Here is a 56,414-nt window from a genome sequence, read left to right as displayed (position 1 = left end):
GGGGGTCGGCCAGCTCGACGGGGGCGGCGCCGCCGTGGCACCGGGGGTGGCGGCGCTGCTCGACGGGCTCGGGGAGGCAGAGGCGGAGGCGCCGGCGCCCGCCTCCAGGGTGCCGACGGGGGTGGCCTGGCTGCCGTGGGCGAAGGCCCAGTCCATCAGCCCCGCGACCTGCTGCCAGCTGACGGTGTCCGAGCACATGAAGCTCACGACGTAGGACCGGCCGCCGCGGGTGGCCGAGCCGATGAAGGTGCGGTGCGCGCCGGTCGTGAAGCCGGTCTTGACCCCGGTCGCCCCGGGGTAGTGCGTGAAGAAGTGGTTGAGGTTGCTGACCGGGTAGGGCGCCACGACGGTCCCGTCCGGCTGGCGAGCCCCGGGGAAGGTGATCTCCCGGGTGGCGACGTAGGCGCGAAAGTCCGGGCGCCGCATGGCCGCTCGACCGATGGCGGCGAGGTCGTAGGCGCTGCTGCGCTGACCCGGGGCGTCCAGGCCGGAGGGGTCGACGGCGACGGTGTCGTGGGCCCCCAGCTCCGCGGCGGTGGCGTTCATCCGCTGCAAGGTCCCCGCCAGCCCGCCGGGGCCGCTGCGCGCCAGCGCATAGGCCGCGTCGTTGGCCGAGAAGAGCAGCAGCGCGCCCCAGAGCTGGTCGGTGCGGTAGGGGTTGCCCGCGACCATCCCGACCCGGGTGCCCTCGGCGGCCTGGTCGGCGGTGGTGGCGGTGATGACGCGGTGGGGGTCCAGGTCGGGCAGCAGCGTCAGGGCCGTGAGGGTCTTGAGGGTGCTGGCGGGGTAGAGCCGCGCGTGCGGGGCCTTGGCGACCAGGACCTGCCCGCTCGCCTGGTCCGCCAGCACGTAGGAGGTCGCGTCGAGCTCGGGCGGTCGGGGCACGCCCGCGGGCACGGACAGCACCAGGCCGTTGCTGCCGAGCTGGTCGCCGCCGACCGGGTGGTCACCCGCGGAGACCGCCGGGGCCGGGTAGCGCGGGGCCGGGCCGGGCGCAGTCGTGGCCGTCGGTGCGGGGGTCGGGGAGCCCTTGGGGGGACGGGACCCGGCCGGGGACGGCGGAGGGGGCATCAGCGTCCCGGGGCACGGCGCCTTGGTCACGGTGGAGGTCGGGGCGGGGGAGGGGGCCGGTCCGGGTGCGCCTACCGCCGGCGCCGCGGCCCCCAGCACGGCGGCAGCCGGCAGCGCCGTCGCCGAGGCCAGCGCCCCGGCCAGCAGCGTGCTGCCGACGGCGGTGAGTCGCGTCCGGTGGCGGCGTGTCGAGCGGTGGTGCGGCATACGGACCTGTCTCCCCGGCGCCCGCCCTGGTTGGGGCGCCCCTCCTGCTGGGCACCCTACCGACCGGGCCCGAGTGTCTAGGCGGCCGAGGCGTCGTGACGGGCGATCGCGGACTCGTAGTGGGCCACCAGCTGGTCGACCAGCGCGGCCCACGAGCGGGTGGAGACCCGCGCCAGCCCGGCGGTGCCCATCGCGGCGCGCTCGGCGGGGGACTGGGCCAGCCGGCGGACGCAGTCGGCGAGGTCCGTCGCCGAGGCGGGGTCGAAGAGCAGCCCGGTCGTGCCGTGGTCCACGAGGTCCAGCGGGCCGCCCATCGCGGGCGCCACCACGGGCAGCCGGGTCGCGGCGGCCTCCTGCAGGGTCTGCCCGAAGGTCTCCCGGGTGCCGGTGTGCACGAAGACGTCGAAGGCGGCGTAGGCCCGCGCCAGGTCGTCGCCGGACCGGCGCCCGAGGAAGACCGGCGGCAGGTTGGGTCGCCCCGGGCTGCTCGCGACCGCCTCGGACAGGGTCTCGGCGAGCGGCGCCCGCGAGGGGCCGTCCCCGACGATCACGAACCTCGTCCCGGGGATCTGCGCGCAGGACACCAGCCGCTCGACCTCCTTCTCCGGGGCGAGGCGACCGACGTAGCCCAGCAGCACCTGGCCGTCCGGCGCGAGCGCCGACCGCAGGGCCCGCGAGCCCGCGTCGTCGCGCCACTCGGGGCGGAAGAGGGAGGTGTCCACGCCGCGGCCCCACAGGCCGGTCCGGGGGACGCCGTGCGCCTCGATGTCGCGCAGCGCCGCGCTCGACGGCGCCAGCGTCAGGTCGGCGAGGGAGTGGATGCGACGGATCCAGCGCCACGCGGCCTTGGCGGCGGCCCGCCCGGTCGCGGCGCCGGCGACGTTGCCGTGCTGCTCCAGGTAGCTCGGCATGTCGGTCTGGTAGATCGCCACGCACGGCAGGCCCAGCCGGGAGGCGGCGGTCAGGCCGCGCGCGCCGAGCACGAAGGGCGACGCCACGTGCACCACGTCGGGCGCGAATCCCCGCAGCAGCGCCTCGATCTCGCCGGTCGGCAGCCCCACCTGGAACTGCCGCACCGGGATGCTCGTCACGGCGCGGACCGGGAATCCGGCATACGTCTGCGGGGCGGGTGCGGGGGCGATGACCATGGCGTCGTGCCCGGTCTCGCGGAGCCGGTCGAGCACCCGGCACACGCTCGTGGTGACGCCGTTGAGCGAGGGCAGGAAGGACTCCGTGACGATCGCGATGCGCACGTGGCCACCATCCCCGGGGCCGGTGAGGCGGCGGCGACCTGACGGGGTGTGTCGGGTGGCGGTCAGGTGTCCGGCGGGTGTCCAGCCGTATGCCGCGCCCCCGACCTGCACCGTTGCGGCCATCCGGGAGGTGACTGTTGGGTACGGTGCTGACCATGGCCTCCGACGACAGCGACCGCCGTGCCGACCCCCGCCTCTACTGCGTGATCCCCGCCGGGGGAGCCGGCACCCGGCTGTGGCCGCTGTCGCGGTCCGGGCGCCCGAAGTTCCTGCACGACCTGACCGGGTCGGGGCGCTCGCTGCTGCAGGCCACCTACGACCGGCTCGCGCCGCTCTGCGACGGGCGGGTGCTGGTCGTGACCGGCGCCCGGCACGAGGCGGCGGTCACCGCCCAGCTGCCCCACGTCGCCGCCGGGGACGTCCTCGTCGAGCCCGGCCCGCGGGACTCCATGGCGGCCATCGGGCTCGCCGCGGCGGTGCTCGAGCGCCGTGACCCCGAGGCGATCCTCGGGTCCTTCGCCGCGGACCACGTCATCGAGGGCGAGGACCGGTTCCACGCCTGCGTGCGCGAGGCCGTGGCCGTCGCCGAGCAGGGCTACGTCGTGACCATCGGCATCGAGCCGACCTTCCCCGCAACGGGGTTCGGCTACATCCGGGAGGGTGACGAGCTGGCCGTCGAGGGCGCGCCCCGGGCGCGGCTCGTGTCGGAGTTCGTCGAGAAGCCCGACGCGGGCACGGCCGCGGCCTACCTGTCCCTCGGCACCTACCGGTGGAACGCCGGCATGTTCGTGGTCAAGGCCTCGGTGCTGCTGGACCTGCTCGCGGAGTACCACCCCGAGCTGGCGGCGGGGCTGCGCGCCATCGCCGCCAACCCGTGGGTGCTCAACCAGACCTGGAAGGAGCTGGAGAAGATCGCCATCGACCACGCGGTGGCCGAGCCGGCCGCCGCGGCCGGTCGGGTCGCGGTCATCCCCGGCGACTTCGGCTGGGACGACGTGGGCGACTTCGACTCCCTCGCGGGGCTGCTGCCGGCGGCGGGGGAGTCCCCGGACCGCGAGAACGTCGCCGTGCTCGGGCCCGCCGACAACGTCCACATCCGCAACGCCTCGGGCGTGGTGGTCAACCGCTCCGGCCGCCAGGTGGTGCTGCTCGGTCTCGAGGACGTCGTCGTGGTGGACACGCCCGACGTGCTGATGGTCACGACCAGGCGCCAGGCGCAGGACGTGAAGTCGATCGTGGAACTGATGAAGGAGCGCGGCTACCCCGAGCTCACGTGACGTGGATCGTTCCATCCACGACGCGTTAGACCGGGGGGTGCCCGCGACCGGCGGGGGTCCGCCCACTAGGGTTTGAACCATGGCTGACAGCACCGACAAGCCCACCGCCCGCACCGAGTCGGACCTGCCGCTGGAGGCGGTATACGACGCGTCGTCCCTCGCGGGCTTCGACCCCGACGAGTCGTTGGGCCGCCCGGGCTCCTACCCCTTCACCCGGGGCGTCTACCCGACGATGTACACCGGTCGTCCGTGGACGATGCGGCAGTATGCCGGGTTCGGCACCGCCAAGGAGTCCAACCAGCGCTACCACGAGCTGGTGCGCGCGGGCACCGGTGGCCTGTCGGTGGCCTTCGACCTCCCGACGCAGATGGGCTACGACTCCGACGCGCCGCTGGCCAGCGGCGAGGTCGGCAAGGTCGGCGTCGCCGTCGACTCGCTCGACGACATGCGTGTGCTGTTCAACGGCCTGCCGCTGGACAAGGTGTCCACCTCGATGACGATCAACGCCCCCGCCTCGACGCTGCTGCTGATGTACCAGCTCGTCGCCGCCGAGCAGGGCGTGGCCGCCAACCAGCTGACCGGGACGATCCAGAACGACGTGCTCAAGGAGTACATCGCCCGCGGGACCTACATCTACCCGCCGGCCCAGTCGCTGCGCCTGATCTCCGACATCTTCGCCTACTGCAACAAGGAGATCCCGCGCTGGAACACCATCTCCATCTCGGGCTACCACATGGCCGAGGCGGGGGCCACGCCGGTGCAGGAGATCGCGTTCACGCTGGCCAACGCCAAGGCCTACGTCCAGGCCGCGATCGACGCCGGCCTCGACGTCGACGCCTTCGCGCCGCGGCTGTCCTTCTTCTTCGTCGCCCGCACCACCCTGATCGAGGAGGTCGCGAAGTTCCGTGCGGCCCGGCGGATCTGGGCGCGCATCATGCGCGACGAGTTCGGCGCCAAGAACCCGAAGTCGCAGATGCTGCGCTTCCACACCCAGACGGCCGGTGTGCAGCTGACCGCCCAGCAGCCCGAGGTCAACCTCATCCGCGTGTCGCTGCAGGGCCTGGCCGCCGTGCTCGGCGGCACCCAGTCGCTGCACACCAACTCCTTCGACGAGGCGATCGCGCTGCCGACGCAGAAGGCCGCCCGCCTGGCGCTGCGCACCCAGCAGGTCATCGCCTTCGAGACCGACGTGTGCAAGACCGTCGACCCCTTCGCGGGGTCCTACGTCGTCGAGTCGCTCACCAACGACATCGAGGAGGCGGCCTGGGACCTGCTGCGCAAGGTCGACGAGCTGGGCGGCGCGGTCACGGCGATCGAGCAGGGCTTCCAGAAGACCGAGATCGAGCGCTCCGCCTACGCGACCCAGCTGAAGACCGACTCCGGCGAGCGGATCGTGGTGGGGCTCAACAAGTTCCAGATCGACCAGGAGGAGCACTACGACCCGCTGCGGGTCGACCCGCAGATCGAGGTCGACCAGTGCGAGCGGCTCGCCGAGCTGCGCAAGCAGCGCGACGGCTCCCGGGTGGAGGCGGCGCTGGACGAGCTGCGCACGGCCGCCGAGGGCACCGGCACCAACCTGCTGCTGCCCATGAAGGCCTCCCTGGAGGCGGGCGCCACCGGCGGCGAGGTGTCCAACGCGCTGCGTGACGTGTGGGGGCAGTACGTCCCCCGTGACGCCTTCTGACCCGCGCCCGGGCGGTAACCTTGCCGCTCATGGGCTCCGGGCATGAGGACAGGCAGATCCACCACGACGTGCTGACGGACCTGGCCTCCCTGGAGCCCGAGCTGGTCGCGCTGCGCCGTGACATCCACGCCCACCCCGAGCTGGGCTTCGCGGAGCAGCGCACCACCACGAAGGTCAGCAAGCGGCTGCGCGCCGCCGACCTCCACGTCACCCCGATGCACCCGACGGGGCTCGTGGTCGACATCGGCGCGGCGGAGCCGCAGCGGCGGGTCGCGGTGCGCGCCGACATCGACGCGCTCCCGCTGACCGAGCGCACCGGCCTGCCCTTCGCGTCGACGGTGGCGGGAGCCTGCCACGCCTGCGGGCACGACGTGCACACCACCTGCCTCGTCGGGCTCGGCCTCGTGCTCGCGCCGTTCCACGAGCGGTGGCGCGAGCAGGGGCTCGCCGTCCGGCTGCTCTTCCAGCCGGCCGAGGAGGTGATGCCCGGCGGCGCCCACGCGATGGTGCAGGCCGGGCACCTGCGCGGCGTGGACCTCGCCTACGCCCTGCACTGCGACCCCACCGTCGACGTCGGCGAGATCGGGCTGCGCACCGGGCCGATCACCGCCGCGACCGACATCCTCACCGTGCGCCTGCGCGGCCGGGGCGGGCACACCTCACGGCCCCACCTCACCCAGGACCTGACCTACGCCCTCGCGACCGTGGTCAAGGAGCTGCCCGCCGTCCTGTCCCGCCGCGTCGACCCGCGGGCCGGGCTGGCGCTGGTGTGGGGGACCATCGAGGCCGGCGGCGCCCCCAACGTCATCCCGTCCTCCGGGGCCGCCTCGGGCACGCTGCGCATCCTCGACGCCGACGTGTGGGACGCCATCGGGCCGCTGTGCGAGGAGGTGGTCGCGCAGCTGGCGGCGCCATACGGCGTGGAGGTGGAGATCGACCACCGGCAGGGGGTGCCGCCGGTCGTCAACGCACCGGCGGCTGTGGCGCACGTCGTCAGCGGCGCCACGACGATGCTCGGGCCGCACGCCGTCGGCCCGACCCCGCAGTCCCTGGGCGGCGAGGACTTCTCCTGGATGCTGCGGGACGTGCCCGGCGCGCTGATGCGCCTCGGGACGCGCACCCCCGGCGGCGCCACCTACGACCTGCACCGCCCCGACCTCGTGGTCGACGAGCGCGCCATCGGGGTGGGCGTCAAGGTCCTGGCGGGGACGGTCCTCGCGGCGCTGGCCTGACCGGGCGCCCGACCGCGCGACATAACAGTTCGTGGTCGGTTCGTCGCGTACGGGGTAACCCGGCCTCGACATCGACGAGGTGGGTCCTAGGGTTGTCCCATCCCGCACTACAAAGGAGTACTCCCTTGAGCCGCACCGTCAAGGCCGCGACCGCTCTGGCGGCCGCCTCTCTCGCCCTCGCTGCCTGTGGCAGCCCCAACTCCGAGTCCGGCTCGTCCGGTGGCTCCTCCGGCGGCGCCGGCGGCGGCAAGGCCGCCAAGGTCGGCATGGCCTACGACGTGGGTGGCCGCGGTGACCAGTCCTTCAACGACGCGGCCGCCCGGGGCCTGGACCAGGCCAAGTCCGAGCTGGGCGTCGAGACCAAGGAGTCCGTCGCGACCGCCGGCGAGCCCGAGTCCGCCCGCGAGGAGCGGCTCCAGCAGCTCGTCGAGGCCGGCTACACCAACGTCGTCGCCGTCGGCTTCGCCTACGCCCCGGCCGTCAAGAAGGTCGCTGCGGACAACCCCGAGGCGAAGTTCGCGATCGTGGACTCCACCGACGCCAAGGGCCCCAACATCCAGAACATCGTGTTCTCCGAGCAGGAGGGCTCCTACCTCGCCGGCGTCGTCGCCGCGAAGAAGTCCAAGACCGGCAGCATCGGCTTCGTCGGCGGTGTGCAGACGGACCTCATCAAGAAGTTCGAGGCGGGCTTCCTTGCGGGCGCCAAGGCCACGAACCCCAACATCAAGACCCAGGTCAAGTACCTCACCCAGCCGCCCAACTTCACCGGCTTCGCCGACCCGGCCGCCGGCAAGACCGCCGCCGAGGGCATGCTGTCCGCCGGCGCCGACGTGATCTACCACGCCGCGGGCGGCTCCGGCTCGGGCGTCTTCACCGCCGTCAAGGCCAAGAACGCCATGGCCATCGGTGTCGACTCCGACCAGGCCAAGACCGCGCAGCCCGACGTGCGCGCCTCCATCATCACCTCCGTCGTCAAGCGCGTCGACGTGGGCGTCCTGGAGTTCGTCAAGCAGGCCAAGGACGGCAAGATCAAGTCCGGCGAGGCCGTCTTCGACCTCAAGTCCAACGGTGTCGAGCTCGCCACCACCGGCGGCAAGATCGACGACCTCAAGGCCGAGCTCGACAAGGTCAAGGCCGACATCATCTCCGGCAAGATCGTCGTCCCCAGCAAGTGATCCCGGTGGCCGGGAGCGCGGTGGCCCCGCGGCTCCCGGCATACCGACCAGCGCGTATGCCGCGCGGCCCGGCCACCGCCCCCTCGGGGCAGGGGCCGGGCCGCACGCATCCGCGGGGCCGCCCGGACGCGGCGCCGACCCGACGGTAGGGTGACCCGGACAGCTGCAGCAGGCAGGGCAGCCGAGCAAGGAGCGTGGACCATCAGTACTCCAGCCACCGCCACGCACCAGGACGCGCCACCGGCCGTCGCGGTGCGCGGCATCACCAAGAGGTTTCCCGGCGTGGTGGCCAACAAGGACATCACCTTCTCGGTCCCCAAGGGCACCATCCATGCGCTGGTGGGGGAGAACGGCGCCGGCAAGTCGACCCTGATGAAGATCCTCTACGGCGTGCAGCGCGCCGACGAGGGGACCATCGAGATCGACGGCCGCGAGGTCACCTTCCACAGCCCGAGCGACGCGATCGCCGCCGGCGTCGGGATGGTCTTCCAGCACTTCAAGCTCGCGGACAACCTCACCGTCACCGAGAACGTCGTCCTCGGCGCCGAGAAGCTCCACGGCATCGGCGACGGGGCGCGCGAGGAGATCCGCCGCATCTCGAGGGAGTACGGCCTCGGCATCGACCCCGACGCCCGGGTGGGGGACCTCGGCGTGGGGCACCAGCAGCGCGTGGAGATCCTCAAGGTCCTCTACCGCGGCGCCCGCATCCTCATCCTGGACGAGCCCACCGCCGTGCTCGTGCCCCAAGAGGTCGCCGAGCTCTTCGACAACCTGCGGACCCTCACCGCCGAGGGCCTGACCATCATCTTCATCTCCCACAAGCTCGACGAGATCCGCCAGGTCGCCGACGACATCACCGTCATCCGTCGCGGCACCACGGTCGGGACCGCCGACCCCCGCACCGTCACCAAGCAGGAGCTCAGCGAGCTCATGGTCGGCCGCGAGATGCCGAGCCCGCAGACCGAGGACTCCACCGTCACCGACCGCGTGGTGCTGCGACTCGAGCACGTCCGGCTCGCCCGCCCCGGAGGGCGCGACGTCCTCGACGACATCACGCTGAGCGTGCACGCCGGAGAGATCCTCGGGATCGCCGGGGTGGAGGGCAACGGCCAGGACGAGCTGGTCGAGGTCATCATGGGGATGCGCGACCCCTCCTCGGGGCGGGTCTACCTCGGCGGGGAGGACATCACCGACTGGCACACCCGGCGCATCCGCGAGGCGGGCGTGGGCTACGTCCCCGCCGACCGGCACCGCTACGGCCTGCTGCTCGAGGCGCCGCTGTGGGAGAACCGCATCCTCGGGCACCAGACCCAGCCGCCCAACACCGCCGGCCCGTTCGTCAACGCGCGGGGGGCCAAGGCCGACACGGAACGGATCGTCGGCGACTACGACGTCCGCACCCCCTCCATCCACGTGACCGCGGGCGCGCTGTCCGGCGGCAACCAGCAGAAGCTCATCATCGGCCGCGAGATGGCCCACGAGCCGCGGCTGCTGCTGGCCGCGCACCCCACCCGCGGCGTCGACGTGGGCGCGCAGGCCGCGATCTGGGACCACATCAAACGCGCCCGGCGCGACGGCATGGCGGTGCTTCTCATCACCGCCGACCTCGACGAGCTGCGCGGCCTGTCCGACTCGATCCGCGCCATCGTGGCCGGGACGCTGTCCGAGCCGCTGCCGCCCGACCTGACCCTCAAGGCCCTGGGCGCCGCCATGATGGGCGGCGACCTGAGCGAGGTCAGCCTGCACGGCGACGACCTGGACCCGCTGGCGGGCGGCGCCCCCGGCACCGGCGCCCCGCACGAGGCCGTGCCGGGCGCCCCGGACAGCACCCTGCCCAGCGCCGGCGCCACCCGGCATACGGCCGAGGCCTCCACGACCGGTGGCCCGCGGACCGAGGAGTCCCCCCGATGAAGTTCTCGCCCCGCGCCTTCCTGCTCGCGCTCGCGGCGCCGCTGCTCGCGGTCCTGGTCGCCTTCGTCGTGACCTCGCTGATCCTGCTGGTCGCCAAGGACCCGGTCGGTGCCGTGTGGGCCGAGCTGCTGCGTCAGCCGAGCCCCCGGCTGCTGGCCCGCATCATCAACGGCGGGGTCGTCTACTACCTCGCCGCGGTGGCGCTGGCCATCGGCTTCCGGATGAACCTCTTCAACATCGGCGCCGAGGGGCAGTACCGCATCGCGGTCTTCGCTGCCGCGGTCTTCGGGGCCCAGGGCTACCTGCCCGGCTGGGCCAACGTCGTCGCCACCCTGGTCGTGGCGATGCTCGTCGGAGCCGGCTGGGCGTCGATCGCCGCCTACCTCAAGGTCAAGCGCGGCATCTCCGAGGTCATCTCCTCGATCATGCTCAACGCCATCGCGACGAGCGTCGTCGCCTTCCTGCTGACCAAGGCGCGCGACACGTCCGCCGGCGCCGGCAGCAACGTCACCAACACCAAGCCGCTGCCGCAGGACTCGTGGGTGCCCGGGCTGGCGCTGGTCCCCGGCACCACGACCAAGGTCTACGGGCTGCTGGTGGTGGCGCTGCTCGTCGGCGTCGCCTACTGGCTGGTGCTCGGCAAGACCCGGTTCGGCTTCGACCTGCGGGCCTCGGGCCTGTCCGAGACCGCCGCCGTGGCCAGCGGGGTCGACGCCCGGCGCATGGTCGTCACGACGATGCTGCTGTCGGGGGCGGTGGCCGGCCTCATCGGCATGCCGCTGCTCTTCGGGCAGGACCACGCCTACGGCACCAACTTCCAGCCGGGCATCGGCTTCGCCGGCATCGGCATCGCGCTGCTCGGCCGCAACCACCCGATCGGGATGGGCCTGGCCGCGCTGCTCTGGTCCTACCTGGAGCAGCAGGGCAACGCGCTGCAGATCAAGGCGGGCGTCTCCGACCAGCTGGTCGCCATCATCCAGGGCGTGATCGTGCTGGCCGTCGTCATCGCCTACGAGATCGTGCGGCGCACCAACGTCCGACTCGAGCAGGCCAAGGTGGCGCGGGATCTCGCGGCGCAGTCGACACCGACCGCCCCGACGACGCAAGGAGCGAGCGCATGAGCACCGTCGCCACCGCGCCGGGCACCGACTCGGCCGGCCCCGGACCCGACCGCTCCCGCGCGCCCCGGCGCCGGCGTCGGCTCACCCCGCTGCAGCTCGCCGGCGTCGCCCTGCTGGCGCTGCTCTTCGTCTCCGTGATGCGGGTCGTGACCGGGGAGAACGACCTCGCGTCCTCCGGGGCGCTCGCCGCGGCCCTCGGTCTCGCGGTGCCGATCGGCATGGCCGGTCTGGGCGGCCTGTGGTCCGAGCGGGCCGGCGTCGTCAACATCGGCCTCGAGGGCATGATGATCCTCGGCACCTGGGGCGCCGCGTTCTTCGCCTACCACTGGGGGCCGTGGGCCGGTGTCGTCGGCGCGATCCTGCTCGGGGTCGTCGGAGGTGCCATCCACGCGCTGGCCACCGTCGTCTTCGGCGTCGACCACATCGTCTCCGGCGTCGCCGTCAACCTCATCGGCATGGGCGGTGCGAAGTACCTCGCCGCCCGCACCTTCACCGGCACCGAGGGCGGTGGCGCGACGCAGTCGCCGCCGCTGCCACCGCTGCCGGACATCACCGTGCCCGTGCTCTCGCCCGCGCTGACCTCCCTCGAGTCCAGGCACATCTTCTTCGTCTCCGACGTCGCCGGGCTGCTCGCCGCCTTCATCACCAACTTGTCGGTGCTGACCCTGATCGCGGCGGTGCTAGTCGCCGTGTCCTGGTGGGTGCTGTGGCGCACCACCTTCGGGCTGCGGCTGCGCTCCTGCGGCGAGAACCCCTGGTCCGCCGAGTCCCTCGGCGTCAACGTCTACCTCTACAAGTTCCTGGCCGTGCTGATCTCCGGGGGCTTCGCCGGGCTCGGCGGCGGCTACCTCGCGCTCGTGGCGGCCAACATGTTCCGCGACGGGCAGACCGGCGGCCGCGGCTACATCGGTCTGGCCGCCATGATCTTCGGCAACTGGCGACCCGGCCCGCTGGCCGCCGGCTCGCTGCTCTTCGGCTACTTCGACGCGGTCCAGCTGCGCGGCGGGGCGGTCCACGGGATGCTCCTCGTCCTCGGCGTGCTGCTGGTGGCCCTCGGCGGCTGGCAGATCGTCCGCCGCAACCTCACCGGCGGCATCGTGGCCCTCGTCGTCGGCGGGCTGGCCGTGTGGATCTTCCTCGCGACCGACCAGGTGCCCGGCGAGCTCGCCGGGGCCGCGCCCTACGTCGCGACCCTGATGGTGCTGGGCCTGGCCTCGCAGACGCTGCGGATGCCCGCGGCCGACGGCCAGGTCTATCGCAAGGGCGAGGTGGGATGAGCCGTATGCCGTCCGCCGCGCCCGGGCGCGCGCCCGGACCCGGGTCCGGGCCGACCGTCGACTGGGAGAGCCTGCGCGAGGCCGCGGTGGCCGCGATGCGGCACGCCTACGCGCCCTACTCGTCCTTCCCGGTCGGCGTCGCCGGCCTGGTCGACGACGGCCGCGTCGTGGTGGGCTGCAACGTCGAGAACGCCTCCTACGGCGTCGGCCTGTGCGCCGAGTGCGGCATGGTCTCGGCGCTGCACGCCTCCGGCGGCGGCCGGCTGGTCGCGGTCGCGTGCGTGGACGCCGACGGGTCGCCGCTGATGCCGTGCGGCCGGTGCCGACAGCTGCTCTGGGAGCACGGCGGCGCTGCCTGCCTGCTGGCGACGCCCCGCGGGGTGCTGCCGATGAGCGAGGTGCTGCCGCAGGCCTTCGGCGCCGACGACCTCGACCGTGCCCGGCCGTGACGTGCCCGGCCGTGACGTGACCGCCCTGCACCGGCCCGAGGACCTGGCCGAGCCCGGCGTGCTCGAGCCCGCCGCGATGTACCCGCCGCTGCCGGAGGGGGAGGTCCCCGACGCCGCCGTGATCTGCTTCTTCCCCGACACCGTGCGCGCGGTGGGGGAGCGCGAGGGCAGCGACGTCGCGTTCAGCTTCACCTCGATCATCGGCGGCCAGCCCTGCTACGTCCGGGAGGTGGCGGGCCGGCGGATCGCCTTCTTCTTCCCCGAGATCGGGGCCCCGCGGGCCGTGATGTTCCTCGAGGAGGCGATCGCGCGGGGGATCAGCCGGTTCGTGGCCGTCGGGTCCGCGGGGGTGCTGGTGCCGTCGCTCGTCATGGGCCACCCGGTCGTGGTCACGTCGGCGCTGCGGGACGAGGGGACGAGCGCCCACTACGGGGCGACCACGTCGGTGGTCGAGGCGGGCGCCGGCGGCATACGGGCCTGCGTCGCTGCCCTGGAGGCGGTGGGGGCGGCGCACGAGCGCGGCCGCACCTGGACGACGGACGGGATCTATCGCGAGACCCGGTCCACCGTGGCGCGGCGCATCGAGGCCGGGTGCGTGCTCGTGGAGATGGAGGCCAGCGCGCTCCTCGCGGTGGCGGCCCATCGCGGCGTCGAGCTGGGGCAGATCCTCTTCAGCGCCGACTCCCTCGCCGGCGAGGAGTGGGACCACCGGGGTTGGGTGGGTGCCGGCGACGCCCACGAGCGGGTCTTCTGGATCGCGATGGACGCGGCCGCGAGGCTGGCAGCCGGCTGAGCGTCGGCTGGCAGCTCCCTCCCGACCCTGCGGCCGGGCACAACCTCGCCGCCCCCGCCGGGCGTCGCACGGGGTGCACCGGGAACGCCGTGGGTCAGACCCACGTTGCATCGGGCAGGACGACCGACGACATACGGGAGTGACCATGGGATTCCTCGACCGACTGCTGGGCCGGACGCCGCGGCAGGACCACCAGCAGCCGCAGGGCTACCAGCCGCCGCAGCCGCAGTACGCCCCGGCGCCCGCCGGCTACGAGCAGGTGGGGACGCCCGCGCAGCCGGGGCAGCAGGGCCAGCCCTTGCAGCCGGGTCAGGCGGGGCAGCCGGCGCCGTCGGCGGAGGACCAGCAGGCCATCGAGCGCTACCGCTACCTGCTGCGCACCGCCCCGCCGGAGAAGGTCGAGGAGGCGCACGCCGAGGCGTTCGCGAAGCTGACGCCCGAGCAGCGTCAGCAGGTGCTGGCCGGGCTCGCCCAGTCTGGGGAGAAGCCGGCCGGCGACGACCCGCGCTCGCTGGCCCGCGCGGCCACCCGCGCCGAGCTGCGCGAGCCAGGGTTCATGGAGCGGACGTTCGGCGGCACCGGTGGTGGCGGGGGCCGCGGCGGCATGGGCATGGGCGGCATGATCATGGGCTCCATGCTGGGCTCGATCGCCGGCGTCGTGGTCGGGACCGCGGTGGCCGGGGCGATCTTCGACGGCTTCGACGGGTTCGGGGACGGCGGCGCGGACTTCGCCGGTGGCGACGCCTTCGGCGACATCGGCGGGGACCTGGGCGGGGGCTTCGACGGGTTCGGCGACTTCGACTTCTGATCTTCCTCCGATCGTGGTCGGTTTGGGTCGCCCAGGCGCCCAAACCGACCACGTTGTCGTGAGGGGAAAGGGGCGGGGGGCTCAGGGACTCAGGAGCCCCCGAGCCGTATGCCGTCCGCCAACCGCCCCTCGTCGGCGAGGGCCCGCAGCTGACCGGCGACCCGCTCGCGCAGAGACCACGGGTCGATGGTGTTGACGTAGATCTTCGTGCCGCCCTCGAACCCCGCCAGCGTGGAGACCCGCCACTTGAGCACGATCCGCCAGGGCAGGGGCAGGTCGACGCCGGTCGGGGTGTGGTGCCACTCCTCGTTGCACGGCACGCGGGGCCCCGTGGCGGCGTGCATCGCGTGGAGCAGGTCGGCGACCCCGTCGACCTCCGCCCGCTGCTGCCGCCACGGCTCACGCGTCGGCGACAGGGAGTGCACCTCGAGGGTGGGGTAGCGGTGCCCGAACCCCGCGTAGGCGACCGCGTGCTCGGTGCGGGCGACCACGAGTCCGGCGCGCTCGGCGAGGGCGGGGCCGGCGTCGGCATACAGGGTGGGGTCGCGGCGCAGCCGCTCCTGCTCCTGCTCGGCCTGGGTGCCGAGCTCGTCGACGGCGACGAGCTGCTTGTGCAGGTGGTCGAAGGAGGCACCGGCGGCCTTCAGCCAGTTCTGGAACGCCGCGACGTAGCGCACGTGCGGGTTGGCCGCGTAGAGGTCGGCCATCGCGTCGACCGTGAACCTCACGTAGGCGCGGTGCTCCTCGGGAGTCAGGGTCCCCGACGAGGCGAGCCCGCCGGTCTCGGTGGCGCCGTCCACCAGGTGACGGCGCGCGACGATCACGTCGTGCCCACCACCGAAGAAGGCCTCCGTCCCCGCGAGCCGGGCCGCGTCGTCCAGCCGCTCCCACTCCTGCGCGGACGTGCCGCTCGCGAGCGCCTTGGCGCGGGCGACGGCGAGCACGTGGGCGCGACCGGCCGGGTCGGCGAGGTAGGCGTCCCGGCGGGCCCGTGCCGCAGGCGACAGCGTGACGCCGTGGTTGAGCCGCCAGTAGTCGTAGCTGAGGATCTCGAAGAGGTTGGGCACGCGCCGGAACTCGGCGACCGTGTCGTGGAGCTCGTTGCGGGACAGGTCGGTCAGCGTCATCCACCCGGGATCTGCCGTGTCTGCGGCGGGATCTCACGAGCCGCGCCTTCTCCGGCGGCGTCTCGGCGTAGCGCTCCGGGCAGAACGCGCACAGCCGGTCCCGCTCGTCCCCGGCCACGGGAGCCGCCGCCGGGACCGGGGCCTCGAGCGGTCGGTTGCCCCGCCCCGGAACCGTCCACACCTGCGTCCCCGTGAACGGGTTGCGCTGCTTGACCGTCCCGTCCCGCAGCCGCGCGAGGTAGCGGTCGTCAGGGCGGCGGGCGCTCGTCATACGGCCCATCCTGCCCCTGACCGGCGCCGGTCGGACGGGCGGGCCGGAGCACCTAGGCTGTCCCGGTGAACCTCCGCTCCGTCGTCGCCGACACCCGCCCGCTGCAGCACGGTGACTTCCGGCGGCTGTGGACGGCCAACATCATCACCGTCATCGGCGCCCAGCTGACGATCGTGTCCGTGCCGGCGCAGATCTACGCCGACACGGGCTCGTCGGCCTATGTCGGGTTGACCGGGATCTTCGGTCTGGTGCCGCTCGTCGTCTTCGGGCTGTGGGGTGGGGCGCTCGCGGACCACGTCGACAAGCGGCGGTTGCTGACCATCACGACGGTCGGGCTGATCGTGACGACGCTGGGCTTCTGGCTGCAGGCGGCGCTGGGGTGGGGCAACGTGTGGATCCTGCTGGGGCTCTTCGCGATCCAGCAGGCGTTCTTCGCGGTCAACCAACCGACGCGCACCGCGGTGCTGCCGTCGATCCTGCCGATGGATCTGCTCCCGGCGGCCAACGCGCTCAACATGACGCTCTTCATGGCCGGCGCGATCGCCGGGCCGCTCGTGGCCGGGGCCCTGATCCCGCTCGTCGGGTTCTCGTGGCTCTACCTCGCCGACGCGATCTGCCTGCTCGCCACCCTGTATGCCGTCCGCCGCCTGCCGCCGCTGCCCGCCGAGAGGCACCCGGGGTCGCCGTCGTCCGCGCCCGGGCTGCGCTCGGTCGTCGACGGGATCCGTTATCTCGGAGGGCATCCCGTGCTGATGATGAGCTTCGTGGTGGACCTGATCGCCATGGTCTTCGGGATGCCGCGGGCGCTCTTCCCCGAGATCGCGCACGTCGACCTCGGCGGCGAGGTCGGGGGAGGGCTGGCCTTCGCGGTGCTCTTCGCCGCGATCCCGGCGGGTGCCGTGCTCGGCGGGGTCTTCTCGGGGTGGGTGTCGCGGGTGACGCGGCACGGGCGGGCGGTGGTGCTGTGCATCGTCGCGTGGGGCGTGGGAGTCGCGCTCACCGGCGCCGCGGTGCTGCCGGCGGGCGGTCGGCTGCACCCGTGGATCTGGCTGGCGGCGGTCGCGCTCGCCGCCGCGGGGGCCGCGGACATGGTGTCGGCGGCGTTCCGGCAGGCGATGCTGCAGTCCGCGGCCTCGCCGGAGGTGCGGGGGCGGTTGCAGGGGATCTTCATCGTGGTGGTGGCCGGCGGGCCACGCATCGCGGACGTGGTGCACGGCTACGCGGCGGGGCTGGTGGGGGCGGCCTGGGCGACGCTGGCCGGTGGCGTGCTCGTGGTCGTGCTGGTGCTCGCGGCGTCGGCGCTGGTGCCCTCCTTCGCCCGCTACCGCACCGACCTACCGCCGGCGCAAGCATCGACCGGCCGTCCTTCCCCAGGCTGATGCTCCTACCCCCGGCGGGTCTGGCGACGCCCGCGTCGCGGCGCGAGGAAGCGCCCATCGGTCAGGACGCGGCGAGCCCCTTGACGATCTCGTCGAGCGCTTCGAGGTGGGCCGCCAGTGCTGCACGTCCTGCCCGCGTGATCCGGAAGTGCGTCTGGGGTGTCTTGCCGCGAAAGACCTTCTCGGAGACGAGATAGCCCGCGTCCTCGAGGATCGCCGCGTGCTTGGACAGCAACGCATAGCTCACGTCGAGGGCGTCCTTGAGCGTCTGGTAGTCGGCCGAGTCCACGCTGGCCAGTGCACACATGACCGTGAGCCGCACGGGGGAGTGGATGACGTCGTCCAGCGACTGTCGGGCGTGCGCGAGGCTCACCGGAACGCCCGGACCAGTCGGAGTCCGACCAGAGCCAGCGGCAGCACGCCGGTGAGCGCGACGAGCGAGGTCCAGGCCCATCCGACGTCGTGCCCCGCGGCCGGGACGATCCAGGCCCAGCCGGCGACCAGGACCACCGCGAGCATCCAGGAGAGGGCTGCGACCATGGCCGCCCGGTGCCCTCGCGGATGCACCTGGCGGTGGGCATGCGTGGCGCGCAGCAGCCAGGTAACCCCGGCGATGGTGAGGAAGAGGGCGGCGAAGCGGATGATGCCTCCCCACGCCATCCCGTGCGTCTGGTAGAGGAGCGCGTGGCAGGCGCCGAAGAGGGCGGCGGTCCCGACGAGATACCACCCCTCTGTGCGCGAGACGCCCTGCGGGTGTGCGCTCGCGGCCTCGGCAGCAGCCCTGGTGAACCGAACGGGAGGATGCTGTTTCGTTGACATGTAGCCATACTGACAACCACTAAACGATTCGTCAACAAGGGCGGGAGGGTTGTCGTCGGGACCGTCCTCCACGAGGGTGGATCCATGGACGATGAGCCGCAGCCGATGGAGTTCGTGCGTACGAGTCTGAGAGGTGCGCGGTTCGTGGAGGTCGACCTGAGCGGCGCGGTGATGCGGGCCGTCGACGTCGCTGGCATGGAGATCGACGCGCCCTGGCTGCTGGGTAACGGAGATGCCTTGCTGGTCAACGGGATCGACGTCGCACCGTATGTCGACGCCGAGCTCGACCGCCTCTTCCCCGGGCGGGCGTTGCGACGTGCTGACGACCCGGAGGGGCTGCGCTCGGCGTGGGCCGCCGTCGAGAGCGCGTGGGCGGCGACCCTGGAGCGGGTCGCTGCGATGCCACCCGGCACCGTCGACGAGTCGGTGGGCGGCGAGTGGTCCTTCGCGCAGACGCTGCGGCACCTGGTGATGGCCACCGACACGTGGCTCGGGCGGGCGATCCTGCAGGTCGAGCAGCCCTACCACCCCCTCGGTCAGCCGAACGACGAGTACGAGCTCGACGGCTACGACATGTCCGTCTTCGCCACCGAGACCCCTACGTATGCCGAGGTGCTCGCGGTCCGCGCCGACCGGGTCGCCATGGTGCGGGACTTCGTGGCCGGCGTCGACGAGGCCGCGCTCGCTGCCCCTCGCCAGAACCCGTGGGCCCCGCAGCACCCCGAGACCGTGCTGTCCTGCCTGCAGGTCATTCTCACGGAGGAGTGGGAGCACCACCGCTACGCCGTGCGCGACCTCGACGCCATCGACTCGGCCCGACAGCGGGGAGCGTGAGGTCGCCATAGCGATCCCGAACCGTTCCGTCGCAGGGGAGGGCGCGGGGGCGCCATACCTCTGGCCCAGTCCTAGGCAGATCCCCGGGGCGAGGGGGCGGCCCACGGGCTAGCGTGGCGGCGGCCATCGCCGGGCGGTCCGTCCCGGTGCCCCCCGACGAGAGGCCCGCGTGAGCACAGCAGCCACCACCCCCGCTCGCCCCGACCTGCGACGCGACGCCAGTGCCTCCGCCGTGGTCGCCGGCTTCATCGCCGTCGCGATCTCGTATGCCGGCCCGCTGCTCGTCGTGCTCGAGGCAGCACGGGCGGGTGGGCTGTCGCCGCAGCTCACCCCCTCCTGGGTGTGGGCGATCTCGGTGGGCTCGGGGCTGGTGTGCCTCGTCATGTCCTGGGTGACGAAGCAGCCGGTCATGGTGGCCTGGTCGATCCCCGGCGCGGCGCTGCTCATCACGTCGCTCGGCGTCTACCGGTTCTCGGACGCGGTGGGGGCCTATGTCGTGTGCGGGGTGGCGTCCGTGGTCCTCGGGGCGACCGGGCTGATCGGGCGGCTGCTCCAGCTGGTCCCGCGCCCGATCACGGCGGCGGTGCTGGCGGGCGTGCTGTTCCCGTTCGCACTCAAGGTGGCGGCGGCGGTGGCGGGGCAGCCGATCGTGGCGGGCGGCCTGGTGCTCGGCTATCTCATGGGGCGGCGCTGGCAGCCGCGGTACGCCGTCTTCCTGGCGCTCGCGGTCGGGGGCGTGCTCGCGGTCGTGACGGGGCAGACGCAGGCGATGGCGGTGCGTCTCGCGCTGACGACGCCGACGTGGACGACCCCGACGTGGTCCTGGGAGGCGATCCTCGGGATCGCGCTGCCGCTGCTCATCGTGACGGCGGTGGGGCAGAACGCCCCCGGTCTGATCGTCATGCACAACAGCGGGTATGACGCCGACGACCGCCTGCTGCTCGGCGTCAGCGGGGTCGCCTCGGTGGCGGCGGCGCCCTTCGGCTCGCACGCGCTCAACATGGCGGCCGTGACGGCGGCCATCGCCACGTCGGAGGAGTCGCACCCGGATCGCGATCGCCGCTACGTCGCGGGGATGGCGTGCGGGGTGTTCTACGTGCTCGGTGGGTTCGCGGCGACGACGATCGTGTCGTTGTTCTCGGCGATCCCGGCGGGGATGCTGACGGCGCTCGCCGGGGTGGCGCTGCTGTCGCCGCTGCAGGCCTCCATCTACGACACCATGCACGAGGGTGACCACCACCGCAGCGTCACCGAGGCCGTCCTGATCACCCTCGCGGTCACGGCCTCGGGGGTGCAGGCGCTGGGGGTCGTGTCGGCCTTCTGGGGGCTGGTGGCCGGGGTGGTGGCCTATGCCATCCTCCGCCCGCGCCCCCGGTAGGGTCTGGGCATGAGTGAGCAGCACGACGCCGTCGAGGTCATCCGCGCCAAGCGCGACCAGCAGGTCCTGACCGACAGCCAGATCGACTGGGTGATCGACGCCTACACGCGGGGGGCGGTGGCCGACGAGCAGATGTCGGCCCTGGCCATGGCGATCCTGCTCAACGGCATGACCCGCGAGGAGATCTCGCGCTGGACCTCCGCGATGATCGCGAGCGGGGAGCGGATGGACTTCTCCACGCTGAGCCGCCCCACCGCCGACAAGCACTCGACCGGCGGGGTGGGGGACAAGATCACCCTCCCGCTGGCGCCCCTGGTGGCGGCCTGCGGGGTGGCGGTGCCGCAGCTGTCAGGGCGCGGGCTCGGTCACACCGGGGGGACGCTCGACAAGCTGGAGTCCGTCCGCGGCTGGCAGGCCGGGTTGTCCAACGACGCCATGCTGCGCCAGCTCGAGGACGTCGGCGCCGTGATCTGCGCTGCCGGCTCGGGCCTCGCCCCCGCCGACAAGAAGCTCTACGCCCTGCGCGACGTCACCGGCACCGTCGAGGCCATCCCGCTCATCGCCAGCTCGATCATGTCCAAGAAGATTGCCGAGGGCACCGGCGCGCTGGTCCTCGACGTCAAGGTCGGGTCCGGCGCCTTCATGAAGACCGTGGACGACGCCCGCGAGCTCGCCCGCACCATGGTCGATCTCGGGACGGACGCCGGCGTCACCACGGTCGCGCTGCTCACCGACATGTCGACGCCGCTCGGTCTCACGGCCGGCAACGCGCTGGAGGTGCGGGAGTCCGTCGAGGTGCTCGCCGGTGGCGGTCCCGCCGATGTCGTCGAGCTGACGATCGCGCTGGCGCGCGAGATGCTCGCTGCCGCAGGTCGATCCGATGTCGACCCCGCCGACGCGCTGGCCGATGGCCGCGCGATGGACGTATGGCGCCGCATGATCGCCGCCCAGGGTGGCGACCCGGACGCCGAGCTGCCCACGGCCACAGAGCAGCACGTCATCACGGCGCCCGAGAGCGGGGTGCTGCAGTCCCTCGACGCGTATGCCGTGGGCGTCGCCGCCTGGCGTCTCGGCGCCGGACGCGCCCGCAAGGAGGACCCGGTCCAGGCGGGCGCGGGCGTCGAGATCCACGCCAAGCCCGGCGATCCCGTGACGCAGGGGCAGCCGCTGCTGACGTTGCACACGGACACCCCCGAGCGGTTCGAGCGGGCCGTGGCCTCCCTCGAGGGTGCGTGGTCGATCGGGGAGGGGCAGCCCGAGCGCCCAGACGTCGTGATGGAACGGATCGCCTGACGCCCGCCCCCTTCCGCCGCGATTGGTCACCAATCGAGATTTGGACCGTTCAAACCACCCCGATTTCCACGATTGGTCACCAATCGCGGAGCGATGGAGGAGAACAGATGACCCACGTCGAGTGGCTGGACCTGCCGCACCTGCGGGCGCGGCGCAGCGCCAAGTGGACCCTCTACGACCGCGACGTCCTGCCGATGCCGGTCGCCGAGATGGACTGCCTGCTGGCGTCGCCCGTCGCCGAGGCGCTGAATCACGCTGTGGCGCTGGGTGACACGGGCTACCCGAGCTTCGGGCGGGGGCTGCAGGAGGCGTTCGCGGGCTTCGCGGGGCGACGGTGGTCCTGGGGCGTGGACGCCGACCAGGTGACGCTGTGCGCCGACGTGTCGGTGGGGATGATGGCCGCGATCTCGGCGCTGCTGTCGCCGGGGGACACCTTCGTCATCATGCCGCCGGTCTACCCGCCGTTCTTCCGCTGGGGTGGCGAGACGGGCATGCGTACCGTGGAAGTCCCGCTGCTGCAGTCCGACTCGTGCTACGCGCTGGACCTCGAGGGCATCGAGCGCGAGCTGCGGGCGGGCGCCAAGGCCGTGCTGCTGTGCAACCCGCACAACCCCGTCGGCTGGGTGCACACCCGCGAGTCCCTCACGGCGCTGGCCGATCTCGTGTCCGGTTACGACGCGGTCGTGCTGAGCGACGAGATCCACGCCCCGCTGACGCTGCCGGGCCACACGTTCACGCCATACCTCACCGTCTCGGACGCGGCCCGCGCGCACGGGGTCGCGGTGCACGCGGCCTCCAAGGCCTGGAACCTCGCCGGCCTCAAGGCGGCCCTGATCGTCTCGGCGTCGGACGCCATGCGGGACAGGATGACTCGCGGGCTTCCCTACGAAACGCCCTGGCACGCAGGGCAGCTCGGCTACCTGGCGTCGGAGGCCGCCTACCTGCAAGGCGACCCGTGGCTCGACGCGCTGGTGACCGACCTCGCCGCCCACCACCAGCAGGTGCGCGACGGCCTGCCCGCCGGGGCGCGGATCGCGGTGCCGGCGCAGGCGACCTTCCTGTCCTGGATCGACGCGAGCGGCCTCGGCCTGGGCCAGGACCCGGCGGCGCGGCTGCTGGCGGACGCGCGCCTGGCCGTGGGGATCGGCCGCGAGTTCGGCGCGGCGTGGGCCGACCACATCCGTCTCAACGTCGGCACCGGCCCCGAGGTCATCGCCGAGGGCCTTCGTCGCCTCGGCTCAGCCGTCTCCTGACCAGCCGTATGCCGCCCGCCAACGACCGTCATGACGTCAGGCTGCGACCGTTGGTCGTGTCCGACGCCACTGTCCTGGCGTCGTGGGGCGCGGACCGGGAGTTCTGCGAGGCGGCCGAGTGGAGAGGGGAGCTCACGGTCGACCAGCACGAGGAGCGGTGGCGCACCAGGATTGTCGACGGCTGGGGCGCGGACCTGATCAGGTTGGGCGCCGACGCGCACGGGACCCTGGTGGGCTACGTCGACCTCCACGGCAGCGACGTGGGTCGGCGCGAGCTTGGTTACTTGGTCGGTGGCCGTGAGCGGTGGGGTCAAGGGCTCGGTGGGGCGGTCGCCCGGGCCGGTCTCGACCACGCCTTCCAGGGACTGGGCCTCCTCGAGGCCTGGGCCGAGGCGGTCGACGCCAACCCCGCGTCCGTGCGCATCCTCCAGGGCCTCGGGATGAGCGAGACGGGCAGGGGAGAGGATCATGTCTACTGCGGGATCCCCTCCCGCTACCGACGGTTCGCCATCACCGCGGACCGCTGGCACGGCCTCCACCGCGACAAGGAGACCCCATGAGCGACCGGACGACCGGCAAGGTGCTGGCGGTGCTGATCTGCCTGATCGTGCTGGTGCCGCTGGCGATCATGAGCGTGTGGCAACCGGTGAGGATCGGGTTGCCGGCCCTGGTCTTCGTGCTGACGGGCGTGGTCGTCCTCGCGATGAACGCCCGCAAGCCCAAGCGCTGACCTCGGGCTGCCGGCGGCTACAGACATTGCGTCAAGCGCCGGCGCCCGGCCTGCTGGGTAGGCTCGCTGCATGCCCGAGCTGATCACCGATCCCGTCCGCATCCCCGTCCCCGGCGGCAAGATCATCGACGAGCACGTCGGCGCCGCGTCCACCCGCGATCGGACGATCTCGGTCGCTCGCATGGAGGCGCCCGCGGGCTGGTCCGAGCCCTACCAGACGCCGGACTTCGACGAGGTCACGGTGGTGCTGGGCGGTGAGGTCATCGTCGACCACGACGGTGGCCCCACCAGCGTCCTCGCAGGTCAGAGCGTCGTGACGCGCGCCGGCGAGCGGATCCGCTATCGGGTGGGCCCGGAGGGGGCGACATACCTGGCGGTCTGCACTCCGGCCTTCACCCCGGAGGGCGTGCACCGCGACGAGGGCTGACGTCAGCGCTGCTTCTTGCGGGCGTCGCCCCGCCGGATGTACTCGAAGGCGATGCCCATCGCGATGCCGAAGCCGATCCCCGGGGTCGTGACCCTGTCCTCCCAGGAGGTCAGCATCCGGATCAGCAGCGTGATCACGACCCAGGCGACCATCATGATCGCGCCGTAGACGCAGGCGCGGATCCAGCTGAACTCGGTGGCGGGGGTCGTGGCGTCGACCTTGTTCATGTCCATGCCTCGATCCCATCGCACCCGTCGTCGGAGTGTCACCCCCCTTCAGGCTGATTTGGGGTCCGGCCCAGGGCGAAGGCCAGGACCCGCCGGGGGTAGCAGAATCAGCCTGCTGAACGACGGCCGGTCGATCCCTCTACCCCCGGTAGGGTCGGGAGGGTGACCAGTCAAGACAGCAGCCCCTCGGCATACGACATCGACCCTGTGGTGGCGCAGGCCCCCAAGGTGCTGCTGCACGAGCACCTGGACGGTGGGCTGCGGCCGGCGACGGTGCTCGAGCTCGCCCACGAGACGGGGTATGCCGGACTGCCCGCAGACGACGCCGCCGGCCTCGCGCGGTGGTTCCGGGAGAGCGCGGACAGCGGTTCGCTCGTCAGATACCTCGAGACCTTCGAGCACACGGTCGGGGTCATGCAGACGCCCGAGGCGCTGCGCCGGGTGGCCTGCGAGGAGGTGCTGGACCTGGCGCGCGACGGCGTGGTCTACGCCGAGATCCGTTATGCCCCAGAGCTGCACCTCGAGCGGGACCTGACCCTCGAGGAGGTCGTCGAGGCCGTCAACGAGGGCTTCCGGGAGGGTGAGGCGCTGGCCCGCGAGGAGGGGCGCCAGATCCGCGTCACCGCGCTGCTGACCGCGATGCGTCACGCCGCGATGAGCCGCGAGATCGCCGAGCTCGCCGTGGCCTTCCGCGACCAGGAGGTCAGCGGCTTCGACATCGCGGGGGCCGAGGCGGGCTACCCGCCCACCCGGCACCTCGACGCCTTCCAGTACCTCGCCCGGGAGAACGCCCACTTCACCATCCACGCCGGCGAGGCCTTCGGGCTGCCGTCGATCCAGGAGGCGCTGACCTGGTGCGGCGCCGACCGGCTCGGGCACGGCGTGCGCATCGTCGACGACATCACCGTCGACGGCACCCCCGTCCCCGAGTGGATGGCCATGCACGACCGGCTCCCCGCGGTCGACCAGGTGCAGCTCGGGCTGCTCGCGGCCTACGTGCGCGACAAGCGCGTGCCGCTCGAGATGTGCCCCAGCAGCAACGTCCAGACCGGCGCGTCGGCCAGCATCGCGCTGCACCCGATCACGCTGCTCAAGGACCTGAGGTTCCGGGTGACGATCAACACCGACAACCGGCTGATGAGCGACACCAGCATGGGCAAGGAGATGACGCTGCTGGTCCGCGACGCGGGCTGGACCGTCTCGGACCTGCGGTGGGCGACGATCAACGCGATGAAGTCGTCCTTCCTCCACTTCGACGAGCGGCTCGCGCTCATCGACGAGGTGATCAAGCCGGCATACGCCCAGCTGGTCTGACCAGGCCGTATGCCGGTCCCCCCGGCATGCCCGGCCGGTGTCCCGAGACCCGGCTCAGACGTGGCTCAGACGTGGGGCAGGACCCGGTGCCGGGTGGCGGCGTCGCGGGAGAGCCGCTGCGCGTCGCGGCGGCCCCGCTCGGCGACGACCGCCTGCAGCAGCGCCTCGGGGTGCGTGCCCGGCGGTGGCTGCGGCATGACCTGCTGCGCCACGGTGGCCGCCAGCTCCGCGGCGATGCGGGCGCGAGGCCCGGGCTCGAGCCCTTCGCGGCGGTGCAGGAACTGCCGGGTGGCCAGCGCCACCGTGTCGGACAGCGGCGCGATGTCGGCGCCCGCGGCCCAGGCGGCGAGCTCGGGGACGGGCGGCACCGGGGGAGGCAGCTGCAGGCGGAGGCGGTCGCGGACGGCATACGTGCCTGCCGCGAGATCACCGAGCCTCTTGCCACGCGCGGTGAGCACCACGGCGCAGAACGCGACCGCGCCGCTCGTGCCCCAGATCTCCAGCACCCCGACCAGCGCCCGCGTCAGGCACTGCCGGAACGCGACCGGCCCGCCGTCGTCGCGCACGATGCACGTGCCGGTGGCGAGCCGGCCCAGCGACCGGCCGCGCGTAAGGGTCTCGACGGCGGCGGGGAGGATCACGAGGACCGTGACGACGGTGGTGAGGACCAGCGCCGCTCCGGCCGCCTCGTCGAGGCCGCCCCGCACCCCGCCGAACGCCATCGACAGCCCCAGGAGCAGTAGGCCACCCACCGCGACGTCGATCGCGCCGGACAGCACACGCAGCCCCGGGCCCGCGGCGGGCACCCGCAGCGCCACGGCGTCACCGGTGACGAGGTCGTCCTCGCCCACGCCGATGGTGGGGCGCGCTGACCTGGGCGGCTGCATGACCGGCAGCCTAGCGGGCGGGCCCGGCGGGGGCGGCTAGGGTGGCGTCGTGGACCTGGACGCCTACGTCGCGGCCCACCGGGGGGAGTGGGACGAGCTCGACGCGCTGACGCGTCGGTCGCGGCTCTCCGCGGAGGAGGCCGACCGCCTGCTCGACCTCTACCAGCGGGTCGGCACGCACCTCGCCGTCGTGCGCACGAGCGCGCCCGATCCCGCTGTCGTGCAATGGCTCTCGGGGGTGCTGGCGCGCGCTCGACGACGGGCCTCGGGGACCCGGACCGGCTCGGCGCGGGACATCGCGCGCTTCTTCGGCGAGACCTTCCCCGCGACGCTGTACCACCTGCGCTGGTGGTGGCTGACGACGACGATGGTGAGCCTGCTCGTGGCGCTGGGGGCCGGGTGGTGGTTCTACCAGAACCCCACGCTGGAGAACTCCCTGATGAGCCCCGCCGAGGTCGCGAGGTACGTCAACACGGACTTCGAGCACTACTACTCCGAGCACGCGGCCACGAGCTTCGCGGCGCGCGTGTGGACCAACAACGCCTGGATCGCCGCCCAGTGCATCGCGATGGGTGTGCTCGGCGTCCCCGTGGTCTACGTCCTGCTGCAGAACGTCGTCAGCGTCGGCGTCATCGGCGCGCTCATGGTGCGTCACGGGCGGGGCGCGTTGTTCTTCGGTCTGATCCTGCCGCACGGGCTGCTCGAGCTGACGGCGGTGTTCGTGGCGGCGGGGGTGGGGCTGCGGCTCTTCTGGTCGTGGGTCGAGCCGGGACCCAGGACCCGTATGGCGTCCCTCGCCGCCGCCGGCCGCACCACCGTCGGGGTGGCGATGGGCCTGGTGGTGGTGCTGCTCGTGTCGGGGATCCTCGAGGCGTTCGTGACGCCGTCGGGGCTGCCGACCTGGGCGCGGATCGCGATCGGGGTGCTGGCCGAGGCGGCGTTCTTCGCGTACATCTTCGTGGTGGGGCGACGGGCGGCCCGGCGTGGCGTGACGGGTGACGTGGACGCCGCGGACCGCGAGGACGAGGCCGTCGCGACCCTCTGACCCGCCCTCCGGCCCCACCCCGTCCCGGCGTCCTGCGCCAGCCCCGGCGTCCCGCCCCCGTCCCCTCCCCGGCGCGATTGGTCACCAATCACGTTTTCCGGGCCGTGATGAACGATCCAAGACGTCATTGGTGACCAATCACGCTTTCCAGGGCGTGATGAACGATCCACAACGTCGTTGGTGACCAATGGCGCGGGGCAGGGTGGTGCGTCGGGCGCCATACGGGCCGTGTCAGCGAGGCGCCGGGCCCAGGACTCGCCGGCGGTAGGTGCATCAGCCTGGGGAACGAAGGCCGGTCGATGCCTCTGCCGGCGGGGGGTCAGAGGAGGCCGCGGGACTTGAGCGTGAGGTAGTGGTCGGCCAGGGCCGGCGCCAGGGCGTCCGGCGGCGCGTCCACCACCGTCACGCCCAGCCCGGCCAGCGCGTCGGCGGTCCGGGCCCGCAGGGTCCGCGTGCGTTCGGCCGCAGCCGCGCGGTAGGCGTCGTCGGTGGTGCGGCGGGCGGTCGCCATACGGTCCAGCTCGGGGTCGGCGCACGAGGCGATGCACACGCGCTGCCGCCGGGTCAGCTGCGGCAGCACCGGCAGCAGGGACTCGGCGACGGCGGCGGGCTCGAGGGGCGTGAGGAGCACCACGAGCGACGGGCGGCGGGCCTGCCGGGCCACCGCGGCGGCCAGCGCCTGCCAGTCGGCCTCGACGATGGCGGGCTGCACGGTCGCGAGGGCGTCGGACATCGCGGCGAGCATCTCGGGGCGGGCCACCGCCGCCAGCTGGGTCCGCACGACGCGGTCGCCCGCGACGAGGTCGACGTGGTCGCCTGCGTGCGCGGCCAGGGCCGTGAGCAGCAACGACGCCTCGATGGCGGCGTCCAGGCGGGTCGTGTCGTCGACCCGCCCCGCCGAGAGGCGCGAGGTGTCGACGACGAGGGTGACGCGGCGGTCGCGCTCGGGCCGCCAGGTCCGCACGACCAGCTCGCTGCGCCGCGCCGAGGCGCGCCAGTCGATCGAGCGGACGTCGTCGCCCTCGACGTACTCGCGCAGGGAGTCGAACTCCGTCCCCTGCCCCCGCACCCGCACCGCGGACCGACCGTCGATCTGCCGCAGCCGCGCGAGCCGGCTCGGCAGGTGCCGCCGCGAGTGGAAGGGCGGCAGCACCCGCACCGTCCCCGGCACGTCCACCGACGCCTGGCGCCCGGCCAGCCGCAGCGGGCCGAGGGTGCGGACCGTGACGAGGTCCGTATGCCGGTCCCCGCGCCGCACCGGCGTCAGCGAGGTCTCGACCTGCACCGATGCTCCAGGGGCGACCGAGATCCGGTGCCGCTCGCCGCTGGTCCGGGCCGACGGCTGCCAGGCGTCCCGCAGCACACCGCGAGCCGTGCGGCGCGAGGGGTTGTGCACCTGCAGCCGCGTCGTGGTCGTCGCCTCGGCGCGGATGGTCCCGACGTGGTCGCGGGTGAGCACGAGCCGTCGCGGGGACGCGGCGAGCAGCGCGTCGACCACGCACACGACCACCACGAGCACCAGCCACAGCGTGGCCGTGAGCGGCTCGGGGCGCAGCAGCACCGGCACCACGCCCAGCAGGGCGAGCACCACGGCGCGGCCGGTGAGGATCATCGGGCGCGGGTCATCGGGGGACGGGCACGGCGTCGAGGGCGGTCTGCAGGACGGCACCCACGGACACGCCCTCGAGCTCGGCCTCGGGCTGCAGCGACAGCCGGTGCGCGAGGGTGGCGTGGGCGAGGGTCTTGACGTCGTCGGGCGTCACGAAGTCGCGCCCGTTGAGCCACGCCCACGCCCGCGAGGTCGCGAGGAGAGCCGTCGCGCCGCGCGGCGACGCGCCCAGCGACAGGGAGGGGGCGGTGCGGGTGGCGCGGCAGACGTCGACGACGTAGGCGACGACCTCGGGGGCGACGCCGACGGTCCGCACGGCCGCGGCCCCGGCGAGCAGGTCGGTCCCCGACGCCACCGGCCGCACCCCAGCGCCGGCGAGGTCGCGAGGGTCGAAGCCGTGCGCGTGCCGCGAGATCACCTCGATCTCCTGGTCGCGCGGCGGCACCGGCAGCACCACCTTGAGCAGGAACCGGTCGAGCTGGGCCTCCGGCAGGGGATAGGTCCCTTCGTACTCGACCGGGTTCTGCGTCGCCGCGACGAGGAACGGCTCGGGCAGCGGCCGTGACGTGCCGTCGACGGTCACCTGCCGCTCCTCCATCGCCTCGAGCAGCGCCGCCTGCGTCTTGGGCGGGGTGCGGTTGATCTCGTCAGCCAGCAGCAGGTTGGTGAAGACCGGCCCCGGCCGGAACTCGAACTCCGTCGTGCGGGCGTCGAAGATCATCGACCCGGTCACGTCGCCCGGCATCAGGTCCGGGGTGAACTGCACGCGCCGCGTGTCGATGTCCAGCGCGGTGGCGAGCGAGCGCACGAGCAGGGTCTTGGCGACGCCGGGCACGCCCTCGAGCAGCACGTGCCCGCGGCTGAGCAGGCCGATGAGCAGCCCGGTCACGGCGGCGTCCTGCCCGACGACGGCCTTGGCCACCTCGGAGCGCACGGCCTGCAGGGCCTCGCGGGCGCTGGTGTGGTCGGTCATGGGTGGCGTACCTCTTCCTCGAGCTGGGCCAGGTCGGCCGCGGTCGCGGCCAGGTCGGCGTCGGTGGTCGGGTCGGGTCCGGCGAGCAGGTCCCGTATGCCGTCGCGCTCGCGCCCCGTGGCCTGGGCCACGGCCGCGACGACGGCCTCGGCGTCGGCGCCCACGGGGAGCCCGAGCCGGGCGGCGAGGCGGCGCCTGGTGGCGTCGCGCAGGGCGGCGGCGGCGTGACCGCGCCCCGCGGCCCGGCGGTAGAGACGGCCGCGGGCCACGGCGGTCTCGGAGGCTCGCACCACGACGGGGAGTGGCTCCACGGCGAGGCGGCCCAGGCGTCGGCCGCGCCACCACATGGTGAGGGCGACGGCGCCGCCGAGCAGGAGCAGCAGCGGCATGAACCACGGTGGGGCGATGGGGGGTTCGCCGCGCGGGATGTCGCCCTCGGCGATGTCGGCATACGTGGGCGCGAACCACACGAGGTGACGCTCGCTGCCGAGCAGGCGCAGCGCGAGGGCGGCGTCGTCCTCCTCGGTCACGGTGCCGTTGGTGATGATCAGGGCGGGCGCGAGGAGGTCGGTGCGGGGCTGGCCGTGCGCGGCGGGGATGGTCAGCAGGGCGTGGCCCTCTCCGACGGGGTAGCAGCCGCCGGCGCCGGTCAGCGTCCACGAGCGCCCGAGGTCGGTGACGTCCTCGGGACCGTCGCCGTCCTCGCCCGGCCCGCTGCCCGGGAAGGGCGGCAGGCGTGAGGGTTCCTTGGCGGCCGCGGCGACCTGCGCGGGGGTCATCAGCGCGTATCCCGAGCCGAGCGGGGACAGGGACGGCGAGGCTGCGGCGACGCGGTCGGTGCAGCCCGGGCCCCCGGGCTCGTCGCCGCGTGGCCGCGTCAGCGTCACGGGCAGGTCGAGGTCGTGCAGCGCGCTGCGGCCGAGCCCGAGCAGCACGAGCCGGCCGGCGTCGACCCTGCGCTCGCTCACCGCTCGCATCGCCTCGGCCGTGACGGCGCCCGTCTCCGAGACCACCAGGGTCGTGTCGGCGTCCACCCGGGCGTCGTCCAGGTCGGCCCGGGTGCGCACCACGTCGACCTCGACGCCCTGCCGCCTCAGGACCTCCGCAACCGCCTTGGCGCCCTTGTCTCCCGCGGCGTCCGGGTCCAGGGGCAGGCCCTCGCCCTGCGGCAGGCTGCGCCAGACGGCCACGGCGAGCAGCACCAGCAGCACCAGGCCGAGGCCCACCCGGGTGCGGCGACCGGGGGTGCGACGGTCACGCTCGCGCGGCCCCACGATCACGTCCAGGCTCATCGGGCCCCCTGCAGCTCGGAGGCCAGGGCCAGCGTGTCGGCGGCGTCCTGGGCCGTGGTCCGCTGCGGCTCGTCCGCGCCGGGGACCGGGCCGTCGGGATGCCCGTAGCACGCCGCATCGAAGACCAGGGCGCAGCGGCGGGCGCGCTCGGCATACGACGGCAGGGCGTGGGCGGCAGCCCGACCGACCTCCTGGGCGGTGCGCCCGGGGGCGTCATGGACGACGTCCCGGTCGTCGAGCCCGACCACGAGCGCCCGGAACCCCGCCACCACCGCCCGGTCGTGGGCGCCCTGGTCCAGGTGGGCCCGCGCCTCGGCGAGGTAGTCCACCGCCGACCGCGTCGGGTCGGTCAGGCCCCCGGCCCGGCGGCGGCGCTCCTGCACCACGGACCGCAGGTCCCACAGCTTCCACACGAGCAGGGCGAGCAGCAGGAGCAGCACCGCGACGAGCACCACGAGGCCGATGCCGGACGGGGCGCCCGGTGCGCCGGAGAAGAGGTCGTCGAACCACCGCAGGACGATGTCGAGCAGCGACGGGTGGGGGTATCCGGGGCGGGCCAGCTCCTGCTCCAGCAGCCGACGCGCCTCGTCCGACCCCGGCTCGACGGGGACCGAGGAGACGGGCAGGGGCAGACCGCCCGCACCGGGCACGCCGTCAGCGCTCCTGGCTCGCTCGCCGGTCCACGGCCCGCGCCAGCTCGACGTCCAGGCCCTCGCGGCGGATGCGCTGGTCGATGTAGAGCAGCGTGCTCACGGTCGAGGTGATCGGCGTCGTGACGGCGCCGACGAGGATCTGTGCCAGGGCGTAGATCACGGCCAGGACGACGAGGCTCGAGGTCATGCCCTGGGGGCTCGTCGTGCTCGTGGCGAACACGGCGACCATGCCGATCATCATCAGCGGGAGCATGAGGGCAAGGCTGGCGAAGCCGACGACGAGGGAGGTGAGGAGCTGGATGCCGAACAGCCGCCAGAAGGCGCCTCGGCTCAGCGCCCAGCTGCGCCTCAGCGCCGCGACGACACCGATGCGCTCCAGGACCAGCGCGGACGCGGCGAGCCCCAGCCGGACGAAGACGAAGAGGAGGACGGGCCCCAGCACCAGCGCGCCGACGACGACCATGGCGCCGTCGATCTGGGCGAGGGCGAAGAGGAGCAGCAGCGCCAGACCCACCCCACCCACCCACAGCAGGGTCGTGACCAGCACGTAGAGCAGGCACCGGCCGATCTGCGCACGCACCTCGCGCCAGGCCTCCCCGAGGGTGGCACGCTCGCCGATGACGGCGCGGGACACGACGACGCACAGCACCAGCGTCGCGACCTGCGCGAGGAGGCTGGAGGGCACCTGGAGCAGGTTGACGACGAGGTTGGGGCCGCCACCGTTGTCGGGGGCGGTGAGGCTGCCGAGCCGGTCCAGCCCGCCGCTGAGCAGCCACCCGACGAACGGGATGACGAGCACCACCCCGATGAGCTGCAGGATCAGGGACACCCCGATGGTGCCGCGGGGGTTGAACCGCAGGATCTTGAAGCCGGCCCCGAGCATGTCGCCGAGCTGCAGCGGCCGCAGCGGCACGATGCCCGGGCTGGCGACCATCGCCATCGAGGGATACGCGCCCGGTGGGGGTGCCTGGCCGTATGCCGGACCGTGCCCGTATCCGGGGGCCGGGGCGTACCCCGGGTGCTGGGCGTACCCCGGGTGCTGGGCGTACCCGGTCTGCTGGGCGTACCCCGGCTGAGGGGCGGGCGGAGGGGCGTCGCCGGTGGGGTCGTAGGGCGGCTGCGGTGGGGGTGGCAGCGGGGTGCTACCCCCGTGGTGCTCCCCGTCGCCGCGGCCCGGTGCCGCCCACTGGTCGTTGGTCATGCTGCCCCCTCGAAGCGTCCCCACCCGTGCTCGCCGACACGGTATCAGCGCAGGTCCGCGGCACGTCGCCGGGCGTCCCCAGGCGTGATCGGCGTGGCGCCGAGGGCGACCTGGTGGGCCACGATGTCGCGCTGGGCGCGTCGCAGCACCAGCCCGCGGCGCACCAGCGTCAGCGGCGGCTTGCGGCGCTCCTTGAGGTCGCGCGCGAGCCGGAGGGCGAAGGTGACCCACGGGGTACGGCATACGCACCAGGCCTGCGCGAGCAGGCCCCCGTCGCGCAGCGCCCCCACGAGCTCGGCCGCGAAGATCCCCTCCGCCACCACGAACCGCCCGGGCGGCAACGTGATCCGCACGCCCGGCACCCGCCGGGACGCGCCGATGTCGTAGCCCGGCACGTCGACCTGCCCGTCGCGGCACAGCGTCGCCAGGGCCGCGAGCGCGGCCTGCGCGTCCCAGGAGCGGGGGTCGTCCCAGTCGGGGATGCCGAGCTCGCCCTGCAGCGGCAGCCGGGGGTCGTCGCCGTCGAGGTAGAAGTCGTCGAGCCGCAGCGTGGGCCAGCCCAGCTCGTGGCGCAGCCAGTCGGCGAGCCGGGACTTGCCGGCGCCGCTGGGCCCGCACACCACGACCACCCGCGCGAGGTCTCCTCGCCCCGTGCCTCCTCGCCCCGTGCCTGCCGGTCCCGAGGCTGCCGCTCGCGTGCGTTCGCGCCGTATGCCGCTGCCGCCGTCCTGCGGGGCTGCCGTCTCCGGGTCGGTCACAGCGCCGTCAGCGCGGCCATGTCGCGGCGGATCGACGCGAGGCGCGCGGCCGTGACCTCACGAGCCCGCGCGAGATCGCTCGGGCCGCGGACGGGTTCGACGGCCTCGAGGTAGACCTTGACCTTGGGCTCGGTGCCCGACGGCCGCACGATGACCCGGCTGCCGTCGGCGAGGTGGTAGCGCAGCCCGTCGGTGGGCGGCAGCCCACCGGCGCCGGCGGCCAGGTCGTCGAGCCGTTCCACGGGGGACCCGGCGATGGTCTCGGGGCGTTCGGCGCGCAGCCGCTCCATCAGGGCGGGCATCAGCGCGAGGTCGCGGACGCGCACCGAGAAGGCGTCGGTCGCGTGCACGCCGTGAGCGACGGCGAGGTCGTCGAGGACGTCGAGCAGGGTGCGGCCCGTCGCCTTGAGGCGGGCGACCAGCTCGACGAGCAGCACCGCCGCGGACACGCCGTCCTTGTCCTGCACGGCGTCCGGGGCGACGCAGTAGCCGAGCGCCTCCTCGTAGCCGTAGGCCAGGCCGGGCACCCGGGCGATCCACTTGAAGCCGGTCAGCGTCTCCTCGTGCGGCAGCCCGGCCGCGGCGGCCATGGCGGCGAGCAGCCGCGAGGAGACGATGGAGCTGGCGAGCACCCGGCGCGACGTGTCCGGCCGGGCAGCGGGGCCGGAGAGGCGCTCGATGACGGCGTGCCCGAGCAGCGCGCCGAGCTCGTCGCCCCGCAGCATCCGCCACGTGCCGTGGTCGTCGACCGCGGCGGCGCACCGGTCGGCGTCGGGGTCGTTGGCGACCACCACGTCGGGGTGCACCTCGGCCGCGAGGGCCAGGGCCGCGTCGATGGCGCCGGGCTCCTCGGGGTTGGGGAAGGTCACCGTCGGGAACGCCGGGTCGGGCTGCTCCTGGCTCGAGACCGCCTGCGGCGCAGGGAGTCCCGCGCGCTCGAAGGTCAGCCGCAGCGTCTCGGAACCCACCCCGTGCAGGGCCGTGTGGACGACGGTCACGTCGCGCGGGGCGTCGGGGGAGAAGACGGCGGCGGCGCGGTCGACATACGCCTCCAGCAGCTCGTCGCCCAGGGTGTCCCAGCCGTCGTCGGCCATCGGGACCGACGCCACCGACCCGACCGCGGCGATGTGCGCGGCGATCTGCGCGTCGACCGGCGGCACGATCTGCGAGCCGTCCCCGAGGTAGACCTTGTAGCCGTTGTCCTGCGGCGGGTTGTGGCTGGCGGTCACCATGACGCCGGCGTCCGCCCCCAGGTGCCGTATGGCGAACGCGAGCACCGGCGTCGGCAGCGGCCGGGGCAGCACCATGGCCGACCCGCCGGCGGCCTCGACGACCGCTGCGGTGTCGCGCGCGAAGACGTCGGAGTTGTGGCGGGCGTCGTAGCCGATGACGACGGCGGGGTCGGGTCGGCCGCCCTCGGCCTGCAGGTAGGCGACGAGCCCGGCGGCGGCGCGGATGACGACGGCGCGGTTCATGCGGCGCGGGCCCGCGCCGAGCGCTCCGCGCAGCCCGGCGGTCCCGAACTCCAGCATCCCGGCGAACCGGTCCGCGAGGTCGGCGCGCGCCGTCTCGCCGTGGTCCCCGCCCGCCGCGGCAGCCTCGATCAGGGCGTCCAGCTCGGCGCGGGTGGCCGGGTCCGGGTCGTCGTCGCGCCAGGCGCGGGCCGCTGCGAGCAGCTCGTCGGTGGCGGGTCCGGAGGTCGAGCCGGCGGCGGGGGAGGTGGGCGGGGTCGGCATACGGCTCAGTCCTCGGTGGCGATGCGGGTGACGACGTCGGCGAGCAGGCGCCCGCACCGGGCGGCCGCGGCCTGACCGGCCTCGATGACCTCCTGGTGGGACAGGGCCTGGTCGCTGGTGCCGGCGGCGGGGTTGGTGACCAGGGAGATGCCGAGGATCTCCAGGCCGGCGTGGCGGGCGGCGATCGCCTCGAGCGTCGTGGACATCCCGACCAGGTCGCCGCCGAGGGTGCCGGCCATCCGGACCTCGGCGGGCGTCTCGTAGTGCGGCCCGCGGAACTGGACGTAGACGCCCTCGTCGAGGCCGGGGTCCACCTCGCGGGCGATGGCGCGCAGCCGCGAGCTGTAGAGGTCGGTGAGGTCGACGAAGGTCGCCCCCTCGAGGGGGGAGGCGGCGGTGAGGTTGAGGTGGTCGCTGATGAGCACCGGTGTCCCGGCAGGCCACTGGGGGCGCAGCCCGCCGCAGCCGTTGGTGAGCACCACCTGGGCGCACCCCGCCGCCGCGGCGGTGCGGACGCCGTGCACGACCGCCCGCACGCCCTTGCCCTCGTAGAAGTGGGTGCGGGTGCCGTAGACCAGGGCCCGGCGGTCCGTGTCGCCCAGCTGCACCGACCGGATCGTGCCGCTGTGGCCCACCACCGCGGCGCGGGAGAAGCCGGGCACGTCGGCGTTGTCGATCACGGTGCGGGTCTCGCCGATCAGGTCGGCGGCACCGCCCCACCCGGAGCCGAGGACCAGCGCGACGTCGTGCCGCTCGACGCCGGTGCGCTCGGCGATGACCGCGGCGGCCGCCCGAGCCACCTCGAAGGGGTCGACGTCGGGGTCGTTCAGGTCCATGCGGGTCTCGCTCATGGGCTCACCCTACGGGGACGGCTGCCGCGCGTCCGAGCCCCGGCCCAGCCCGACCTGCCGGCGTGTCATCGCGACCCAGGCCCGGTCGGGGACGAGGCGGGGGAGCGTCGTCGCGAGGCGGGCACCCCGGCCGATGAGGTAGCGCGTACGGGGGAGGTCGTCGAGGGCGGCCCGCTCCACCGCGTCGACCACGGTGGACCTTCCCGATCGAGCGGGCTCCGCGCTGCCGCCACCCCGCCCTCGCCACCGGGGGTGCTCGCCCGGCGACGGCGCAGGAGGAGCTGCGGTCCGTCATACGGCGTCTGCTCGGGTGAGCCGAGGACCAGCCGGGATGGTTGGATGGGGGCCGTGATCGAACGCAACCAGTCAGTCGTCATCCTCGGTGGAGGGCCCGGCGGCTACGAGGCCGCCCTCGTCGCCGCCCAGCTCGGAGCAACGGTCACCGTCGTGGACCGTGACGGACTCGGTGGCGCGGCCGTCCTGTCGGACTGCGTCCCCAGCAAGGCCCTCATCTCGACCGCGAGCTTCATGACCCGCATGGAGGACTCGCGGGCCCTCGGCGTGCACTACCAGGACCCGAGGACCCACCGGGAGTCCGACCTGGAGGGCGATGACGTCACCGTCGCCGACCTGCCCGCGGTCAACGCCCGGATCCTCGCGCTGGCCCGCAAGCAGAGCGAGGACATCGAGGCCCGCCTCGTCAGCGAGGGGATCACCATCGTGCGCGGCGTCGGCCGCGTCGCCGGCCCGGGCCGGGTGGTCGCCACGCCCGCGGACGGCTCGGCCGAGCAGGAGCTGACCGCCGACGTCATCCTCGTCGCCACCGGAGCGACGCCGCGCGTGCTGCCGACCGCCCAGCCCGACGGCGAGCGGATCCTCACGTGGAAGCAGATCTGGGACCTGCCGGACATCCCCGAGCACCTCATCGTGGTGGGCTCCGGCGTCACCGGCGCGGAGCTGGCGCACGCCTACCTCGCGCTCGACAGCGCGGTCACGCTGATCTCCTCGCGCGACCGGGTGCTCCCGGGGGAGGACCCCGACGCGGCCCGCGTCATCGAGGACGTCTTTCGCCGCCGTGGCATGAACGTCCTCAACCGCTCCCGTGCCGCCTCCGTCGAGCGGCACGGCGACCGCGTCGTGGCCACCCTCACCGACGGCCGGACCGTGGAGGGCTCGCACTGCATCATGGCCGTCGGGTCGGTGCCCGCCACGGATGGTCTCGGCCTCGAGTCGGTCGGCGTGCAGCTGGCCGACTCCGGGCACATCGAGGTCGACCGGGTCTCGCGCACCTCGGTCAACGGCATCTACGCCGCCGGCGACTGCACCTCGGCGCTGCCGCTTGCGTCGGTCGCCGCCATGCAGGGGCGCACCGCCATGTGGCACGCCCTCGGCGACGCCGTCCACCCGATCAGCCTGACGGGCGTGTCGGCCACGATCTTCACCGACCCCGAGATCGCCACCGTGGGGGTCTCGGCCCAGCAGGTGGCCGAGCAGCACCTGGACGTGCGCGAGGTCACGATGCCACTCGCCACCAACGCCCGCGCCAAGATGGACCGCTTCACCGACGGATTCATCAAGCTCTATGCCCGCAAGGTCTCCGGCCTGGTGATGGGGGGCGTGGTCGTGGCGCCGAAGGCGTCGGAGCTGATCTTTCCCGTCGCCCTCGCCGTCGAGAACCGCCTCACCGTGGACCAGATGGCGCAGACCATCACGGTCTATCCCTCGATCAGCGGGTCGCTCGCGGAGGCCGCCCGCCGCCTGCACACCAACGAGTGACCTACCGGGGGTAAGTGCATCGACCGGGCGTCGTTCGCCAGGCTGATGATCCCGCCCCTGGTAGGTCTGCTCGGTCAGCCGACCTGGCCGGGTCCGCGTCCCGTGGTGTCAGCGTCGGGACGGACCGTGGTCGTGTCGAAGGTCTCGCCGGTCGTCGGCCGGACCGTGGGATCGGTGGTGCCAGCGGGCTGACCGGCCGGCGAGGTGCCGGAGCTGCCGTGCACCAGCTTGTCCTTGGCCAGGTCACGGCCCTGCTGGATCTGGCGGCTGAACCGACCCTTGGTGCCCTTGTCGACGAGGCCGCCCACCTTGTCGAGCCCGCCGGACACCTTGTCCGGGTTGTCCTCGATGTACTGCTTCGCCTTGCCCGCAGCCTGGCTGGCCGCCTTGCCGGCCTTGCCGACGATGTCGTTGAACTTCACCATGCTCGCTCCTCGTCCGGACCGCCGACGGCGGTGTCGTGATGCTCAGCGAGTCTAGGCACGCGAGGGTTCCTGCTGGACCTCGGGTATCGCGCCGCCCCGACCCGGGTAGGGACAACCGGCGGGGGACGGATCACGTCCCCCGTCATCATCCCTAGGAGGCAGCATGTCCAAGGTCGCATTCCTCGTCGCCGGCGAAGGCATCGAGCGCGTGGAGCTGACCGACCCCTGGCAGGCCGTCAAGGATGCAGGCCACGAGCCGGTCCTGCTCAGCCCCGAGCCGGGCGAGGTCCAGACGTTCGACCACCTCGACAAGGCCGCGACGCAGGCCGTCGACGTCGTGGTGTCCGACGCCGCGGTCGGCGACTACGCCGCTCTCGTGCTCCCCGGCGGCGTCGCCAACCCCGACGCGCTGCGCATGGACGAGGACGCCGTCGGGTTCGTCAAGGAGTTCATGGGGTCGGGCAAGCCGGTCGCCGCGATCTGCCACGCCCCGTGGACCCTGATCGAGGCGGACGTCGTGCGCGGCAAGCGGCTCACGTCCTGGCCGAGCCTGCAGACCGACATCCGCAACGCCGGGGGCGAGTGGGTCGACGAGGAGGTCGTGACGAGCGACAACCTCATCACCTCGCGCAAGCCCGACGACATCCCGGCGTTCAACAAGGCCGTCGTGGCGGCGCTGGCGGGCTGAGCCACCCCGTCCGACGGCGGGCCTGTCGGCATACGACCTCTCGGGGCTCGTATGCCGACAGGCCCGTTGCACAACCAGCCACCGTCACCCCGCCTCGGTGCGGCCGAGCGACGCGCCCCCGAGCCTCGGCGCGGCCATGCGGAGACGCCCCCGCCACGCCTCGGAGACGCCCGCCCCACAGACCCGCCGGGGGTAAGGGCATCGACCTGGCGAACGAAGGCCGGTCGATGCCCTTACCGCCGGTAGGTCAGGCGGGGTCCTTGATCTCCATGAGCACGGCGCCGTTGGAGACGGTCTCGCCGACGGCCGCCGAGATGCTCGCGACGGTGCCGGCTTTGTGGGCGTTGATCGGCTGCTCCATCTTCATCGCCTCGAGGACGAGCACGAGCTCGCCGGCCTGCACCTCCTGGCCCTCCTCGACGGCGATCTTGACGATCGTGCCCTGCATGGGCGCGGTGAGGGAGTCGCCCGACGCCGCGCCGCCGCCGGCACGACCGCCCGAGGCACGCCGCGGAGCCTTCTTGCGGGCGGCGCCGCCCCCGCCGCCACCGAGCGACAGGGTGCCGGGCAGCGACACCTCGAGCCGCTTGCCGCCGACCTCGACGACGACCTTCTGGCGCTCCTCGGTCTCGGGGGCCTCGGCCCCGCCGCCGCCGAACGGCTCGATGTCGTTGTCGAACTCCGTCTCGATCCACCGGGTGTGCACCGTGAACGGCGCGTCCGGCTCGCTCGGGGCGAAGGCCTCGTCGCGAACCACCTTGCGGTGGAAGGGAAGAACCGTCGGCATGCCCTCGATGACGAACTCGTCCAGGGCGCGGCGGGCACGCTCCACCGCCTGCTGACGGGTGCGGCCGGTGACGATCAGCTTGGCGAGCATGGAGTCGAAGTTGCCGCCGATGACGTCGCCCTCGACGATCCCGGTGTCCAGGCGCACGCCCGGCCCGGCCGGCGGCTCGAAGACCGCCACGGTGCCCGGGGCGGGCAGGAAGTTGCGGCCGGCGTCCTCGCCGTTGAGCCGGAACTCGATGGAGTGCGCGTGGGCCGGCGGGTCGTCGTAGCCCAGCTCCTGGCCCTCGGCGATGCGGAACATCTCGCGGACCAGGTCGATGCCGGTGACCTCCTCGGACACCGGGTGCTCCACCTGCAGGCGGGTGTTGACCTCGAGGAAGGAGATGACGCCGTCCTGGCCCACGAGGAACTCGCAGGTCCCGGCGCCGTAGTAACCGGCCTCCTGCAGGATCGCCTTGGAGGCGCGGACCAGCTCGGCGTTCTGCTCGTCGCTGAGGAACGGCGCGGGGGCCTCCTCGACGAGCTTCTGGTTGCGGCGCTGCAGGGAGCAGTCGCGCGTCGACACCACGACGACGTTGCCGTGCTGGTCGGCCAGGCACTGGGTCTCGACGTGCCGCGGCTTGTCCAGGAAGCGCTCGACGAAGCACTCGCCGCGCCCGAACGCCGTGACCGCCTCGCGCACCGCGGAGTCGAACAGCTCGGGGATCTCCTCCATGGTGCGGGCGACCTTGAGGCCGCGCCCGCCGCCGCCATACGCGGCCTTGATGGCCACGGGGAGGCCGTGCTCCTGAGCGAAGGCGACCACCTCGTCGGCCCCGCCGACCGGCTCCTTGGTGCCGGGCACCAGCGGCGCGTCGGCCTTGGTCGCGATGTGGCGGGCCTTGACCTTGTCGCCGAGGCCGTCGATCGCGGCGGGCGGCGGCCCGATCCAGATCAGCCCGGCGTCGATCACGGCCTGCGCGAAGTCGGCGTTCTCGGACAGGAAGCCGTAGCCGGGGTGGACCGCGTCGGCACCCGCCTGCCGGGCCACCTCCAGCAGCTTGTCCTGCACGAGGTAGGAGTCGCCGGGGGTGGACCCGCCGAGCGCGTAGGCCTCGTCGGCGACCTTGACGTGCAACGCGTCACGGTCGGGCTCGGCGTAGACGGCGACGGAAGCGATGCCTGCGTCCTTGCAGGCTCGGGCCACGCGGACCGCGATCTCGCCCCGGTTAGCAATCAGGACTTTGGTGATGGACGCCATGGCTCGGACTCTATTACGGGCCGCGAGCGGCGGCCTGCCCGTGGGGGTGTGATCTGCGTCAGGCGGGCGGTGCCGTGCGTCCGGTGGTCGGGTCGGGCGAACGGACGCCCTAGCGGCTGAGCAGCCAGATCAGGAACAGGACGAGGAGCACGGCGACGGCGACGTCGCGGCCGGCGGCCGAGACGGCGGGGGCAGCAGCGAGGGCGGCGTGCAGCGTAGTCATGGGTGACATCCTGTCACGCAGGGTGCCGTCGAGGGGGCTTTCAGCGTCGGCGCCGCTCGGGCCGGCGTCGACCGAGCAGCCACAGCAGCAGGAGCAGCAGCACGCCGCCACCGATCCAGCCCGGGTTGACCTCGCCACCGCCCGGGGCACCGAGACCGCGCACCGACCAGCCGGCGCCGGCCTGGCGGGCGCGGGTCACGACGTCAGAGATGGTGCGGGTCAGGTCCTGGCTCGTGGCGTCGTGGTAGGTGCCGCCCGTCGCGTCGGCGACGCACTGCAGCTGCTGCTGCGCGGCGCGCCGCACCTCCAGGCCGACGGTGTGGACCTGCAGGCCGATCCCCTTGGCCGCCAACGCCTTCGCGGCCGCGCAGGGGTCGGCCGAGCAGGACTCCTCGCCGTCGGAGACCAGCACCACGGCGCGGGTCCCCGACCCGCCGAGGTCCCCGGCGACCTGGTCGAGGGTGTAGCCGATCGGGGTGTCGCCGTGAGGCCGGAACCCGCCGATCGCCGTGGTCAGGGCGCGCCGGTCGAGCGGACCCACCGGCACGACCAGGCGGCTGTCCGTGCACGCCGGCGAGCCCGGGGCGGCGCGCCCGCGCACCTTGACCCGCGAGCCGTAGACCCGCAGCCCGACCAGCGCGTCGCTCGGCAGGTCGGCCACCACCGAGCGCAGCGCCTCCTGCGCGCCCTCCATCCGGGTGCGGCCCGCGTCGTCGCGTGCCGCCATGGACCCCGAGGCGTCGAGGACGAGCAGCAGCCGACCGGCCTGACCTGCGTCCGCCCTACCTTGGACCGCCTGACCTCCGCCGACCCCGCTGCCACCGGCCGCGGGACCGGCCGGGGCAGCGCTCGTCGTGGTGGTCGTCGTGCGGATGCTCGCGCCGCAGCCGCCCAGCAGGACGCAGGCCGCCAGCGCGGAGAGCGCACGGTGGGCGGGCAGGCGGGGGCTCGGCATACGGAGCATTGTGCCCGGAGGAAGGTGACGAATCGGGCACCGCCAGGGTCACGATCAGGTCAGGGGCGCGAACCTCGCCGTGAAGTGCCGCAGCGCCGGCGGCTCCTCCACGATGCGGTAGCCGCGCAGCTCGTCGGCCCGCGCCCTGACCTGCTCGCACACCTCGATGACGTAGTCGATGTGGCTCTGGGTGTAGGTGCGTCGGGGGATGGCGAGGCGGACGAGCTCCATGGCGGCCGGCTTCTCGGAGCCGTCGGGCTGGCGAGCGAACATCACCGACCCGATCTCGCAGGCCCGCACCCCACCGGTCTCGTAGAGCGCGACCGACAGCGCCTGGCCGGGGAAGTGCAGCGGCTCGATGTGGGGCAGCATCGCCTTGGCGTCGATGTAGACGGCGTGGCCTCCCGCCGGCTTGATACACGGGATGCCTGCGTGCTCGAGGGCGTCGGCGAGGTAGGCCGTCGAGCGGATGCGGTAGCGCAGGTAGTCGTGGCTGACGGTCTCGGCGAGTCCCTGGGCGAGCGCCTCGAGGTCGCGCCCCGCCAGCCCGCCATACGTCGGGAAACCCTCGGTGAGGATCAGCAGGTTGCGGCACTGCATCGCGAGCTCGTCGTCCTGCAGCGCCAGCCACCCGCCGATGTTGCCCATCGGGTCCTTCTTGGCCGACATGGTCATGCCGTCGGCGCAGGCCGCCATGTCGCGGATGATGTCGACGACGTCGCGGTCGGCCTGGCCCTCCTCGCGCAGCTTGATGAACCAGGCGTTCTCCGCGAAGCGGCACGCGTCGAGGAAGAGGGGCTTGCCGTGGCGGTGCGCGACCTCGGAGACGGCGCGGATGTTGGCGAGGCTCACCGGCTGGCCGCCGCCGGAGTTGTTGGTGATCGTCAGCATCACGACGGGCACGTCGGCGCCGCGCCGGGTGAGGAAGTCGTCGAGCCGCTCCACGTCCATGTTGCCCTTGAAGGGGTGGACCAGGCCGGGGTCGTGGGCCTCCGCGACGACCAGGTCGACCGCCTCGGCGCCCGTGAACTCGATGTTGGCGCGGGTCGTGTCGAAGTGCGTGTTGCTCGGCACCACCTTGCCGGGGCCACCGAGCACGCCGAAGAGGATCTTCTCCGCGGCCCGCCCCTGGTGGGTGGGGATCACGTGCTCGTAGGGGAACAGGTGCTGGACCGCGTCCTTGAAGAGGTAGTAGGACGGCGAGCCGGCGTAGGACTCGTCGCCCCGCTGGATCGCTGCCCACTGGTCCCGGCTCATCGCGCCGGTCCCCGAGTCGGTGAGCAGGTCGATGAGCACGTCCTCGGCGTGGAGCTGGAAGAGGTTGTAGTCGGCCGCGGCCACCTTGGCGTGCCGCTCGGCGGCGGTGGTCATCCGCAGCGGCTCCACGCTGTGGATGCGGAAGGGCTCGATGACGGTGCGGAAGGTCGGCTCGGCGACGTCGTTGTCCATGGGGCCACTGTGCCAGCCGGGGGTCGGGCAGGGCCCGCGGGGGGTGGGGGGAGGCGGGTCAGGGGCGGGCGCGGCGCCGACCGAGCCGCATGAGCAGCCCGCCGAGACCGATGGTGCCGAGGGCCAGCGCCGACAGCTGCGGAGCGTCGAACCCGGTCTGGGCCAGCTGGTGCCCGGGGTTGAGGGGGGTGCCCGGGTCCTTGCCCCACTCACAGCCGATCCCGTCGTGGTCGGAGTCGAGGCCGGGGTGGTACTGCGGGTCGGCGGCCAGCACGTTGCGTCGTCCCAGCTGGGCGCAGGTGGGGGAGCCGTTGCTGGTCACCGGCTGGGAGCTCGTCACCGTGGGGCCGTTGACCACCACGGGCGCCGGGCTGGGGGCGGTGCCGCCCCGCGCGACGGGCCCGTCCTGACCGTTGCTCTCGCAGGCGATCCCGTCGCGGTCCAGGTCCAGCGGGGTGCGGTAGTCGGCGTCGGCCTCGGCGACGTCGGTGCGGCCGAGGGCCACGCAGGAGCTCACGTCGGTCGAGGGCGCCTTCGCGGGTGCGGCGGCCGGCGCGGGGGCGTTGGGGCCGCTGATGGCGGGACGGTCGGCAGGCTTGGGCGCGGCGGCCGGGCGCGCAGGTGCGGCGGGTACGGGGGCGGCGGGGGCGGCGGGGGCGGCGGGGGCCTGGGCGGGGACGGGCTGGGCGGCGCGTGGCGGGGTAGCCGCACCCTGAGCCCGGGCGACGACGAGGGTCGGGGTCGCTGCGGCTGCCGCCGCGACCAGGCTGCGTCCACCGGTGATGCGCAGCGTCGCGGACGAGGCGGTGGCGCCCCCGGGTGCGGTGACGCGGTAGACGTCCACCGGGCCGGGCGTGGTCACGATGGCGTCCTGCACCAGCCGCGCGCTCACGGCGGCGAGGGTGGCGACGCGCCCGGCGTCGTCGGGGGTCGCCGGGTCCGGGACGGCCGTGACGCCCGAGGACAGCTGCCAGACGGCGAGCTGGGCGGCCTGCAGCACGAGCTGGTCCACCTCGGCGGGGGTCGCGGACGCGGGGTCGATGCCGACGCGGCGTGCCAGCGCGGCGCGGGTCGGGCGGTCCACCACGGCGCGGGCGATGCCGGCGACGCGCCCGCTGATCCGGTCCCACTCGGCCGGGTCGGGGACGACTCGGACGGAGGAGCTGCTGGACCACGATTGCTCCACGCCCAGGGCGACGCTCGCGCTGGTGGGCACCGCGAGGTCCGGCTCCATGACCAGTGCCACGGACTCGCGGACCCCGTCGTGGTCCCGGTCCAGGGAGTACGGCAGCGCCAGCACCGTATGCCGCTCACCGGTCCCCGGCAGCACGATCGTGACGGGGCTCGCGCCCTGGGGCAGGGTGGGCTGCAGCGCGGCGTCGGCGGGGGCAGGGCGACGGCGGGCGCCGGGGCGGGCGGGGCCGGCGGGGCCGGGGGTGCCGGGCGTGCCGGGGGTGCGGACCGGCGGGGCCGGGACGGGCGTGGCGACGGGCGCGGGCGCGGGCGCGGCACCGGCGTAGGGGGCGACCGGTGCGGCGCTGCTCCGCGGCGCGACCGGGGACGCTGCACGGGGGGACGGGGCTGACGGCGACGGTGCCGAGGACGAGGACTAGGGCATCGCGGGAGCGGGGGTCGCCGGACCGGGTGCCGCCAGAGCGGGCGTGGTCCTGGCCGCCGTCGGTGCGAGGAGCAGGACGGTGGATCCCAGTGCGGTGCGGGCGCTCGGCTGCGGCATGCGCGTCCTTCGGTCGTCGGCGAATCTCTCGAACGATTTCGAAGGGATTGTTCATTTGATCACTTAACGTGCTGGGACTAGACCGAAGGGGTGCACCGCTCCGGTCTGGGCCGACCCGCCTCGTCACAGAGCGGTCGCAGATCCCACGTCTGGGCGTCCCTGACGTCGGATGTGCGACCACTCCGTGGGGCGGGCACGCGTGGCCGGCGTGGTCAGCCCTCGCGGCGGCCCAGCTCCTCGCGGCAGCGCCGTTCGAAGGCGTCCAGCTCCTGCATCGCCTCCTGCAGGTCGGCGAGCCGCCGCTGCAGGTCCGTGCGTCGGTCGTCGATCTGCTCCAGGACGTAGCGCAGCTGCGAGGTGGGGCCCTGGGCCTCGTCATACATGTTGACGATGGTCCGGATCTCCTCCAGGGGGAAGCCGAGCCGCTTGCCGCGCAGGATGAGCGCGAGCCGGGTGCGCTCGCGGCGGTGGTAGATGCGCTGGGTGCCCCGACGCTCGGGGGACAGCAGCCCCAGGTCCTCGTAGTGACGGACCGTGCGATGGGTCACCCCGAAGTCCTCGGCGATCTGCGCGATCGTCCACTCCTGCGGAGTTGTCATGAGCGCCATCGTGCTTTACGTTTACGTCAACGTCAAGCATGGACCCGGTCCACCGGCCCGGTCCGACCACCTTCGCCGTCGAAGTCGAAAGGCCCCACCGTGTTCGAGCTCTCCCAGGACCACGAGGACTTCCGTCGCACCGTGCGCGACTTCGCCGAGGGCGAGATCGCCCCGCACGTCGCCGAGTGGGACCGCGACCACCACTTCCCGGCCGACCTGATCCCCAAGATGGGCGAGCTGGGGCTCTTCGGCCTGGTCGTGCCCGAGGAGCTCGGCGGCCACAAGTCCGCCGACGGCGAGGGCGGCGAGTTCACCTACCTCTGCCTCGCCATCGAGGAGCTCGGCCGGGTGGACCAGTCGATGGGCATCACCCTGGAGGCGGGGGTCGGCCTCGGCATCAACCCGATCCTGACCTTCGGCTCGCAGGAGCAGAAGGAGCGCTGGCTGCCCGACCTGGCGGCCGGCCGCACCCTCGCCGGTTTCGGCCTGACCGAGCCCGACGCCGGCTCCGACGCCGGTGGCACCAAGACCCGCGCCGAGCTCGTCGACGGCCAGTGGGTCGTCAACGGTGCCAAGGCCTTCATCACCAACTCCGGCACCCCGATCACCTCCGTGGTCACCGCGACCGCGCGCACCGGCACCCGCGAGGACGGCAAGCCGGAGATCAGCGCCATCATGATCCCTTCGGGCACACCGGGATTCGAGGTCGCGCCGCCCTACCACAAGCTCGGGTGGAACATCTCGGACACCCACGGGCTGTCCTTCAGCGACGTGCGCGTCCCGGAGGACCACCTGCTCGGCGAGCGCGGCAAGGGCTTCGGGCAGTTCCTCGCCACCCTCGACGACGGCCGCATCGCCATCGCCGCCCTCGCGGTGGGCTGCATCGCCCGCATGCTGGAGGAGTCGATCGCCTACGCCAGGACGCGTATGGCGTTCGGCCGCCCCATCGCCGTCAACCAGGGCGTGTCCTTCCAGATCGCCGACCTGGCCGTGATGCTCGAGAACGCCCGGTCGCTGACCTACAAGGCCGCGTGGCTCAAGGACGAGATGGACGCCGGGCGGCGCAGCCTCGCCGAGGTCAAGCAGGCCGCGTCCATCGCCAAGCTCTACACCTCCGAGGCGGCCGTGACCTCGACCCGGGTGGCGACGCAGATCTTCGGGGGCAACGGCTTCATGGAGGAGTACCCCGTCGCCCGGTTCTACCGTGATGCCAAGATCCTCGAGATCGGGGAGGGCACCTCGGAGGTCCAGCGGATGCTCATCGCCCGCGGCCTGGGTCTGCCGGCCTGACGCCCGGTCACCGGCCCCGCGCTCTCGTCATACCAACCGAAGGGAATCCCATGGCCCACCAACCGGATCCGAAGGTCGCTGACGTCCGGGCGCGGCTCGAGGCGGCGCTGGAGGCCTCGGCCACCCCGCCGGAGAAGGCCGCGGCCAAGCTCGCCTCCCAGGGCAAGATGTATGTGCGCGACCGAATCTCGTTGCTGTTCGACGAGGGGAGCTTCGTGGAAGACGGGCGCTACGCCAACGCCATGGCGACCGGCCTGCCGGCCGACGGGGTGGTCACCGGACGCGGTCTCGTGGACGGCCGACCGGCCATCGTCGTCGCGAACGACCCCACCGTCAAAGCGGGTTCGTGGGGTGCGCGGACCGTGGAAAAGATCGTGCGCGCCACCGAGAGCGCGCTGCGCGAGGAGCTCCCGGTCTTCTGGTTCGTCGACTCCGCGGGCGCCCGGATCACCGACCAGGTCGAGATGTTCCCGGGGCGGCGCGGCGCCGGTCGCATCTTTCACAACCAGGTCGCGCTGTCCGGCAAGGTGCCCCAGATCTGTTGTCTCTTCGGGCCGTCCGCGGCCGGCGGGGCCTACATCCCGAGCTTCACCGACATCGTGATCATGGTCGACGGCAACGCCTCGATGTACCTCGGGTCGCCGCGCATGGCCGAGATGGTCGTGGGGGAGAAGGTCTCGCTGGAGGACCTCGGTGGCGCCCGGATGCACTGCACGGTCTCCGGCGTCGGGGACCTGCTGGCGGGCAGCGACGATGAGGCCATCGAGCTGGCCAAGGAGTACTTCTCCTACATGCCCCTGTCGTGGCGCCAGCCGGCCCCGCACTTCCACCCCGAGGAGCCGACGGCGCCGCTGACGCGCGACGACGTCCCGGAGATCGAGTCGGTGCCCTTCGACATGCACGAGGTCATCGACCGGCTCGTCGACGACCAGCAGTTCTTCGAGGTGAAGCCGATGTTCGCGGCGGAGCTGATCGTCGGCTTCGGGCGGATGGCCGGGCAGACGGTGGGTTTCGTCGCCAACAACTCCGCCGTCAAGGGCGGCGTGCTGTTCAGCGACTCCGCCGACAAGGCAACGAGATTCATCACCACGTGCGACGCCTACTCGATCCCGCTGGTCTACCTCGCCGACGTGCCGGGCTTCATGATCGGCTCGGAGGTCGAGCGCGGCGGCATCATCCGGCACGGCGCCAAGATGGTGTATGCCGTCTCGGCCGCGACCGTGCCGCAGCTGTGCGTCGTGGTGCGCAAGGCGTATGGCGCCGGCCTCTACGCCATGGGAGGCCCGGGCTTCGCGCCGGACGCGACCATCGCGCTGCCGACCGCCCGGATCGGCGTCATGGGTCCGGAGGCGGCCGTCAACGCGGTCTACGCCAACAAGATCGCCGAGGTCCCCGAGGGGCCGCAGCGCGACGCGTTCGTGCAGGCCAAGCGGGAGGAGTACGAGCAGGACATCGACCTCGAGCGCCTTGCCGCCGACCTGGTCATCGACGACATCGTCGAGCCGGAAGCCTTGCGGGACAGCATCATCCACCGCCTCAGCTATGCCGGCGGTCGGTCCCGCCACTTCACGGAGCGCCACACCGGCATCTCGCCGGTCTGACGACGGTCAGGTGGCGAGCATGCCGGTGCGGGTAGGGGGCCGGCGAAGGCGCTGGCTAGGGCGCTGGCGACACCGGGTGGAGACCACCACCGTCATCGGTGGGGGTCTCCACCCGTCGATGGAGGTGGACGATGGTTGGCGCGGCAGGCGGGGCCGTCAGCGGCGGCGCACCGGCTGCTGCAGCTCGGTGACCCAGTCCGTCTGGTCCTCGCCCTCGGCCTGCAGGTAGTCCTCGCGGCAGGGGCCGAGCAGCTCCCAGCCGCTGGTCTCGGCGTGCTGCACGAGCGACTGCCAGGCCGCCCCGATCCCCGTCATCGCGCCGAGGTGGACGCAGCAGACGGCCTGCTCGACGGCGGGCAGCTCGACGATGGTGGTGCCCTCCGGGGCCGGGCCGTCGTGCGCGTAACCCACGGTGATGTGCATGCTGTCAGGTCGCACGTCGTAGGACGCGATGGCGGTGCGCAGGCTGCCGCCGGCGCGGGCCACCGCGGCCCCCACCTGATGGAAGAGCGGGCCGACGACCTGGCCGATGGCCTGCCCCTCCTCGAGGTCGGCGCTGCGGGCGGCGAGGCGGACGGCGGGCAGGGACTTGGTGACGTACTCGATGGACATGTCGTGCTCCTTGTCGATGAGGTGGAGGCGCGCCTCGACGCCGGCCAGGCGCTGCCGCGCCTGCTCGTGCTCCCGCTCCAGCTCCAGCCGCCGTTCGCCCAGCATGGCGCGCAGCTCGTCCCCGTCGAGGTCGCCGTCCAGCAGCACGGCCACCTGCGCGAGCGGGAAGCCGAGGTCCTTGAGCGCCACGATCCGGTTGAGCCGGGCCAGCTGGCCGGCGGAGTAGCTGCGGTAGCCCGTCCACGGGTCGACGTGGTCGGGCGTCAGCAGGCCGAGCTGGTCGTAGTGCCGCAGCATGCGCATCGACACCTGACCGAGCCGGGCGAACTCTCCGATGTGGATCATGACCTCAGTCCAGGCCTTGCCACGGTGTGAAGGTCAAGACCCCGGCTGCGACCGCTCGAGGTCCCACCAGCCGATGCCCAGCTCCAGCAGCAGCTCCCGCAGCAGCGGCAGGGAGACGCCCACGACGTTGTGGTAGTCGCCCTCGATGGCCGTGACGAACGCCCCGCCCAGCCCGTCCACCGTGAAACCTCCTGCCACCCAGAGGGGTTCGCCGGTTGCGACATACGCCTCGATCTCCGTGTCGGACAGGTCGGCGAAGTGCACCACCGTCGACGCGGTGCGCGAGACCTGCCGGCGCGTGCGCAGATCCGTGAGGGCGTGTCCGGAGTGCAGCACCCCGGAGCCGCCGCGCATCCGGCGCCACCGCTCGATCGCGAATTCGGGCGTCTCGGGCTTGCCGTGCACCTCCCCGGCGATCTCCAGCACCGAGTCGCACCCCAGCACGACCTGCGGACCGTCCTGCGCCGCAACGCTGCTCGCCACGTCGTCGCACTTGGCGCGCGCCAGGGCGAGCGCGTGATCCGCCGGCGGCAGGGCCCCCGCACGGGACTCGAGGTCGGCGATCACGGCGGGTTCGTCGACCCGCGACACCTGCACGTATGGCGCTAGCCCTGCCCCCCGCAACGTCGCGAGGCGGGCCGGCGAGGCGGAGGCGAGGACGAGCTGGACGGCCATGGCGACGACCCTACCGGCGGCCGCCGCATCGACCGGCCTTCCTTGCGCAGGCTGATATTCCTACCGGCGGTAGGTCTGCAGGGCGCGGTCCAGCAGCCTCCGCAGCTCGCGCGCGCAGGCCTCCGGGTGCGTGAGCGGCAGGAAGTGCGTCGCCCGCGGCACCGTCACCACCCGGGCGCCCGGGCAGGCGGCGGCGTAGGCCCGCACCCCGAGCCGCATCTGGTCCAGCCCCCCGTTGAGCAGCAGGACCGGTATGTCGAGCCCGCCCAGCAGGCCCGGGCCGCACTCGCTCATCACCGCGGCCCACGCCGCCGGCATCGCGGCGTAGCCCGCCCCCTCGTCGGTGACGTGGCTGACGTCGCGGCCTCCGGCCAGGCGGCGCATCAGGGCGTTGACGCGCCGGGCCACCCGCTCCTCGCCGAGCCGGGGCACGAGGCGCGCGAAGCCGCGGTAGACCGCAGCCCCGGCCCCCGTGGGGACGCCGGTGGCCCCGATCAGCCCCAGCCCGTCGAGGCGGTGGGGGTGGGCTGCGGCATACGCCATGGCGACGTAGCCCCCGAGGCTGTGACCCGCCAGGACGACCGGACCGTCCGGGAGGGCGGCCTCGACCGTGGCCAGGGCGCCCTCCCACGTGAAGTCCTCGCCCGCGCGGTCGCCGTGGCCGGGCAGGTCGGGCGCGACGACGCGGACCCCGGGCAGCAGCGCCGGGTAGTCGCGCCAGAAGCTGCCGCGCATGCGGGTGCCGTGCAGCAGGACCAGGGTGGGTGCCGTCATGACGCCATGCCCGCGGTCAGTCGCCGGAGGCGAGCAGGTTGTCGACGAAGCACCAGCGCCACGACTCGCCCGGCTCGAAGGAGCGCATCGTCGGGTGCCCGGTCGCCTCGTAGTGGCGGGTCGCGTGCCGGCCCTCGGAGGAGTCGCAGCAGCCGACGTAGCCGCAGGCCAGGCACAACCGGATGTGGACGGGCGTGGTGCCCTCGGCCTGGCAGCCGATGCACTCGCCGTGGGTGCGAGGCTCGACGTAGGTGGGGGAGTCTGCGAGGTGCTCGCACGGCGCCTCCGGCAGGGCGGGGGACAGGGCCCGCAGTCGGCGCACCCGCTGCTCGACGCGCATCAGCGAGGTCTCCTCGAAGTCCAGCGCCGCCAGCACCGCCGAGATCACCTCGGACTCGACCTCACCCTCGCTGCGCACCCGCAAGACCTCCTCGCGCTCGGCGGTGATCGCGGCGGTGCGGAGCCGCCGGTAGGTCTGGCTGGGCGTCTCCTTCTGGTCGTCGGAGCGGCCGAGCCGCTCCCAGATGGCGTTGACGCGGCGCTCGGCCTGGTCGCGGAGCGTCGCGATGGTGGCGGCGTCGTCCGGCCCGGCCTCGGCCTCCATGGCGCGCCGGCCGGCCTCGACCGCCCGGGCGTAGACCGTGGCCTCCTGCAGCGCGTCCTCGCGGGGGTCGGGGCCGTGCACGTCGAGGCGCCGGGCGAGGACGGGCAGGGTCAGGCCCTGGATGAGCAGCGTCCCCGCGGTCACCACGAGGGCGATGAGGACGAGAACGGCCCGGTGGGGCGTGGCGAGCGGCAGGGTGAGCGCGGCGGCCAGGGTGACCACGCCGCGCATGCCGGCCCAGGCGATCAGCGCCGACTCCTGCCACGGCGTCACCCCCTGGCGCTGCCGCACCCGCACGACGAACCTCGTCGCCATGATCCACACGACGCGCAGCAGCATCACGCCGAGCAGCACCAGCAGGCACGCCGCGACGATGCGGCCCCACCCGAGCGGCGAGCTGGACGCGCCCGACACGATCGATCGCGTCTGCAGCCCGACGAGCAGGAAGACGGAGTTCTCGAGCAGGTAGGTGATGGTCTTCCAGTTGATCCGGGTGGTGACGCGCGACTGGGCGGTCTCGACGACCGGCGCCATGTGCCCGATCAGCAGCCCGGCGACGACCACGGACAGCACCCCGGACGCGTGGAACTGCTCCGCCGGCGCGAACGCGATGAACGGCAGCAGGAAGGACAGCGCGGTGGTGGCGACCGGGTCGCTGGTGCGCTTGAGCACGTATGCCGCCACCTTGGCGACCACGACGCCGACCACGATGGCGACGACCACCGCCTTGGCGAAGTCCAGCAGCACCGCGCCGACGGTGACCGCCGCGGTGAGCGCCCCCGTGGCGGTGCGCAGCGACACCAGGGCCGTCGCGTCGTTGACCAGCGACTCGCCCTCGAGGATGGTGACGACCCGGCGCGGCAGGCCGATCTGCTTGGCCACGGCGGTCGCCGCGACGGCGTCGGGCGGGGCGACGATCGCCCCCAGGGCGAACGCCGCGGCGAACGGCAGCGGCAGCAGGCCCCAGGCCAGCAGGCCGATCCCGGCCGCGGTGAAGAGCACGAGCCCGATGGACAACCAGCCGATGGCGGACAGGTTGTCGCGGAAGTCCATCAGGCTGGTGTTGTGCGCCGCGGTGTAGAGCAGCGGCGGGAGGATCCCGACGAGCACCAGCTCGGGCGACAGCGTCGGCTCGTGGATGAACGGCAGGTAGGACCCGACGAGCCCGACGACGATGAGCACCAAGGGCGCCGACAGGCCCCAGCGGTTGGACAGGGTCGTGACGGCGAGGACGGTCAGGGCGAGGCCGACCACGAGCGTGAGGATCTCCACGGCGCACATCCTCCCACTCGCCGCCGCCCGCACCCCCTCCCCTCCCGATCGTGGACCCCCACCCCCTCCCGATCGTGGACGGTTTGTGCCGTATGGCGACCAAAAGGGACCACGATCGCGGGACCCCCCTCTCGATCGTGGGCGGTTTGTGCCGTATGGCGACCAAAAGGGACCACGATCGCGGGGGAGGGGGATCCCGGGGGAGGGGGAGTGCGGGGCCGGTCAGTCGGCGGCGAGCACCGCCTGGCGCAGCACGTCCAGCCCGACCCCGCCGAGGTCGAGGGCGCGGCGGTGGAAGTCCTTGAGCGAGAACGCGTCCCCCTGCTGGCGGCGGACCTCGTCGCGCAGCTGCATCCAGAGGCGCTCGCCGATCTTGTAGGACGGCGCCTGCCCCGGCCAGCCGAGGTAGCGGTCGAGCTCGAAGCGGAGCACCGCCTCCTCCATGGTGGAGTGGGCGGTCAGGAAGGCCCACGCCTTGTCGTAAGTCCACTCGCCCCCGCCGACCTCCTCGGGCGCCTCGAAGCCGCAGTGCACGCCGATGTCGATGACAACGCGGGCGGCGCGCAGCGACTGGCCGTCGAGCCAGCCGAGCCGGTTGCCGGGGTCGTCCATGTGGCCGAAGTCCGCCATGAGGCGCTCGGCATACAGCGCCCAGCCCTCGCCATGACCCGAGGTCCACGAGAACTGCCGCCGCCACCGGTTGAGGGTGTCGCGCCGGTAGACGGCCTGTCCGACCTGCAGGTGGTGGCCCGGCACGCCCTCGTGGTAGACGGTCGTGAGCTCGCGCCAGGTCGAGAAGTCGGTGACCTCCTTGGGCACGGACCACCACATGCGCCCGGGCCGGGAGAAGTCCTCCGAGGGGCCGGTGTAGTAGATGCCGCCGGTCTGCGTCGGCGCGATGCAGCACTCGATCTGCCGCACCGGCGCCGGGATGTCGAAGTGCTCGCCGTCGAGCAGCGCGAACGCCTCGTCGGCCCGGCCCTGCATCCACTCGCGCAGCGCGTCGGTGCCGTGCAGCGTGTAGGCGGGGTCGGCGTCCAGCACCGCGATCGCCTCGGCGACGGTGGCGCCGGGCCGGATCTGGTCCGCGACCTGCTCCATCGCTGCGGTGATCCGGGCCAGCTCCTCCTGCCCCCAGCGGTAGGTCTCGGCGAGGTCGACCTCCGCACCGAGGAAGTAGCGCGAGCACAGGGAGTAGAGCTCGGGGCCGACGGCGTCCTCGTGCGGAGCCGCTTCGAGCAGCTCGTCGCGCAGGAAGTCGGCCATCCGGGCGTAGGCGTCGCGCGCCGCCCCGACCTCGCGGGCGAGCCGCTCGCGCAGCTCGGTGGGCAGCGACCGGCTCGGCTCGAGCGCACCGGCGAGGAAGGTGGCGAAGTAGCCGCCGTCCTCGACGAGGTCGTGGCACTGCTGGATGCACGCCTCGACCTGGCGGCGCGGGGACACGTCGCCCTTGTCGCGGGCGGACAGGAGCGACTCCTGGTACTGCTCCAGGGCGAGCGGCACCCGCGCCATGCGCAGCGCGATCGTGGCCCAGTGCTCGACCGTCTCGGTGGGCATGAGGTCGAAGGCGCCGCGGATGTCCTGCAGCGGCGAGGCGATGACGTTGAGAGAGGACTCGTCCAGGCCGGCGGCGTGCATCTCCTCGGCGAGGGTGAGCCGCTCGGTCATGGCGGCGACGGTGACCTGGTCGGTGTCGGTCTCGGGGGTGACCGACGCCAGCGCGGCCAGGGTGCGCTGCCGCAGCTGGGAGCCGCGACGCAGGCCCTCGGGCGAGAAGTCGTCGATCTGGTCGTCGTAGCCGGGGGCGCCGACGTACGTGGCCGTGAGGGGGCTCAGCTCGAGGCTCTCGTGGACGAAGTCCTCGGCGATCCGGTCGACGGCGGTCGGTCGGGCTGGCCCGGCCGCCACGTCCTGGGGGTGGGTGGCGTCGTTGGTCACCCGTCGACGTTAACCCACCCGGCGACCGGTCAGCGGGCGGCTCGCCAGCCCCACGCGCCCGCCCGACGGCGTCGGGACCCCAGCGACGACACGCCGAGGTTGCGCGCGCGGCTCGCCCAGATGCCGTGGGGCTCGGGGTCCGGGTCGGTGTCGCCGGACGCGTGGGCCGCCGCGACGACGAGCAGCAGCGCGGCGAGCTCCTCGTCGGTCGGGTCGCCCTTGGTCACGGTCAGCAACGGCCGTATGCCGTCCGCCGGGGTGCTGGTCTCGCTCATCGGTGCTCCTCCGGGGCCGCCGTTCACAGCGGGATGTTGCCGTGCTTCTTGGGCGGGTGCTGCTCGCGCTTGGTGCGCAGCGCCCGCAGCGACTGGACGATGTTGCGGCGGGTCTCCTGGGGGGCCACGACCGCGTCGATGTAGCCGCGCTCGGCGGCGATGTAGGGGTTGGCGAGGTGGTCTTCGTACTCCTTGATGAAGGCCGCGCGGGTCGCCTCCACGTCGCGCCCCTCGGCCTGCGCCGCCGCGATCTCCTTGCGGTAGAGGATGTTGACGGCGCCCTGCGCCCCCATCACCGCGATCTGGGCGGTCGGCCAGGCGATGTTGACGTCGGCGCCGAGGTGCTTGGAGCCCATGACGTCGTAGGCGCCGCCGTAGGCCTTGCGGGTGATCACGGTGACGAGGGGGACGGTGGCCTCGGCATACGCGTAGATGAGCTTGGCGCCACGGCGGATGATGCCGTTCCACTCCTGGTCGGTGCCCGGCAGGAAGCCCGGCACGTCCACGAAGGTGAGGACCGGCACGTTGAAGGCGTCGCAGGTGCGCACGAAGCGGGCGGCCTTCTCCGAGGCGTCGATGTCCAGGCAGCCGGCGAACTGCATCGGCTGGTTGGCGACGATGCCGACGCTGTGCCCCTCGACCCGGCCGAAGCCGGTGAGGATGTTGGGTGCGAAGAGCGGCTGCACCTCGAGGAACTCCTGGTCGTCCAGGACCGCCGTGAAGACCTCGTGCATGTCGTAGGGCATGTTGGGCGAGTCCGGGATGAGCGTGTCGAGAGAGACGTCCAGGTCGGTGATGTCCAGGTCGACCGAGGACTCGAAGACCGGCGGGTCC

Annotated in this window: 53 protein-coding genes and 1 pseudogene (2 of these 54 only partly in view); 24 read left to right on the top strand and 30 right to left on the bottom strand. The window is 73.3% G+C overall.

Features of this window, described 5'->3' with window-relative positions:
• Both ADJ73_RS16215 and ADJ73_RS16210 read right to left on the bottom strand, forming a co-directional pair.
• On the bottom strand, positions 1–1,278 hold the 5' portion of the coding sequence (locus ADJ73_RS16215) for a D-alanyl-D-alanine carboxypeptidase family protein (protein WP_050349132.1). 150 nt of this gene lie to the left of the window's left edge; 1,278 of the gene's 1,428 nt are visible here — the first part of the coding sequence; it begins with the start codon at positions 1,276–1,278; the stop codon falls past the left edge of the window.
• Between the two features lie 77 nt (positions 1,279–1,355).
• On the bottom strand, positions 1,356–2,531 hold the full coding sequence (locus ADJ73_RS16210) for a glycosyltransferase family 4 protein (protein ID WP_050349131.1): 1,176 nt from the start codon (positions 2,529–2,531) through the stop codon (positions 1,356–1,358).
• Positions 2,532–2,686: 155 nt separating this feature from the next.
• Between ADJ73_RS16210 and ADJ73_RS16205 the strand changes: the two genes are divergently transcribed.
• From ADJ73_RS16205 to ADJ73_RS16160, 10 genes are all read left to right on the top strand, one after another.
• A complete protein-coding gene (locus tag ADJ73_RS16205) occupies positions 2,687–3,808 on the top strand; it encodes a mannose-1-phosphate guanylyltransferase (RefSeq protein ID WP_050349537.1) in 1,122 nt (373 codons plus the stop codon).
• A gap of 79 nt (positions 3,809–3,887) precedes the next feature.
• The gene (locus ADJ73_RS16200; RefSeq protein WP_050349130.1) at positions 3,888–5,492 is read left to right on the top strand and encodes an acyl-CoA mutase large subunit family protein; all 1,605 of its coding nucleotides are present in this window, start codon (positions 3,888–3,890) and stop codon (positions 5,490–5,492) included.
• Between the two features lie 29 nt (positions 5,493–5,521).
• The gene (locus ADJ73_RS16195; RefSeq protein WP_050349129.1) at positions 5,522–6,724 is read left to right on the top strand and encodes an amidohydrolase; all 1,203 of its coding nucleotides are present in this window, start codon (positions 5,522–5,524) and stop codon (positions 6,722–6,724) included.
• 125 nt (positions 6,725–6,849) lie between these two features.
• Positions 6,850–7,899: a BMP family lipoprotein gene (locus ADJ73_RS16190; RefSeq protein ID WP_050349128.1), complete on the top strand. Its 1,050-nt coding sequence runs from the start codon at positions 6,850–6,852 to the stop codon at positions 7,897–7,899.
• A 252-nt stretch (positions 7,900–8,151) separates the two neighbouring features.
• Positions 8,152–9,810, top strand: coding sequence for an ABC transporter ATP-binding protein (locus ADJ73_RS16185; protein WP_253272617.1), 1,659 nt, complete (start codon positions 8,152–8,154; stop codon positions 9,808–9,810).
• A complete protein-coding gene (locus tag ADJ73_RS16180) occupies positions 9,807–10,931 on the top strand; it encodes an ABC transporter permease (RefSeq protein ID WP_050349126.1) in 1,125 nt (374 codons plus the stop codon). Before ADJ73_RS16185 ends, ADJ73_RS16180 begins: the two co-directional genes overlap by 4 nt.
• Complete coding sequence (locus ADJ73_RS16175; protein ID WP_050349125.1) at positions 10,928–12,208, top strand: ABC transporter permease; 1,281 nt, start codon at positions 10,928–10,930, stop codon at positions 12,206–12,208. Before ADJ73_RS16180 ends, ADJ73_RS16175 begins: the two co-directional genes overlap by 4 nt.
• A 5-nt stretch (positions 12,209–12,213) precedes the next feature.
• Positions 12,214–12,657: a cytidine deaminase gene (locus ADJ73_RS16170; RefSeq protein ID WP_050349124.1), complete on the top strand. Its 444-nt coding sequence runs from the start codon at positions 12,214–12,216 to the stop codon at positions 12,655–12,657.
• Positions 12,644–13,450 carry a nucleoside phosphorylase gene (locus ADJ73_RS16165; RefSeq protein ID WP_216593655.1) on the top strand — a complete coding sequence of 269 codons (807 nt, stop codon included), beginning with the start codon at positions 12,644–12,646 and terminating at the stop codon, positions 13,448–13,450. The genes ADJ73_RS16170 and ADJ73_RS16165 overlap by 14 nt, the downstream gene beginning before the upstream one ends.
• 145 nt (positions 13,451–13,595) lie before the next feature.
• Positions 13,596–14,258, top strand: a complete 663-nt coding sequence (locus ADJ73_RS16160) for a hypothetical protein (RefSeq protein WP_050349123.1) — start codon at positions 13,596–13,598, stop codon at positions 14,256–14,258.
• Positions 14,259–14,347: 89 nt separating this feature from the next.
• On the opposite strand, the gene ADJ73_RS16155 is transcribed toward ADJ73_RS16160, so the two are convergent.
• On the bottom strand, positions 14,348–15,385 hold the full coding sequence (locus ADJ73_RS16155; RefSeq protein ID WP_253272616.1) for a DUF4921 family protein: 1,038 nt from the start codon (positions 15,383–15,385) through the stop codon (positions 14,348–14,350).
• An 82-nt stretch (positions 15,386–15,467) separates the two neighbouring features.
• A pseudogene (locus ADJ73_RS17675) lies at positions 15,468–15,656 on the bottom strand (DUF4921 family protein); the annotation flags it as partial.
• Positions 15,657–15,721: 65 nt separating this feature from the next.
• On the opposite strand from ADJ73_RS17675, the gene ADJ73_RS16150 reads away from it, so the two are divergent.
• Positions 15,722–17,035: an MFS transporter gene (locus tag ADJ73_RS16150; protein WP_050349122.1), complete on the top strand. Its 1,314-nt coding sequence runs from the start codon at positions 15,722–15,724 to the stop codon at positions 17,033–17,035.
• A gap of 61 nt (positions 17,036–17,096) precedes the next feature.
• Here ADJ73_RS16150 and ADJ73_RS16145 read toward each other — a convergent pair whose 3' ends face one another.
• Entirely contained in the window at positions 17,097–17,408 is a 312-nt protein-coding gene (locus ADJ73_RS16145; RefSeq protein WP_050349121.1) for a winged helix-turn-helix domain-containing protein, read from the bottom strand.
• The gene (locus ADJ73_RS16140; protein ID WP_050349120.1) at positions 17,405–17,926 is read right to left on the bottom strand and encodes a hypothetical protein; all 522 of its coding nucleotides are present in this window, start codon (positions 17,924–17,926) and stop codon (positions 17,405–17,407) included. Before ADJ73_RS16140 ends, ADJ73_RS16145 begins: the two co-directional genes overlap by 4 nt.
• A 12-nt stretch (positions 17,927–17,938) precedes the next feature.
• On the opposite strand from ADJ73_RS16140, the gene ADJ73_RS16135 reads away from it, so the two are divergent.
• The 7 genes from ADJ73_RS16135 (at position 17,939) to ADJ73_RS16110 (ending at position 23,769) form a co-directional block, all read left to right on the top strand.
• Entirely contained in the window at positions 17,939–18,688 is a 750-nt protein-coding gene (locus ADJ73_RS16135) for a DinB family protein (RefSeq protein ID WP_050349119.1), read from the top strand.
• Positions 18,689–18,857: 169 nt separating this feature from the next.
• The gene (locus ADJ73_RS16130; protein WP_050349118.1) at positions 18,858–20,066 is read left to right on the top strand and encodes a benzoate/H(+) symporter BenE family transporter; all 1,209 of its coding nucleotides are present in this window, start codon (positions 18,858–18,860) and stop codon (positions 20,064–20,066) included.
• A gap of 9 nt (positions 20,067–20,075) precedes the next feature.
• On the top strand, positions 20,076–21,359 hold the full coding sequence (locus tag ADJ73_RS16125; protein ID WP_050349117.1) for a thymidine phosphorylase: 1,284 nt from the start codon (positions 20,076–20,078) through the stop codon (positions 21,357–21,359).
• Positions 21,360–21,466: 107 nt separating this feature from the next.
• Entirely contained in the window at positions 21,467–22,612 is a 1,146-nt protein-coding gene (locus ADJ73_RS16120; RefSeq protein ID WP_050349116.1) for a MalY/PatB family protein, read from the top strand.
• A 56-nt stretch (positions 22,613–22,668) separates the two neighbouring features.
• Positions 22,669–23,172: a GNAT family N-acetyltransferase gene (locus ADJ73_RS16115; protein WP_050349115.1), complete on the top strand. Its 504-nt coding sequence runs from the start codon at positions 22,669–22,671 to the stop codon at positions 23,170–23,172.
• Positions 23,169–23,342: a hypothetical protein gene (locus ADJ73_RS17095; RefSeq protein ID WP_156188271.1), complete on the top strand. Its 174-nt coding sequence runs from the start codon at positions 23,169–23,171 to the stop codon at positions 23,340–23,342. The genes ADJ73_RS16115 and ADJ73_RS17095 overlap by 4 nt, the downstream gene beginning before the upstream one ends.
• Positions 23,343–23,412: 70 nt before the next feature.
• The gene (locus ADJ73_RS16110) at positions 23,413–23,769 is read left to right on the top strand and encodes a cupin domain-containing protein (protein WP_050349114.1); all 357 of its coding nucleotides are present in this window, start codon (positions 23,413–23,415) and stop codon (positions 23,767–23,769) included.
• Positions 23,770–23,771: 2 nt separating this feature from the next.
• Here ADJ73_RS16110 and ADJ73_RS16105 read toward each other — a convergent pair whose 3' ends face one another.
• Positions 23,772–24,002, bottom strand: a complete 231-nt coding sequence (locus ADJ73_RS16105; protein ID WP_050349113.1) for a hypothetical protein — start codon at positions 24,000–24,002, stop codon at positions 23,772–23,774.
• A gap of 156 nt (positions 24,003–24,158) precedes the next feature.
• Here ADJ73_RS16105 and ADJ73_RS16100 point away from each other — a divergent pair, with 156 nt between their 5' ends.
• Positions 24,159–25,310: an adenosine deaminase gene (locus tag ADJ73_RS16100; RefSeq protein WP_172669740.1), complete on the top strand. Its 1,152-nt coding sequence runs from the start codon at positions 24,159–24,161 to the stop codon at positions 25,308–25,310.
• A gap of 65 nt (positions 25,311–25,375) precedes the next feature.
• Here ADJ73_RS16100 and ADJ73_RS16095 read toward each other — a convergent pair whose 3' ends face one another.
• On the bottom strand, positions 25,376–26,197 hold the full coding sequence (locus tag ADJ73_RS16095) for an RDD family protein (RefSeq protein ID WP_050349112.1): 822 nt from the start codon (positions 26,195–26,197) through the stop codon (positions 25,376–25,378).
• Positions 26,198–26,246: 49 nt separating this feature from the next.
• On the opposite strand from ADJ73_RS16095, the gene ADJ73_RS16090 reads away from it, so the two are divergent.
• Positions 26,247–27,242 carry a stage II sporulation protein M gene (locus ADJ73_RS16090; protein WP_050349111.1) on the top strand — a complete coding sequence of 332 codons (996 nt, stop codon included), beginning with the start codon at positions 26,247–26,249 and terminating at the stop codon, positions 27,240–27,242.
• A gap of 319 nt (positions 27,243–27,561) precedes the next feature.
• Here the strand turns inward: ADJ73_RS16090 and ADJ73_RS16085 are convergent, their stop codons facing one another.
• The 9 genes from ADJ73_RS16085 to ADJ73_RS16045 all read right to left on the bottom strand — a co-directional run bounded on the left by ADJ73_RS16085 (position 27,562) and on the right by ADJ73_RS16045 (position 36,507).
• A complete protein-coding gene (locus ADJ73_RS16085) occupies positions 27,562–28,854 on the bottom strand; it encodes a DUF58 domain-containing protein (RefSeq protein WP_050349110.1) in 1,293 nt (430 codons plus the stop codon).
• Between the two features lie 10 nt (positions 28,855–28,864).
• Positions 28,865–29,824, bottom strand: coding sequence for an AAA family ATPase (locus ADJ73_RS16080; RefSeq protein WP_050349109.1), 960 nt, complete (start codon positions 29,822–29,824; stop codon positions 28,865–28,867).
• Positions 29,821–31,116: a DUF4350 domain-containing protein gene (locus ADJ73_RS16075; protein ID WP_156188270.1), complete on the bottom strand. Its 1,296-nt coding sequence runs from the start codon at positions 31,114–31,116 to the stop codon at positions 29,821–29,823. The genes ADJ73_RS16080 and ADJ73_RS16075 overlap by 4 nt, the downstream gene beginning before the upstream one ends.
• Complete coding sequence (locus ADJ73_RS16070) at positions 31,113–31,766, bottom strand: DUF4129 domain-containing protein (protein WP_050349107.1); 654 nt, start codon at positions 31,764–31,766, stop codon at positions 31,113–31,115. Before ADJ73_RS16070 ends, ADJ73_RS16075 begins: the two co-directional genes overlap by 4 nt.
• 4 nt (positions 31,767–31,770) lie before the next feature.
• Positions 31,771–32,709 carry a hypothetical protein gene (locus tag ADJ73_RS16065; RefSeq protein WP_156188269.1) on the bottom strand — a complete coding sequence of 313 codons (939 nt, stop codon included), beginning with the start codon at positions 32,707–32,709 and terminating at the stop codon, positions 31,771–31,773.
• 305 nt (positions 32,710–33,014) lie between these two features.
• The gene (locus tag ADJ73_RS16060; protein WP_253272615.1) at positions 33,015–33,728 is read right to left on the bottom strand and encodes an ATP-binding protein; all 714 of its coding nucleotides are present in this window, start codon (positions 33,726–33,728) and stop codon (positions 33,015–33,017) included.
• The gene (locus ADJ73_RS16055) at positions 33,725–35,464 is read right to left on the bottom strand and encodes a phospho-sugar mutase (RefSeq protein ID WP_050349105.1); all 1,740 of its coding nucleotides are present in this window, start codon (positions 35,462–35,464) and stop codon (positions 33,725–33,727) included. Before ADJ73_RS16055 ends, ADJ73_RS16060 begins: the two co-directional genes overlap by 4 nt.
• 5 nt (positions 35,465–35,469) lie before the next feature.
• The gene (locus tag ADJ73_RS16050; protein WP_050349104.1) at positions 35,470–36,315 is read right to left on the bottom strand and encodes a purine-nucleoside phosphorylase; all 846 of its coding nucleotides are present in this window, start codon (positions 36,313–36,315) and stop codon (positions 35,470–35,472) included.
• 9 nt (positions 36,316–36,324) lie between these two features.
• Positions 36,325–36,507 (bottom strand): hypothetical protein, encoded by a 183-nt coding sequence (locus tag ADJ73_RS16045; protein ID WP_050349103.1) that lies wholly within the window; start codon positions 36,505–36,507, stop codon positions 36,325–36,327.
• 147 nt (positions 36,508–36,654) lie between these two features.
• Here ADJ73_RS16045 and ADJ73_RS16040 point away from each other — a divergent pair, with 147 nt between their 5' ends.
• Complete coding sequence (locus tag ADJ73_RS16040) at positions 36,655–38,091, top strand: NAD(P)H-quinone dehydrogenase (protein ID WP_050349102.1); 1,437 nt, start codon at positions 36,655–36,657, stop codon at positions 38,089–38,091.
• A gap of 74 nt (positions 38,092–38,165) precedes the next feature.
• On the opposite strand, the gene ADJ73_RS16760 is transcribed toward ADJ73_RS16040, so the two are convergent.
• Positions 38,166–38,516 (bottom strand): antitoxin, encoded by a 351-nt coding sequence (locus ADJ73_RS16760; RefSeq protein WP_082177071.1) that lies wholly within the window; start codon positions 38,514–38,516, stop codon positions 38,166–38,168.
• A gap of 163 nt (positions 38,517–38,679) precedes the next feature.
• Between ADJ73_RS16760 and ADJ73_RS16030 the strand changes: the two genes are divergently transcribed.
• Entirely contained in the window at positions 38,680–39,204 is a 525-nt protein-coding gene (locus ADJ73_RS16030; protein WP_050349101.1) for a type 1 glutamine amidotransferase domain-containing protein, read from the top strand.
• Between the two features lie 247 nt (positions 39,205–39,451).
• Here the strand turns inward: ADJ73_RS16030 and ADJ73_RS16025 are convergent, their stop codons facing one another.
• The 5 genes from ADJ73_RS16025 to ADJ73_RS16005 form a co-directional block, all read right to left on the bottom strand.
• Entirely contained in the window at positions 39,452–41,233 is a 1,782-nt protein-coding gene (locus ADJ73_RS16025) for an acetyl/propionyl/methylcrotonyl-CoA carboxylase subunit alpha (protein WP_050349100.1), read from the bottom strand.
• Between the two features lie 263 nt (positions 41,234–41,496).
• Positions 41,497–42,411, bottom strand: coding sequence for a VWA domain-containing protein (locus tag ADJ73_RS16020; RefSeq protein WP_050349099.1), 915 nt, complete (start codon positions 42,409–42,411; stop codon positions 41,497–41,499).
• A gap of 54 nt (positions 42,412–42,465) precedes the next feature.
• On the bottom strand, positions 42,466–43,860 hold the full coding sequence (locus ADJ73_RS16015; protein ID WP_050349098.1) for a tryptophanase: 1,395 nt from the start codon (positions 43,858–43,860) through the stop codon (positions 42,466–42,468).
• Positions 43,861–43,918: 58 nt separating this feature from the next.
• On the bottom strand, positions 43,919–45,190 hold the full coding sequence (locus ADJ73_RS16010) for an excalibur calcium-binding domain-containing protein (protein ID WP_156188268.1): 1,272 nt from the start codon (positions 45,188–45,190) through the stop codon (positions 43,919–43,921).
• A gap of 617 nt (positions 45,191–45,807) precedes the next feature.
• Positions 45,808–46,194 carry a MerR family transcriptional regulator gene (locus ADJ73_RS16005; protein WP_050349096.1) on the bottom strand — a complete coding sequence of 129 codons (387 nt, stop codon included), beginning with the start codon at positions 46,192–46,194 and terminating at the stop codon, positions 45,808–45,810.
• A gap of 99 nt (positions 46,195–46,293) precedes the next feature.
• Here ADJ73_RS16005 and ADJ73_RS16000 point away from each other — a divergent pair, with 99 nt between their 5' ends.
• Together ADJ73_RS16000 and ADJ73_RS15995 are read left to right on the top strand one after the other, a co-directional pair.
• Positions 46,294–47,484, top strand: coding sequence for an acyl-CoA dehydrogenase family protein (locus ADJ73_RS16000; protein WP_050349095.1), 1,191 nt, complete (start codon positions 46,294–46,296; stop codon positions 47,482–47,484).
• A gap of 50 nt (positions 47,485–47,534) precedes the next feature.
• The gene (locus ADJ73_RS15995; RefSeq protein ID WP_050349094.1) at positions 47,535–49,085 is read left to right on the top strand and encodes an acyl-CoA carboxylase subunit beta; all 1,551 of its coding nucleotides are present in this window, start codon (positions 47,535–47,537) and stop codon (positions 49,083–49,085) included.
• A gap of 156 nt (positions 49,086–49,241) precedes the next feature.
• On the opposite strand, the gene ADJ73_RS15990 is transcribed toward ADJ73_RS15995, so the two are convergent.
• The 7 genes from ADJ73_RS15990 to ADJ73_RS15960 form a co-directional block, all read right to left on the bottom strand.
• Positions 49,242–50,042, bottom strand: a complete 801-nt coding sequence (locus tag ADJ73_RS15990; protein WP_050349093.1) for a MerR family transcriptional regulator — start codon at positions 50,040–50,042, stop codon at positions 49,242–49,244.
• Between the two features lie 33 nt (positions 50,043–50,075).
• Entirely contained in the window at positions 50,076–50,717 is a 642-nt protein-coding gene (locus ADJ73_RS15985) for a Maf family protein (protein WP_050349092.1), read from the bottom strand.
• Between the two features lie 60 nt (positions 50,718–50,777).
• Complete coding sequence (locus tag ADJ73_RS15980) at positions 50,778–51,491, bottom strand: alpha/beta fold hydrolase (RefSeq protein ID WP_050349091.1); 714 nt, start codon at positions 51,489–51,491, stop codon at positions 50,778–50,780.
• A 16-nt stretch (positions 51,492–51,507) separates the two neighbouring features.
• Positions 51,508–53,376 carry a Na+/H+ antiporter gene (locus tag ADJ73_RS15975; protein ID WP_050349090.1) on the bottom strand — a complete coding sequence of 623 codons (1,869 nt, stop codon included), beginning with the start codon at positions 53,374–53,376 and terminating at the stop codon, positions 51,508–51,510.
• Positions 53,377–53,589: 213 nt separating this feature from the next.
• Entirely contained in the window at positions 53,590–55,305 is a 1,716-nt protein-coding gene (locus tag ADJ73_RS15970) for a DUF885 domain-containing protein (protein ID WP_253272613.1), read from the bottom strand.
• 29 nt (positions 55,306–55,334) lie between these two features.
• Positions 55,335–55,580 carry an acyl-CoA carboxylase epsilon subunit gene (locus tag ADJ73_RS15965; RefSeq protein ID WP_050349089.1) on the bottom strand — a complete coding sequence of 82 codons (246 nt, stop codon included), beginning with the start codon at positions 55,578–55,580 and terminating at the stop codon, positions 55,335–55,337.
• Positions 55,581–55,603: 23 nt separating this feature from the next.
• Positions 55,604–56,414 carry the 3' portion of an acyl-CoA carboxylase subunit beta gene (locus tag ADJ73_RS15960; protein WP_050349088.1) on the bottom strand. The gene runs 800 nt beyond the window's last position, so the window shows 811 of its 1,611 coding nt (coding positions 801–1,611); its start codon lies beyond the right edge, outside the window; the stop codon is at positions 55,604–55,606.

Origin of the sequence: Arsenicicoccus sp. oral taxon 190, from assembly GCF_001189535.1 — a bacterium.
Taxonomy (GTDB): Bacteria; Actinomycetota; Actinomycetes; order Actinomycetales; family Dermatophilaceae; genus Arsenicicoccus.
Note: the sequence above shows the minus strand (reverse complement) of the source record. Positions and strands in the feature narration are given on the sequence as shown.

Excerpts from the sequence above, each read along its gene's own strand:
- ADJ73_RS16085 (WP_050349110.1), bottom strand. The coding sequence starts at position 28,854 with ATGATCCTCACCGGCCGCGCCGTGGTGCTCGCCCTGCTGGGCGTGGTG.
- ADJ73_RS15980 (WP_050349091.1), bottom strand. The coding sequence starts at position 51,491 with ATGACGGCACCCACCCTGGTCCTGCTGCACGGCACCCGCATGCGCGGC.
- ADJ73_RS17095 (WP_156188271.1), top strand. The coding sequence starts at position 23,169 with ATGAGCGACCGGACGACCGGCAAGGTGCTGGCGGTGCTGATCTGCCTG.
- ADJ73_RS15985 (WP_050349092.1), bottom strand. The coding sequence starts at position 50,717 with ATGGCCGTCCAGCTCGTCCTCGCCTCCGCCTCGCCGGCCCGCCTCGCG.
- ADJ73_RS16040 (WP_050349102.1), top strand. The coding sequence starts at position 36,655 with ATGGGGGCCGTGATCGAACGCAACCAGTCAGTCGTCATCCTCGGTGGA.
- ADJ73_RS16125 (WP_050349117.1), top strand. The coding sequence starts at position 20,076 with ATGAGTGAGCAGCACGACGCCGTCGAGGTCATCCGCGCCAAGCGCGAC.
- ADJ73_RS15995 (WP_050349094.1), top strand. The coding sequence starts at position 47,535 with ATGGCCCACCAACCGGATCCGAAGGTCGCTGACGTCCGGGCGCGGCTC.
- ADJ73_RS15990 (WP_050349093.1), bottom strand. The coding sequence starts at position 50,042 with ATGATCCACATCGGAGAGTTCGCCCGGCTCGGTCAGGTGTCGATGCGC.
- ADJ73_RS16095 (WP_050349112.1), bottom strand. The coding sequence starts at position 26,197 with ATGCAGCCGCCCAGGTCAGCGCGCCCCACCATCGGCGTGGGCGAGGAC.
- ADJ73_RS16135 (WP_050349119.1), top strand. The coding sequence starts at position 17,939 with ATGGACGATGAGCCGCAGCCGATGGAGTTCGTGCGTACGAGTCTGAGA.
- ADJ73_RS16025 (WP_050349100.1), bottom strand. The coding sequence starts at position 41,233 with ATGGCGTCCATCACCAAAGTCCTGATTGCTAACCGGGGCGAGATCGCG.
- ADJ73_RS16020 (WP_050349099.1), bottom strand. The coding sequence starts at position 42,411 with ATGCCGAGCCCCCGCCTGCCCGCCCACCGTGCGCTCTCCGCGCTGGCG.
- ADJ73_RS15965 (WP_050349089.1), bottom strand. The coding sequence starts at position 55,580 with ATGAGCGAGACCAGCACCCCGGCGGACGGCATACGGCCGTTGCTGACC.
- ADJ73_RS16180 (WP_050349126.1), top strand. The coding sequence starts at position 9,807 with ATGAAGTTCTCGCCCCGCGCCTTCCTGCTCGCGCTCGCGGCGCCGCTG.
- ADJ73_RS15975 (WP_050349090.1), bottom strand. The coding sequence starts at position 53,376 with ATGTGCGCCGTGGAGATCCTCACGCTCGTGGTCGGCCTCGCCCTGACC.
- ADJ73_RS16170 (WP_050349124.1), top strand. The coding sequence starts at position 12,214 with ATGCCGTCCGCCGCGCCCGGGCGCGCGCCCGGACCCGGGTCCGGGCCG.
- ADJ73_RS16050 (WP_050349104.1), bottom strand. The coding sequence starts at position 36,315 with ATGAGCGAGACCCGCATGGACCTGAACGACCCCGACGTCGACCCCTTC.
- ADJ73_RS16195 (WP_050349129.1), top strand. The coding sequence starts at position 5,522 with ATGGGCTCCGGGCATGAGGACAGGCAGATCCACCACGACGTGCTGACG.
- ADJ73_RS16030 (WP_050349101.1), top strand. The coding sequence starts at position 38,680 with ATGTCCAAGGTCGCATTCCTCGTCGCCGGCGAAGGCATCGAGCGCGTG.
- ADJ73_RS16080 (WP_050349109.1), bottom strand. The coding sequence starts at position 29,824 with ATGACCGACCACACCAGCGCCCGCGAGGCCCTGCAGGCCGTGCGCTCC.
- ADJ73_RS16155 (WP_253272616.1), bottom strand. The coding sequence starts at position 15,385 with ATGACGCTGACCGACCTGTCCCGCAACGAGCTCCACGACACGGTCGCC.
- ADJ73_RS16105 (WP_050349113.1), bottom strand. The coding sequence starts at position 24,002 with ATGGACATGAACAAGGTCGACGCCACGACCCCCGCCACCGAGTTCAGC.
- ADJ73_RS16055 (WP_050349105.1), bottom strand. The coding sequence starts at position 35,464 with ATGCCGACCCCGCCCACCTCCCCCGCCGCCGGCTCGACCTCCGGACCC.
- ADJ73_RS16205 (WP_050349537.1), top strand. The coding sequence starts at position 2,687 with ATGGCCTCCGACGACAGCGACCGCCGTGCCGACCCCCGCCTCTACTGC.
- ADJ73_RS16015 (WP_050349098.1), bottom strand. The coding sequence starts at position 43,860 with ATGGACAACGACGTCGCCGAGCCGACCTTCCGCACCGTCATCGAGCCC.
- ADJ73_RS16200 (WP_050349130.1), top strand. The coding sequence starts at position 3,888 with ATGGCTGACAGCACCGACAAGCCCACCGCCCGCACCGAGTCGGACCTG.
- ADJ73_RS16160 (WP_050349123.1), top strand. The coding sequence starts at position 13,596 with ATGGGATTCCTCGACCGACTGCTGGGCCGGACGCCGCGGCAGGACCAC.
- ADJ73_RS16075 (WP_156188270.1), bottom strand. The coding sequence starts at position 31,116 with ATGAGCCTGGACGTGATCGTGGGGCCGCGCGAGCGTGACCGTCGCACC.
- ADJ73_RS16760 (WP_082177071.1), bottom strand. The coding sequence starts at position 38,516 with ATGGTGAAGTTCAACGACATCGTCGGCAAGGCCGGCAAGGCGGCCAGC.
- ADJ73_RS16110 (WP_050349114.1), top strand. The coding sequence starts at position 23,413 with ATGCCCGAGCTGATCACCGATCCCGTCCGCATCCCCGTCCCCGGCGGC.
- ADJ73_RS16120 (WP_050349116.1), top strand. The coding sequence starts at position 21,467 with ATGACCCACGTCGAGTGGCTGGACCTGCCGCACCTGCGGGCGCGGCGC.
- ADJ73_RS16005 (WP_050349096.1), bottom strand. The coding sequence starts at position 46,194 with ATGACAACTCCGCAGGAGTGGACGATCGCGCAGATCGCCGAGGACTTC.
- ADJ73_RS16065 (WP_156188269.1), bottom strand. The coding sequence starts at position 32,709 with ATGGCGATGGTCGCCAGCCCGGGCATCGTGCCGCTGCGGCCGCTGCAG.
- ADJ73_RS16175 (WP_050349125.1), top strand. The coding sequence starts at position 10,928 with ATGAGCACCGTCGCCACCGCGCCGGGCACCGACTCGGCCGGCCCCGGA.